We start from the raw sequence: 57,106 nt of genomic DNA on the forward strand, positions 1-57,106 counted from the left end.
AAGGTAACAGGCGCAAAGACCCGGGGTGCCGCGGGCATGCGTTCTTTGCATGCCTGCGAAGGAAGACAAATCAATCCTTGTTTCAACTTCAAAGTTCAAGGTAACAGGCGCAAAGATCCGGGGTGCCGCGGGCATGTGTTCTTTGCATGCCTGCGAAGGAAGACAAATCAATCCTCCGCCCCGTCCCGTTACCGAAATTCCTCTCCTTAGATCCCACTTGGAGAAGGTCTCAAAACTTCTGATGTGAGCGCAGGCATGCACACACCGCATGCCTGCGGCACCCGAGCCATGTGCCGGAAGAGGCTGGCTTTCGGAATCCCACTTTACAGGCTTATTCGGATTTGTGGTCTCGACGAAGGATCGCGCCGTATCCCCAAGGATCAAACTATGGGATAATGGGATTGCATTCGCCGTTCTTGTATAACCTTGGGTTTAGATTAAGGGGCTGCAAGTCCAGACTTGCAACCTCTTTTTTATTGCGGCTGGAGGCAGTGTAGGGCAAGGAGCTACGATGAGTGAGACTGCCGTTTGTGAGTTAAGGCCATGGGACCGTCCCTTTTGGAAGCCGGTCCGAGGCAAGGGTGCCGTTTTCTCTTATTTGATCCTGATCCATGTGCTCGCAATCGTCGGGCTTCTCTTGTTTCCGCTCCCCAGCCTGAAGGTCCTGACCCTGACGCTTGTTCTCACGGGTCTCGGCGGGTTGGGGACGACCGTGTGTTACCACCGGATGCTCGCCCACCGCACCCTGAAGGTGAACAAGGCCGTCGAACACCTGCTGATTTTCTGCGCTATGTGCAACGGCTCGGGGGCCCCGGCAAGCTGGGTGGCCTACCACCGCCAGCATCATTATCGCGCTGATACGCCTGAAGACATTTCCAGCCCGAAGCAGGGGGGCTTCTGGTGGGCGCACCTGCGCTGGCTCTACCAATCGGCCCGCGCCGACCGTAAGAAGTGGTGCCCGGAGCTTGACCGCGGTGCGTACAGGCTTTGGACTTATGCGGAGGGGCCGGTGCTCCTGCTGTCTCTATGTTCCGGTTGGGTGTTCGGGTGGCAGGGCTTCTTCTGGGTGGGCGCCATTCGTTTGATGTATTCGCTGCACATGCAGTGCCTGGTGAACAGTCTCACGCATCTGGGTCATTCCGAAGAAGGGGATTCCAGCAGAAATGTCTGGTGGCTGGGGCCGCTGCAACTGACGGCCTGGGGCGAGAACTGGCACAAGAACCACCACTCCAACGCCGGTTCTGCACGGCTGGGGCTTCGCTGGTGGCAGACGGACATCGGATGGTATTTTATCTACGCGCTGGAAACTGTGGGGCTAGCCAGTCAAGTTAAGCGGCCAAGAGCGAGATGAAGTTCAAAGTTCCAAGTTCAAAGATGTAAAGCCAAAGCGAGGATTTGTTGGGGTCATGACTTCTGCATGGGGTGCCGCATGCATGCGTTCTTTGCATGCTTGCGCGGCATGTCGTATGAATCCGCGACTGTTCTGAACATGGAAGGGATTTCACCGGAAGGCGGTTTCTGTCGCCCCCCAGGGGGCGGGGGCTCTATTCTCGAGCTTTCCCCCACCCTGACGGGTGGGGCCACAATCTTCCGGCCCTGACGGGCCTGAACTCAGGCGCATCCTGAGATTCTCATACTCCTGAGCGAGTCCGCGGCACCCGACGTCATTCGAGGTCGAGTTTACGGCACGCGACGCAGGGGCGACTCCTCGAGTTTTCCGGATACCTTGAGCCATTCAGATTTGGGGCGCCGACTGAACGGGCATGAGCTCGTTTTCGGTCGAGGTTTCGTCGTCTCTCGCGGTCTCGGTTTCTCTCGAACCCTCGTTTTCCACGCGCTTTGCGAGTTTCTTCTGCGCGCGGCGCTCCGCTTTCGTTCGTTGTTTTTCCAGTCTCTTCATTTCTTTCTGACGCTTTTGAAATGTAGTTGGCATCGGGTCTCCTTGAAATGGCTGTGGACGCTGACGTGGCCGCAACGGGGGTCTTTGAGGCTACCAGCGAGGTTCGCGCGGCCGGCGCACGGCTTCGCTGTAATCCTCGGTCGAGAATCCGCCCCGGCCGTGCCCGCTGCTGACCCGCGGGCCACTCCGCTCCGTCTTGGGCCGTGCTTCGTTCACCTTGAGGTTGCGCCCTCCCACTTCCTTCCCGTCCAGCGCGGCGATCGCTTTGACGGCCTCGTCGTCATTGGGCATTTCCACAAAGGCAAAGCCCCGGGCCCGGCCCGTCTCCCGATCGGTGACGACATGAACGCGGCCGACCTGCCCGAAGGGCTGGAACAGGGCGGTCAGTTCGCTTTCGGTGGTTTGAAAACTTATATTCCCTACAAATAGATTCTTCATTCTCTCTCCTTAACGATGCACCGTGACGGAGGCGCGAAGGATTCGAGCATCGGACGGTGCTTGAATTCAGACTTCGGTCACAAAGCGTTTTCCAAAAAGATCCGGAACTGGCCCGAGCGAGACGGATGACGCAGTTTTCTGAGCGCCTTGACTTCGATCTGGCGGATGCGTTCGCGAGTCACGGCGAACACCTGGCCCACTTCCTCGAGCGTATGCTGGCTGCCATCTTCCAGCCCAAAGCGCATCTTGATGATCCGTTCCTCGCGCGGAGTGAGCGTTTTCAGCATGGACGCCATGCGCTCCTTCAGGCTGAGCCGGATGGCCGCTTCCAGCGGAGACACCGCCCCCTTGTCCTCGACGAAGTCACCCAGGTGTGTCTCCTGGCCCTCGCCAATGGGCGTTTCGAAGGACACAGGGTGCTGCGCAATCTTCTTGGTCCGGCGCACCGTCTCCACAGGGATCTCCATCCGCGCGGCAATCTGCTCTGAAGTCGGCTCGCAACCCAGCTCCTGCGTCAGTTGCCGGCTGGTGCGGACCTGCTGGTTGATCGTCTCGATCATGTGCACGGGAACGCGGATCGTGCGCGCCTGGTCGGCGATGGCCCGGGTAATCGCCTGGCGAATCCACCACGTGGCGTAGGTGGAGAACTTGTACCCGCGACGCCAGTCGAACTTGTCGGCCCCTCTCATGAGGCCCATATTGCCCTCTTGGATCAAGTCGAGAAAATGCAGTCCGCGGTTGGTGTACTTCTTGGCGATGGAGACCACGAGACGCAGGTTGGCTTCGGTGAGATCTTTCTTTGCTTGTCCGGCTTCAGCCTCGCCGCGCTGGATCAGGGCGAGAGAACGTTTCAGGACGGAGGGCTGGACCTCGATGGAATCCGGGATCGCCCTGAGTTCGGAGCGGCACGATCGCAAAGCCTTGCGCGCTTCGAGGGCGCCCTTGCCGCGAGCCGTGTCAGCGCGGCGTTCCAGCCGGGCGATCTCGCGCTCCAGGGAGTGCACCCGCTCGGCCCATTGCCGCGTCATGTCAATCAGGCGCTTCTTCTCGCGTTCCCTGAAATCGATCGAGCGGACCAGCAGCGACATCGCCACCTGGGTCCGCGCCAACCGGTATCGGGCCCGCCGATGCGCGCGTTTGTTCGATCTTGCGGTGTTCTTCAGATGGGCCGCTTGCCGGAGCTCCGCCCCGTGAAGCTGCCCGATCTTCGCGATGATCCGCAGCGTCTGGCGGGTCTTGTTCTCAATTCTTTCCTCGGTCAGCTCTTCCTCGTCGAACCGGATGATTTCCTTGATCGACCGGGCGCCCTTGCGAACCTCTGCGCCCATCGTCATCAGTTCCTTGAGCACGATCGGGAAGCGGGAGATCGTCTTGAGCACGAGCCGCTGCCCGCGCTCCATGCGCTGGGCAATGGCGACCTCGCGCTCGCGCGTCAACAGGGGCACGACGCTCATGTGCCGGAGATACATGCGGACCGGATCGTCGGACCTCTCCATCGGGTGCGTGGCGCGGTTGAGGACGGGTTCTTCGGAGTGGACCGCCTCGTCCTGATCGATTCCGGTGGGTTCGGCCAATTCGTGCGCCGCCTTCGCCGCCGCACCGTCATCGTAAACGAGGTCCCGATCGAGCGTGGTGAACAGCGTATCGATCTCTTCCACCGGATGCTCCTCGAGCGGGAGGATGTCGTTCACCTCGTCAGAGAGCAGATAGCCGCGCTCCTGAGGGGGGTTGATGAAATTCTCAACATGGTCGTGTTTTTCATAGTTCGCTAGCGACAATGATCCCTCCACTGGTCCCTGCCGGAATTGGCCGGGCCTTCCTCACAGCTGCCCGATTACCGGGGGAAAGCACCCGCATCCTCGACGGGGCAGACCCTGTACGGATTGCAACCGTGATTCCCTGTGTTTCTCCCTGCCCGGTGAGGTTCGGACACTGATGATCCCGATCCCCCCGGGTGCCACGGTACGTCTTGTGACGGAATTCAAGTCTATTCTAACAGGTTCTCGTCCAAAGCTGTTGATAAACATCTGCGGAGGGTCGGCAACGGGGCCGCTCCCCGCCGCGACCTCGCGGACATGCTCCGCCATCGCGCCAGCAATCGCCGCGGTCTTCGGACGGGGGATCCGTATGCTGTCCAGGGTTGTGGGCAGCGTTATCCCTCGATCAGCGCCTGGAGAACTTCTCCTGGAAGGGGGACCATTCTGGACCTGGCCGATGCTCGCAGGGGATCCATGCCACCCCGGATTCCACTCCTCGGCTCCGAGATCTCAGCATCCACTTCCATCCTCTCCATTCGAATGCCGAGGGTGCGCTCCAATTCAAACAACTCCGAACGCTGCTCCCGAACGAAGAGGGTCGAAGCAAGGCCCTGTTTGCCCGCACGCCCAGTGCGCCCGACCCGGTGTATGAAGTTTTCGGCCCATTCCGGAAGGTCATAATTGATGACATGAGCGATATCCTGAACGTGGATTCCACGCGAAGCCAGGTCGGTCGCGACCAGGACGCGGTAACGCCCCCGCTGAAACCCCTCGAGGGCCGCCGTACGCTGCGATTGGGAGCGGTCGCCGTGGATCATGGCCGCGTTGATGCCCTCGCGATTCAGGCTTTTGGCAATTCGCTCCGTGCCGCGCTTGGTGCGCGAGAAGACGAGGCACCGGCCGCTCTCCTGGGTGAGCAGGTGGTGCAGCATTCCCTGCTTGCCGTCCAGGGGCACCTCAATCGCCTGAAGCCGCACGTTCTCCGAAGGCTTCAGGGTGGATCCGAACGCCAGACGCGCCGGGTTCCGGGTGTAGTCTTTCACGAGGTCGGGCATATCGCCTTCCATGGTTGCGGAAAAACACATCGTCTGCCGTTCTTTGGGCAGGACCGCCGCGATCCTGCGAACCGCGGGAAGAAATCCCATGTCCAGCATACGATCCGCCTCATCCAGGACGAGGATTTGCAGTTCGCGAAACTGGATGAGTTTGCGGTCAAGAAGGTCTTCCAGCCGCCCCGGGGTAGCCACGACCATCCCGACTCCCTTGCGGATCGTGTTGAGTTGTTCGATCTCGGATAGGCCGCCGACGACCAGTGCTGCCGGCGGGAGTTGTTTACCCCGTAAGGCGTGGTACTGATCCACGACCTGCATGGCGAGTTCGCGCGTGGGGACAAGCACCAGCGCCACGATTCCCGGCTTGCTTCGCCGGAGGAGTTTTTCGGCCACCGGAACCAGGAACGCCAGGGTCTTGCCAGTCCCGGTGGGCGCGGTCGCGATCACATCGCTGCCTTCAAGGGCTTGCGGGATCACCGCCGCTTGAACCGGGGTGGGCGTCGAGAAATGAGCGGACGACAGCCGCTCCTTGACATAAGAAGAAATCGGAAGTTCTGAAAAATTCTGCATTTTGCTTTCTTGCTGGGGCCCTCGCAGCACGCATATGTGTTCACAGGCGGGCATGACGACAAGCGTTGCCAGTCTTTTTTTAGATTACGCTGAAGACGTACGGAGGAGACTGAGGGCGGGTGTTCTCAGATCACAAACGGAACCAGAAGAACCGCACGACACAACCGCGGTATTAAGCGCAAAAGCAGTATATCACAAGTGGTAGAAAAGTGCTCGTGGAAAGAATAGGTGCCCAGGGAGAGAGGTTATAGGTAATAGGTCATAGGCTTTAGGGAATAGGTTTTAGTGGGTTGGGAAAAGCAGTTCAAGGTTCAAAACCTTCTTCAATGCCAAGCTTTGGTAGCCCCGCCGGCGCTCTTTGCCGGCGGGGGCTGGTGCTATCGGGCCGCCCGGAAACTTCGTTCTCTGCATCCTGCGCGCAAACGCCCCCGCCACATACCCCGTGGCGGGGCTACCAAACCGTTCCTCGATGCTCTGGTAGCCCCACCTGCGTTTTTTGCCGGCGGGGGCTGGTGCCAGCAGGCTGCCCAGAAACCTCGTTCTTTGCACCCTGCTCACAAACGCCCCCGCCACACACCCCGTGGCGGGGCTACCAAACCGTTCCCCCATGCTTTGGTAGCCCCGCCGGCGCTCTTTGCCGGCGGGGGCTGGTGCCAGCAGGCCGCCCAGAAACCTCGTTCTCTGCATCCGGCTCGCAAATGCCCCCGCCACACACCCCGTGGCGGGGCTACCAAACCGTTCCTCGATGCTCTGGTAGCCCCGCCGGCGCGGGGGGAGCTAATTTCCACTTGACACACTATGTCGTGTCTCGCTATAGTGCGTGGCGATATAATCATTCATCGGCACTGATATAAGGAACTTCATGGATCCACATGAAGAGATGGCTGAGCCGCCTCGACCGCTGGCTTCTCCCCCGCTTCAGGCGGGGTTGTCGCCGACTGGCAAAGAGAGGCATGGCGAAGTCATCTTGATGGAAGTCAGAGGAGTCGAGGCCCATCAATGAACGCGAAATCGAGATGTTGAAGACCCTGAAGGCCCAGCCGTACCCGGGTCTTCAACAGACGGTTAACCCCGCCGGTTTCGACCGGCTCATCCCCGTGAAAGAAGGACAACCACGATGAAAAGAAGAGAATTGCTTAAAAGAGCAGCGGCATTAGGTTTCATGGCTTCAATTCCCCAGACAGCTTTTGGCGCGCTTTCCGAGGGGTCTGGTCCTGTGGAAACGCCGGGTAATCCGGATGTGGGCACACCCACCGCGCGACCCAATCCGCTCAAGCCTCCAGCCAAGGGCGGTATCCCGGTGGCCTTTCTCGTTTCAGAGGGCGCCGTGGTCATCGACTTCTGCGGGCCGTGGGAAGTCTTCCAGGATGCCATGCTCCCCGGACCGGCGATGGCCATGCCGTTCGAACTCTACACCGTTGCCGAAACGACGAAGCCTATCCACGCCAGCGGCGGGATGCAAATCGTCCCTGACTACACCTTTGAAACCGCCCCCGCTCCCAAGGTGCTTGTCATCCCTGCTCAAAGCGGGAAAGGCGAAGCCATGATGGAGTGGATTCGGAAGGTGACAAAAACCACCGACGTCACCATGTCGGTGTGCACCGGTGCGATTCAACTGGCCGCCACCGGCCTGTTGTCGGGCAAGTCCGCAACCACCCATCACGCTTCGTACAAAGTATTCGCAATGGATTTTCCGGATATCCACCTCAAGCGTGGAGCCCGGTTCGTTGAAGACGGCAATCTCGCCACTGCGGGTGGATTGTCCTCCGGCATTGATCTTGCCCTCCGCGTGGTTGAGCGCTATTTCGGCCGCGAGGTGGCCCAGGCCACGGCCTACCAGATGGAATACCAGGGCCAAGGTTGGTTGAACCCGGATTCGAACGAGGTTTATGCTAAGGCACTCATCTCAACGGACGAGCATCCTCTGTGTCCCGTGTGCGGGATGGATGTGGATCCGGGGTCTGCTTTGAAGTCTGTGTACAAAGAGAAGAATTATTACTTTTGTATGCCCGCACACAAGGCACGATTCGATGCGGCGCCGGAAAAGTGGATCTGAAACAAGCGAAATCTGCCATGCCTTGGTCGCCTCGCCGGCGTTTTTTGCCGGCGGGGGCTCTTCTTCACCCGTGTGCCAGTGAACCTGGTTCTCTGCATCCCGCCCGCAAAAGCCCCCCCGCATGAAACCGCGGGGAGGCTACCAAACCTTTCTCCATCGCCTTGCTTTGGTAGCCTCGCCGGCGCTCTTTGCCGGCGGGGGCTCTTCTTCACCCGTGTGCCATTGAACCTAGTTCTCTGCATCCCGCCCGCAAAAGCCCCCCCCCGCATGAAACCGCGGGGAGGCTACCAAACCTTTCTCCATCGCCATGCCTTGGTCGCCCCCCCGGCGTTTTTTGCCGGCGGGGGCTCTTCTTCACCCGTGTGCCAGTGAACCTGGTTCTCTGCATCCTGTTCGCAAATGCCCCCCCGCATGAAACCGCGGGGAGGCTACCAAACCTCTCCCCGCCGCCATGCCTTGGTCGCCTCGCCGGCGCTCTTTGCCGGCGGGGGCTCTTCTTTACCCGTGTGCCAGTGAACCTGGTTCTCTGCATCCTGTTCGCAAATGCCCCCCCCGCATGAAACCGCGGGGAGGCTACCAAACCTTTCCCCATCGCCATGCTTTGGTAGCCTCGCCGGCGCTCTTTGCCGGCGGGGGCTCTTCTTCACCCGTGTGCAGTGAACCTGGTTCTCTGCATCCCGCCCGCAAAAGCCCCCCCCGCATGAAACCGCGGGGAGGCTACCAAACCTTTCCCCATCGCCATGCCTTGGTAGCCTCGCCGGCGCTCTTTGCCGGCGGGGGCTCTTCTTTACCCGTGTGCCAGTGAACCTGGTTCTCTGCATCCCGTTCGCAAATGCCCCCCCCGCATGAAACCGCGGGGAGGCTACCAAACCTTTCCCCATCGCGACAAAATCTCCACATCCCGTCATGCGGGACGGGGCGATCAAACCAACTCAGCCGCGATAGTCATCTGACAAATTCACATAATCGATCTGAATGGGACAGGCTGTTACGACCGAGCGATCCAACGAGAAATTGTTGTAGCTCGACCAGTGCCACAATTCGGGGGATGCTACCAATCCTTTTCGAACCGGATTGTGGTGCATGTACTCCAACCGTTCATTGAACTCGCGTTTGTTCCTCACAAATCGGTCCCAGAATCGATGTTGCCAGAAATGACCTTCCATTCCTCGATATTCACCTATTCTGCTGGAGGATTCTGATTTCACCCGGTCCAAAACCTGCGAAATGGTGAGCGGAGCGCGCGGCCAGATCAGGGCGTGCCAATGATCCGGCATAAAAACATATCCGCACAATGCAAATCCCAACTCTCGACGAGTCTCTTCGAACACCTCAATGAGAATCCCAAATTCGGAGGGACCCATGAAACGGTGATGTCGAAGGAGGTTGGATGTGATGAAGAAGATACGATCTGTCAAACGCAAACGCCTAAGATTCGTCATGAAGAGGCCTCTGCGGGGGTAGGGTTAAAGGATTGGGGGTCAGCGCGGGAATTGTGACAGAATTCGCCTGCTCATTGCAATGCTTTGGTCGCCTCGCCGGCGCTCTTTGCCGGCGGGGGCTCTTCCCCTCAACCCGGGCACAACCGCTGATTCTGTGCATTCCGTTCGCAAATGCCCCCCCCGCATGAAACCGCGGGGAGGCTACCAAACCTTTCCACACCGAAAATGTTTTCCATCCTGGACGTGTCTATGCGATTATGAAATCTGTCGCCATTGTTGATGTGTGTTCACGCTAAAAGCGCGGACAACCCGATCCATCATCACACTCTCCGATCGACCGGAACGGGCGGCGCCCCACGGAATGATGCGGTCTCGCTACAATCTTCTCGCGGTCGTACTTACCCTGGCAGCCGTCTCAACGACGATGGCCGGAGAGACGGCCGGGTTCAAGAGTGTGGTGTGGAAGCCGGCACGACTGCAAAGCGGCTCGGCCTGTTTGTTTACGGTCGAACTCGCCGGCGAGGCGTCGGCGCTTCACGCCAAGTGGATGGACCGTGACGTTGAATTCTTCCAGCGGGGCGGGCGCCGCACGTGGCAGGGGCTGGCCGGGGTCGACGTTGAAGCCAAACCGGGCGAGTACGATCTCACCCTGGAAGCCACCCTGCCCGATGGCGGGGTGCTCCGCTCAGTTCATTCCATACGGGTTTTGCCCTCCCCTTACAGGACGGTCAGGCTCCGCGTGCCGGAGAAGTTCGTGCAGCCGGATCCCGAGACGCTGCGGCGGATCGAGGCCGACCGGGAAATCAAAAAGCAGGCATTCGCTCACACCACACTGGCGCCGGAATGGTCGGGCAGCTTTGTGGCCCCGCTGAAGTCCACCTTGTCCGAAGGGTTTGGAACACGCCGGACGTTCAACGGCCAGCTGGCCAGCATTCATCGCGGGCTGGACTATCGTGCCAGAAAGGGTACGCCCGTTCACGCGGCGAATTCGGGCGAGGTGGTGCTGGCGCGCGAGCTGTTCTACGAAGGCAACTGCGTGGTCATCGATCACGGCCAGCACGTCATGACGCTCTATATGCACCTGTCCAAGATTGAAGTGGGCGAGGGAGAAGGCGTGAAGAAGGGTCAGCAAATCGGTCTGAGCGGCGCGACCGGACGCGTCACCGGCCCGCACCTTCATCTGGCAGTGCGATGGGAGGGTGCGTACCTCAATCCCGCCAGCCTGTTGCGGTTAACATTGCCGGAGCTGAAATAAAACCAGTCCAAAGTCCAAAGTCCAAAGTCCAAAGTTCAAAGTCCAAAGTTCAAAGTCCAAAGTTCAAAGTCCAAAGTTCAAGGTTCAAGGTTCAAGGTTCAAAGTTCAAAGTCCAAAGTCCAAAGTTCAAAGTTCAAGGTTCAAAGTCCAAAGTTCAAAGTCCAAAGTTCAAAGTCCAAAGTTCAAAGTTCAAAGTCCAAAGTCCAAAGTCCAAAGTTCAAAGTTCAAAGTTCAAAGTTCAAAGTTCAAAGTTCAAAGTTCAAAGTCCAAAGTTCAAGGTTCCAAGTTCAAGGTCCACAATTCTACCCTTTTCAGGTCTGACTTCCGGTCTCTTGCTTCCGGCTTCTGGCTTCTGGCTTCTGGCTTCTTGCTTCCGGCTTCTTGCTTCCGGCTTCTGGCTTCTGGCTTCTGGCTTCTGGCTTCTGGCTTCTGGCTTCTGGCTTCCAGCTTCCGGCTTCCGGCTTCCGGCTTCCGGCTTCCGGCTTCTGGCTTCTGGCTTCTGGCTTCTGGCTTCTGGCTTCCGGCTTCCAGCTTCCAGCTTCCAGCTTCCAGCTTCCAGCTTCTGGCTTCCAGCTTCCAGCTTCCGGCTTCCGGCTTCCGGCTTCTGGCTTCCGGCTTCCGGCTTCCGGCTTCTGGCTTCCGGCTTCTGGCTTCCAGCTTCCAGCTTCCGGCTTCCGGCTTCCGGCTTCCGGCTTCCGGCTTCCGGCTTCTGGCTTCCGGCTTCCAGCTTCCAGCTTCCGGCTTCTGGCTTCCGGCTTCCGGTTATTCCCTCTGGCAACTGGCAACCGAGAACTGACAACTGCTTTTACGTCTACTCACAAAAGACCCGCACCTTGATGTCCTTGTCATCGACATCGATGGTGAGGTCGTTGAGGTGGTCGATCAGTTCCTCGAGATTCTCGGGCTTGATCTGGGTCAAATCAAAGTTCATGCCATGCCCGTGCAGGGCCTCGTTGACGTGGATCCGGGCCTGGTCCGGGATCAGGCTTCCCAGTTTCACTCCCGCCCGGAGCAACTGGACGGGCACGCGGATGTTCACCTTGGGACCTCGGGCGCCGCCCTGGCCTTCTTTTTCCGGCTCCACCACAACACGGAGGTACTTGGGTTTCGCCTTCGGGTTGGTGTCGAAACCGATGGGCGGTGGAGAGACGGGCGGCTCTTTTTCCAGGGCTGCAATCAGCCGTTCCGCCTCATCGGCGGTGATCTGGCCCGCGGAAAGCATTTGCAGGATCTTCAAGCGGTTTTCATTCATGATGTCCTCCTAAGAAATGTCGATTAAAACGGAGTGTTCGCCCTCTCCGACCTCGACGTGCGTTCCCTTCAAGGCAGCGAGGATCCGCACGAAGGCCGTGAGTGGCCGGAAAGGATTCACCCACTGAACCAGGCAGGCGATCAGAATCACCGGTAAGAGCAGGAGCGCGACCGGCAAAAGCAGAAGCCACACCAGCAGCAGCGGGATCCGGAGACGGAAGACGCTGCCGCGTTCATGGCGAATGTCGATGGTGGCGATTTGGAAGATCATTTCACCTCCTCTAACTTCCGGATGGCATCCTGTGCGGTGATCTCGCCGCGCTGCAGTCGATCCAAAACCTCAGCCCGCGACGGGGTGGGATTGGTGTCGACGAAATGAAGCTTCTCTGCGATCCGGTTGAGCCGGGACTTAATGGTGGGGTAACTGACCCCGAAAATACGCTCCATCTCCTTGATGGATCCATGACAGCGGACGAAGGCGGTGATGAAGACCTGGTCTTCCAGATTCAACCGTGCCATTTCGGGGAGCTCAAAACACCCCTCGATGACAATGTCTTTCTCTGTCATGCGGACCCGCTCGACGACAATCGGCCCACCTTGCGTCAAGCGCGTCAGTTCCTGCCAATCCTTACATCCATTATTCTCGATCGCCATAAACTTAACAACCAACCTTCTATTTATTTAATATAGTTAATTTATAAATCATTTTTATTAATATTGTCAATATAAAATTTAAATATTATTAATAAAATTAATTATGTTATTGTTTTTTGGATGTTTAAGCCGGCCAAACCCTTCCTCACCGCCATACTCTGGTGGCCCCGCCGGCGCTCTCTGTCGGCGGGGGCTTGTGCCCTCCACGCGCTAAGGAACATGGTTTTTGCATCTCGCGCGCAAAAGCCCCCCCCGCAAAAATCGCGGGGAGGCTACCAAACCCTTCCTCACCTCGATGCTTTGGTCGCCCCGCGGTCAAAGAACGCACCCGCACATTTAGTGCACATGCTAGAATGTTCGGATGCCACCAAGAACTCGATATCCATTTCTGATTGTTGTTGTGATCCTGTTGTCGTTCCTGTGTGCGGCTCATGCTGTCGGGGCCGCTCCGCAGGAGCAGGCAAAACCGGCGCGGTTCACCGTGCACCCCATTGGTGATGGGGTATATGCGGTGATTGCCGCCCGCGACGGAAACACCGGATTTGTTGTGGGGGATGATGGCGTCGCGGTGATTGACACCCTGACGACCACGGACGCGGCGCGAGAACTGCTGGCAGAGATCCGGAAGGTCACGAAGCTGCCGGTGCGGTTTGTCGTGAACACGCACTATCATCTCGACCACACCGGCGGGAACGCGGTCTTTGCGGCGGAGGGCGCAGTGATCGTGGCGCACCGCAACGTACGGACCTGGGCGCGAACCGAGAACTTGAAGTTTTTCGGGCCGAACCCGAAACCGGAGCAGAAGGCGATGGTCGAAGCAATTGCGCTGCCGACCATTGTTTACGACGATGGCATTGAACTGTTTCTCGGCTCCAGGCGACTGGTGGTTCGCTATTTTCCGGGGCACACCGGAGGGGATTCCATCGTCGTCGTGCCGAAGGACCCTTCGCATGGAGGAATGGTGTTTTGTGGCGACCTGTTGTGGAAGACACATCTCCCGAATCTGATCGATGCCTCCACCGGGTTGTGGATAGAGACGCTTGCCCGCCTTACCAAGGATTATGAAGGATCAACCTTCGTACCGGGGCATGGAGAGGTGGCAGAGACGGCCGATGTGGGCGTGTTCCGCACTTACTTGATGACGTTGCGAGACTCCGTCGCGAAGGCCCAAGCCGCAGGCAAGTCGGGGGATGGGCTGGTCGATGCCGTGTTGCCGGGATTGAAAGAGAAGTATGGGGAGTGGGGTTTCTTCACGAACTTTTCGAAGACAAACATTCTCCAGACCGGCGAAGAGCTCACCGGCAAGAAGCGGTTGCCCGGAACGACACGAGGCAACGCCCCGTGACGGAATGGCAAGAGGTCAACGGATGAGGATCGATGGAACTCGTTCGAAGGCCCTCTCACCTTGTTCAAATACCTGTCTTCAAGAAACCCTTAATGCCTCTTGCCGCTTGGCGGATTCTTTCTTCATTCTCCACCAGGGCGAACCGAACGTGTCCGTCGCCGCTCTCCCCGAAACCGATGCCCGGTGAGACGGCGACCTGGGCCCGCTCGAGCAGCACCTTCGCAAATTCCAGGGAGCCCAGCGCCTTGAACGGTTCGGGGATGGCCGCCCACAGAAACATGGAACCGGCCGGCCTCTCCACCGGCCATCCTGCCTCGTTCAGCAGTTTCACCAGCACGTCGCGCCGCCGGCGATACTCTTCGCGGATGAGTTCCACATGCCCTTCGCACTTCCGCAACGCCACGGTCGCAGCGATCTGGATGGGCTGAAAGATGCCGTAATCCATGTAGCTTTTCAGGCGCGCCAGCGCCCCGACCATTTCCGGATTCCCCACACAGAAACCGACTCGCCAGCCTGCCATGCTGTAGCTTTTCGAAAGTGAATAAATTTCGACGGCCACCTCGCGGCTTCGCTCCACTTGCAGGATACTGGGGGGCCGGGGATTCTCGAAGCACAGGTCGGCGTAAGCAAAATCGTGGATGATCGAAAACCCGTGCTCAAGCGCGAGGCCCACCACCTCTTCAAAAAACGGCTTGTCCACGCAGACCCCGGTCGGATTGTGAGGGAAAGAGAGAAGCACAAGCCGGGGAGGATCCACCTTCACGGCCGCGCGCAGCTTCTCCAACAACTGGTCCGCCGACGTCCACGGCACCCGCTCCAGCCGGCCTCCTGCAATGACCACCGAAAACGCATGAATGGGATAACAGGGCTCCGGTACCAGGGCCCGGTCGTTGGGAGCAAGCAGTGTCAGGACCAGGTGCGAGATGCCTTCCTTGGCGCCGATGGTAGCCACCACTTCCCGTTCCGGATCGAGCTTGACTCCCCACATTCGCTCGTATCGCTCCGCAAGCGCCAACCTCAAGCCGGCAATGCCCCGCGAAACCGAATAGCGGTGATTCCGGGGGTTGCGGACCGCTTCAACGAGTTTTTCCACAATCGGCTCGGGCGTCGCCAGGTCGGGGTTCCCCATTCCCAGATCCACAATGTCAACGCCCCGGGACCGCGCGTCGGCTTTCAGGCGGTTGATCTGCTCGAACACGTAGGGTGGAAGCTTGCTGCTCAGATAATATGACATGGTGATGTGTCCTCCTTGTGACGAGCAGTCACGAGAATGGCGCGGCTCTCCCGTTTCTTACTTGATGGTCACCTGTAGATCATCGAAATAGATGACTGAATCGGCATGACGACGTTTGCCTCGCCCTGACCAGTCCGCCTGAGTCTCTTGAGATCAAGACGGGCCGTTGCCCAAATCAATTAGCGCGGTCACCCCCGACGGATCGGGGCGGCCTACGACGCAGAATTATGCGGTCATGTTGTAGGTCCTCCCACAGGTGCGGGATCGACGGGCGCTTTCGGATTTGACCAACAGCCCGAAGAGTTTAAACCCTGCCGGATGCGCCGCGGAATACCTAATTTCATAGAAAGGCCATTATGTAAATGAAGGGGAATCTCGGGCAAGGGTCTCGAGCCAGGGGGAAAAGATCATCCGTCTTCCGAATGCGAGAATCCCAGGGGCTGGCAGAGACCTTGAGGAAGAAATAGTGCAGCCAGACTCTCCATCGAATGGGAAATGCAGCCTCTCACCGGTAAATCATGGAAATCCTGTTCAATTCAGGGGTGGGGTGATTTCAATATTGCATCCGCGACTGTAATCAATGCGATGAGTCTCAGGTTCTTATCTTTGATCCCTTCTGCTCGAGTTTTGGCCTCTTCGATGTCCAATTTTACAAGTGTGTAGATTAATTGTTGGTAGAGCGACCGGGAGTGCAAAAACTCTGGCTGAGCGCGACCTTCGTCAGAGGAGGGTAAAGAGTGATGGCTTTCCTCTTCGAAGAGTTTGTCCGCAATGGCGAAAGCCGCATTCAGGAGATTCTTGGCCCGCTCTCGATCAAATTTCAAATAAAGGTTGGCCATGTTGCGGTAGACCACGCCACGCGAGAAAGGATCAATAAGTTTCTCTGCCGCGGAAGAGGCCTCGGAAAGGAAGCTCTTGGCTTGCTGGGGGGCGGAGTCGTACAGAGAGGAAGCCTTTCGCACCAAATTCATGGCGGCCATAGCCGGGTCAACCGGGGCGGCTGCGGGTGGAGCGGTAAGAAGATCCAACGGTTCCCACGAAATAATGCCCCCGTATTGTGCGAATCTCGTCTCGAGAGCCCTTGCGCGGTCCGGGTCCAATCGACGCTCCATCTCGACGAGCTTCTTGGTTGCATGCTGCCAGGTCCCGCTGTAAATGGTGCGCTTCTTCCCGTCATCGAGGATTGTTAAGTTTTCTTCGGGAAGTGGTTCTCGCTCCAGATCATCGATGACTCTCACGATCAGTCCCACGGCTTGCTCCGTCAAAGTGGGGCTCAGATCCCAAAGCTGGTCTGCCATTTGGACGAAGGCGTCGATCTGGAGCATGTCGTGCGTGGAATTCTCGAAGCCACGGATGGCATCGATATAGAGTTTCTCGGCAAGAGCGGGGCGCTGGGTTTTGAGCAAGATCGTCAATCGTGCGACAAACGGAAAGTCAAGGTTCCCTTTTCTTGCCTCTTCTGAAGCGATTTCATAGGCCCGGTCGGGGTTCTTTCCGGCCAGGCGGGTTAAAACAGTGCCCAGGACGTTTCGGGGGCGATAGGTCAGCAGTCGAAGGGATGGATCGTTCCATGCGTATGCGCGGTCAATCTTCAACGCCAGATCGGCGCCCTTCTCCACGTTGAGCCCGGAGATGCCCAACACGATGTTACCCTGGGCCAGCAGTCTGATTTTGCGCGACTCCGGTGTTTGAAGTTCTAGAGTGGCGTCGAACGCTTGCTCATAAACCTTCACGGCGCGCTCAGGGTTGAGCTTCTGCATCGACTCCGCGACAAATATAAGTGCCTCCAGTTTCCACCGAGACTCCGAGGTGAGTGCTTCCTCGTAACAACGATTTAACAGGTCGTCTGCCACTGTTGTTCTCGCATCAAGTGGCTTCACCGCCTGCGACTTCTCCCGGTCCGGGGTTTCCGTCCCGGTAGGGCGAGGCGGTGCCGCTTGTTGTTCCAACAGCATCCGAATCGGTTCGATGGGTCTTCTGCCTTGATCCTCAACCACAAAAGGAAGTGCAATCTGCGGCAAGAGGAGAGCATGAAGACCTGGCCAAACACACAAAATAAAGATGGCAAGTTTCTTTCGTGCTGCTGGATTTCCAAGCATTCTGGGTGGCATGGGACGCCTCCATGGGAAACTTCCATTAAACAGTTGGACGCGGTGGGAGCTGCGGGAGTTGCCAACTCGGCCGGAATCAATATTTGAAATTTGAGCCTCTGACTCCCGCATGCATGCCGGAGGAATTTTGTTTCTGGATTGTGAACAGAGTTTGAGGGTGCCTACTGGAGAGCGGCCATGATCCGCTGGCTGACCTCGTCGGGCGGGCCGTTTCCATCGACGCGGCGGAGCAACCCCTTTTGCTGATAGAACGGAATCATCAATGCCGTCACGGAATAGTATTTGGCGAGCCGTGCGCTAACGGCCTCGGCGGTGTCATCGGCGCGCTCGACCACACGGGGGGCGACATCGGGAGGCGGAGGATTGAAGGTGACATGGTAAATGGTTCCGGTCACCGGGTCCATGCGCCGACCGGTGATGCGCTCAAGGATGAGTTCGTCACTGACCTCAATGACCAGCACGATGTCGAGCGAGAGGTGGTGCTTTTCGAGTTCGGCATCGAGGCCTTCCGCCTGCGGCCGGGTGCGTGGAAAGCCGTCGAGGATGAAACCGTTGCGGCAGTCGGGCTTGGATAAACGCCCGATGGCCATCGGGATCACCAGATCATCGGGTACGAGCTGTCCCGCCTCCATGAAGGCGGCGGCCTTCTCGCCCAGCGGTGTATGCCCTTCCACCGCGTCGCGCAGCATCTCACCGGTTGAAATGTGGGCAATTCGATAGCGTTCGACCAGCCGGGCCGCTTGCGTTCCCTTTCCGGCGCCGGGCGGACCCATCAGGACCATTCGCATGGAGTGCTTTCCTCGGGGTCAGACCGCTAGGCGACTCACCTTGTCGTCCGGGTCAGTGTCTCGGGAAAATAAGCATTCGCTTCGTACTGCATCAACATCCTCTGGGTATTGAAGAAGCTCCCATTCACGGCGATGGCCGATCGCATGACCTCGGCATAGGCATCACGCTGCTGATAAAAGAGCGGGATGATTTTTTCCTCGAGCTTCTGATAAAGGGACTCGGTCTCCGTCCGAGTGTCCTCTCTCCCCATCGGGTCTCGATGCCCGATCGCCCAGCCGGTCACATCTTCAAAGCAGCCTTCAATCCACCAGCCGTCAAGCACGCTCAGGCTGGGAACCCCGTTGAGAGCCGCCTTCATTCCACTCGTTCCGGATGCTTCCTGCGGCCGCTGGGGCGTATTCAACCAGAGGTCAACCCCGGAGATCATGAATCGAGCCAAAGCCATGTCGTAATTCTCCAAATAGACGACGCGGATGTTGTGATCCACCTGGACCGCCGCCTCATAGACCCGCCGGATCAGGGCCTTGCCTTCGGGATCATTGGGATGGGCCTTCCCTCCGAAGATGATTTGGAACGGACCTGCTTTTTTCGCGATCGCGCTCAACCGCTGGGGGTCTGAAAAGAGAAGGTCGGCGCGCTTGTATGCGGCCGCGCGGCGTGCGAATCCAAAAGTCAGAACCGACGCCTCCAGCGACACGCCGGTCCGCTGTTTTAGCTCCTGGAACAATGCGGCCTTGGCGCGTGTGTGCGCCTCGAGAAGCTCTTCCAGCGGAATCCCGACGGCATAGCGAAGATAAGCATTATCGCGGCGCCATTCCGGAATGTGGCGATCGTACAGATCTTGCAACGAAGGCGATGTCCATGTGACGGCATGCACTCCATTGGTGATAGCGTGAATGGGGTAACGGGGAAACATGCCATGAGAGACCTCCCCATGACGCATCGCCACTCCGTTGATGTAATGGGAGAACCTCAAGGCGAGGGAGGTCATGTTCAACACGTCCTCACGGGAACATCCCGCCTGTTCAAGGAGCGTGGCCCGGGGCTCACCGAGGACTCGTCTCACCAGATCCAGAGGGAACCTGTCAAAGCCGGCAGGAACCGGCGTATGCGTTGTGAAAATGCACTGCCGCCGGACCGCCTCAATGTCCTTGTCCGAGGGCGATGAGGCGTTGTGACGTCGGAGTTGTTCTTCGAGAAGGGCCAGCGTGAGAAAGGAGGAGTGCCCCTCGTTCATGTGATAGTTCTCCAGGCGGGCCAGGCCGAGGCTTTGCAGCAGGCTGATCCCGCCAATTCCCAGCAGGGCTTCCTGACAGATCCGATAACGGGTGTCCCCGCCGTAAAGCGTGTCGGTCAGGGTTCGATCCCAAGCGTCATTCTCCGGAAGATCGGCGTCCAGCAGATAGACGGGAACCGTGTGCCCGGACATCCCGACGAGGTCGAAGCGCCACGCCTGAAGCTGCACGGCGCGACCTTCAAGGACCACCAGGGCGGATCCTTTGACGGGTTGGAGCCGGGTCTTGGGGTCCCATGAATCCGGTTCTTCGGTCTGATTTCCCTGAGCATCCAGCCGTTGCCGGAAATAACCTTTCCGGTGGACCAGGGTGACCGCCACCATCGGCAGTTCGAGGTCCGCGGCGGAGCGAAGCATGTCGCCGGCAAGGATGCCGAGCCCCCCGCTGTAGGTAGGGATGGTGGGATCGAGCGCAATCTCCATCGAGAAGTACGCTACCTTCGCCAGGGATTGAATGGAGGTCATCAATTTAATCTCCAGTCTGTCACTCCGTGGAATCGCTACCTCGGGCAGGGTCCCGCGCGTGTGCGTTCGAGACCGCCGCTGAGGATTTACGCAGAAGCGGGCCCGCTATGCTTTGGCTCCTCGTCCGGGTTGACCTTCCTGCTTTCCCCAGCCGGAATATGCCACAAAGGATTTGGTAAGCCCAAGGAACCGTTCCTCGAAAATTTCCGCTTCAGGAAACATCTGTTCCAGGTCCCGCCGGGTCAGCAAGCGGATCGTTTGGACGGCGAGTTTTGCGCTCGGATAATCCGGGACTCTGGCAATCCAACCCAGATTGAACTTTTGCAGAAGTTTCGCCCGGAATGAAACCGGCAAAAACTGAAAAAACGGGAACATGAAGTGCGGTTCGAGGGGAAAGCCACGGTTCGGAGTTTGCACAAAGTAGGACTTTCCCACCCGCCGGATTTCCCCGGCCATCTTTCGCTGATCGTCGATACTCCCCACATGTTCGATGACCGAGTTCGAAAAGACCACGTCGAACTCATGGTCGGCAAAGCGCGACAAGTTCCGCGCATCGCCCACGGCACTTTGCATATGCGGACGAGACACCCCGGCCGGGAAGGTGTTGAGCAACGTGATCTGGACCTGCTCGCTGGCCTCAAATTTCATCATGTCCCAGAACTGCTCCGTTCCTCCCACGTCCAGGATTCGGATGGGCGGGTCCAGCCGCTCGATCAAATCCCGAAAGAGGACAAATCGTTTTCTCCTCAACGCAGTCGCCACCGACCGGTCGACCGTGTTGTCCATCGATTCCCTGATCGGGTTCTTCATCGCGTTTGGACAGGAAGAGAGGTTGAACTTGAGTAAAGGGGTGGAACCCTGGATGAAACGATCAACCAATGGAGGGACCTTGATTCTTAAGGTGAAGCCTAACTCCTGGCAGCACCCTACTGCCAGTGGGCACCATCGCGAGGCCTGCTTCGATCTCAAATGTGAAATTTCAGATTATGCCTGATGATCCGCAAAGTTTCCTGAGCGCGGTGCAACAGCCCGCTCAGACCGCCCGTGTCCGGATGTTGATTTCAGAAGTAAGTGTGCGGTGGACCGGGCATTTGTCTGCAATCTCCATCAGGCGCGAACGCTGCTCCGTCGTCAAAGATCCTGTGAACTGAATATCGCGCTCGATCCGGTCGAGCATCCCCTCCCGGGTTTCACACTCGGCGCAGTCTGTGGCGTGGATCTTGGAATGTCGAAGGGATACGGTCACCCGCTCCAACGGCCAGCCTTTGCGCCTGGCATACATGGCAACCGTCATCGATGTGCACGCGCCTAGCGCAGCCAGCAGAAGTTCGTAAGGGGATGGCCCCGCGTCCGTACCTCCCACTGCCGGCATTTCATCGGCTGTCAGCCGGTGTGCGCCGGCATGAATCTCCTGCGCGAATCCCGTGGCACTGCCCGTGACGACCACGGCGGGTTCGTGAACATTCTCAGGCGGGGTGGTCGATGACGGATGTGGTTCGGTCATTTAATTCTCCTTGTAGTTTTCTTCACCCCTCCAACAGAGAGGGCACCTAATGGGTCAGGAGTTTTCTCCGCAAGTCGGTTGTGATGGAAAGAAGGATGCACAATCCTGTTCCACCATGGAAGGGTTCGGACCTAATGCGACGGACGACTGTCCTCGTTCTGTCGGGCATAGCCGTTCGACCAACGTGACTGTCCCTCTAGGCCCGGCGGGCCACCAGATTGTAGCCCCATCTGAGCCCCGTGCTTTTTACGGGGCGAGGGTGGGGTGTAAAGGTCCGCCAAAAATCATCCCAGAGGGCCGGAGGGCCGACAGAAAAATGGATTGGCATCCTTCCATTTTTAATTGGTTCAATTAATCCGTATGAGGCCGGACATCTCCACAAATCCGGATGATTCAGTGTACCTCTCACTCACATGATGGCCCAACCTCCACTTTGGAAAATGGGACGACGCGACCAATCAGGCGGAGGCGATCCTTTCGCCCCGCGAGCGGGGCTCTCACAAATTCTCACATCGCTGCCCCCACCCTCGCTCCGTCCCGCAAAGAACACGGGACGGAGCTCAGATGGGGCTACAATCTGTTGGCCCTCCGGGCCTATTTTGAGCCTTTTTTCCATCCTCCGCTTAACCGGTCATGCCCTCGCAGACTGTTGCCCCCTTTCGGGGCTTTCCGTGGAATTAAACAATTGCAGTCGCTCCCGAACGACTTTCTTTACGGCCTCAAGCGCCGCCGGGAGGATCTTGTAGGGAACGACCTCTTGAGGCGCTTTGGCAAGGGCGGTCTCCAACCCCTGCCGCCAGGCCACACGCAATTCCGTATTGATATGAACAATGGTCATCCCAGCCCGGATCGCTTTCTTCAAATCTTCGTCATGAGTCCCCGAAGCGCCATGGAGCGTCATAAAGATTCCCGTGGGGTTCTTGGTTTCACAGGGGACAGCAAAAACCGGGTCTCCAGGTTTTTCACTTTTGTCACGCGACGCACATGGCGCTCTTCGCCGGTGAATTTTGCGCCCAGGAAACTGCGCACCAATTCGTGGGCGAGCTCCGCAGCGATCACCCGCGATCCCAGGACCAGGACATTCATATCGTCGTGCTCGACGCCCTGGTGAGCGGAGTAGGTGTCGTGACAGAGACCGGCGCGGATGCCCGGGATCTTGTTGGCGGCAACAGAGGCCCCCACGCCGCTTCCGCAGATGAGGATCCCCCGCTCCCCCTGGCGGTTTCGCACCGCCCGTCCCAGGGCTTCGGCAAAATCAGGATAATCATCGGGCTCGGTGCTGCTGAACGCGCCGACATCCACTACCTCGTATCCCAGTTCGTGGACGTAGGCAGCCACATTTTGTTTCAGGTCGAACCCGGCATGATCGGCGCCGACAACCAAGCGCATAGGGGCCTCCCGTCCAAAGATTAAGCAGATTCCCCAGACGACAGTGATGGTTCCGTCCCGACCCTCACTGGCGTTTTTCGGCTTCAATAAGCCGCAGCAACCTGCTCCAGGAATAAGCTAAGCCCCTATTCTACAACTCTCATCAGAATGAATCAAAACATCCCCTGCCACGATGACGCCTGTTCGGTTTTGTACATGAACTAAAGAGTGGGCCCGGGGAGAGAAGGTTCTGAAACTGTGCGAGAACCCCAGCATTGTCCTTGGTCGCCGGATCATAATGTCATTATACTTAGCTTGGTGAATCGAATGCTAGGAATCTGAACGGGACAATGGGTCATGACACAAATCAATCCAAAGAAGCGCGTCTTTTCAGGGATTCAGCCAACCGGCAAGGTCCACCTTGGAAACTATCTGGGCGCCGTCAAGCATTGGGTGGAGAATCAGTCCAAATACGACAGCATCTTCTGCATTGTTGACCTCCATGCCCTAACGATTCCGGAAACTGTAAAGCCGAACAACCTTAAGAGGAAGATTTTAGAAGTGGCCGCTCTCTTTATGGCTTGCGGGATCGATTCCCAGCAGTCGGCCATTTTCACGCAGTCTCACATCTCCGCGCACGCGGAGCTCACCTGGCTTCTCAATTGTGTCACCCCGGTTGGATGGCTCGAGCGGATGACTCAATACAAATCGAAGGCGGACCGATTGACCTCGGTCAGCACCGGTTTGTTCGATTATCCCGTCCTCCAGGCCGCCGACATCCTCCTCTACAGGGCAGACGGGGTGCCCGTGGGGGAAGATCAAAAGCAGCACGTTGAATTGGCCCGTGACATCGCACAGCGGTTCCACAGTCTATTTGGGGAGGCTTTTGTTCTACCGGAACCCATGATTCGGAGCGCAGGGGCACGCATCATGGGATTGGATGATCCCACCGTCAAGATGAGCAAGAGCCTGGGAGAGGTAAAAAAGGGGCACTCCATTGGGCTGACGGATGCCCCGGAGGCCATCCGAGAATCGATCCTGCGGGCGGTCACAGATTCAGGGAATGAGGTCCGGTACGATCATGCCTCCGCGGGCGTGAGAAATCTTCTGGAAATCTTTGAAGTCATCTCGGGAAAGACTCGAGAGGAAATCGAATCGAAGTTCCACGGGAAGGGATACAACTTCTTGAAGCGTGAAGTGGCTGACTTGGTCATAGCCACCCTTCAGCCGATTCAAGACCAGTACTTCCGGCTCATGGCGGATCCGGGACATCTCCAGCGAATACTTCGTGAGGGCGCCGACCGTGTGCGTCCGACGGCCGAAGAGACACTCCGTCATGTCAAGAGGTTAATGGGGTTGGATGCGTTGCTGCTCTGGGATCAACCGGGGTGAGAAGGTATCTGACACCGCCGCCCGTCATCGGAACAATCTTGAAATCCGATGTTCCATTAACCGGGGATTCAATCGTGTCCCAGCGCGGAGAGTTAAAATCTTGAGAACCCGATGATGCGTCAAAGGCTGAGCCAGAAATTGCCTGTATTCGATTTGAATTCTGAATCGGAAAAGGGACAGTCCCCGGGGACTGTCCCTTTGGGATGAGGTTTAAGGACGCACAGAGCTCGTCCGCTGGGGCTTAGCCTCGTTTACGGTCAAGGCGCGGCCTTCCAGGGATTGACCGTTCAATCCCGTGATAGCTCGCTGGATGTCTTCGCCTTCAGCCAGCTCGACAAAGCCGAATCCCCGCGGTGCACCCGTCATCTTGTCGCAAATCACCACCGCGGTCGAAACGCGAAACCCCGCGGTAGTTACAAAATCGTTCAGGGCACGGTCGGTTGTGCTATGGGGCAGATTACCTACAAAAAGCTTAGAAACCATTGAATCCTCCGGTTAAAGGCGGCCTGCTTGAGAGTCCACCCGAATGTACTTACATGAAAAGCGGGCCTGCGCAAAATGCGATGGCCGCTCGCTAAGCCGGGGCGCCCTAATAATGAAACTTCGGTTTGTTCAGTGCCCTGGCCTTCTCTTGCGCGGCTCGGTCGTCGGCCGCTTGTTTCTTTTGACGCTCGATTTCTCTTTGGGGAGCCTCTCGCTCATCCACCCGGATTGCTTCGGCGACTGCCGTCCGTGCCCGGGCATCCAGCTTCTTCGAAAATGCAATTACTCCAAAAGTAGGTTTGTAGGAGGAATGAAAGAGGTTGAACGAGTACTGCAGGTCTTCCCAGCGCGCAATGACCGCCTCTTTATCGTTATAGACCTCGCTGGTTGAGACAGTGATTCCCGCAGCAGGCTTCGTCGCCGGTCCGTATACCGAGGAAATGACCTCGACCATGTCATCAACGGTCATCCCTTCGGTTTTGTAAGAATCATAATCGATGACTATTCGAAAGAGCTCGCCGTTATAAAAAGTGAAGAGGACTCCATTCACCGAGTCGGCCTGCGGCGAACTGCGAGCGAAGTCACGTGGCTGCCACTCCAGTTCTTGGATGATTGCCGGACGGCTGTGAACCACTCGTACAGTCGAAGCTTCCACGCCTGCCAGTTTCGCAATCTCAGGGACAGTCATTCCAAATTGAAAATTGCGGTATCGGGAAAGATCGGGGGAGACCTTCGGGGGTGGCGAAGGGGCAACCCAGGAAAGTGATGCCCCGACAAGGCTCCGGGACTGCCACGGAAGTTCTTGAATAGCCGCCAGACGCGGGTCCATTGTCTTGACGTCGAGCGGTCTCAGTTCCTGAGCACCCATCAGGGATGCCGAAAGCAAGGCCATGGAAAATGAAATTGTCATAGAGCGAATGCTGATCATGGGGCTCCTCATTTCTTTAGCCGACTTCTTGTGTCATGAGCTCGTACCAACTTCTCTCTTACCTGAATGCTTGCGGGGGTAATGCTTTTTCAAATATTCCAGGATGTCCTGGTCCTTGATCTGCAAAGGGGTCACGGCGCGCGTTTCTTCCGTCTCCCGTCCCAGTTCCTCCACCATCCGGTCATAACAGATTCCCGGACCATCCTGGGCCTTCAAATCAGACCGGCGGAACGCCTCCAAGGGGAGGATCACGCTGAATTCGCGGCTTTTGCCCACCGCATCGATGACGTCAAAGGTGTATCGCCGGGTGCTGTCTGAAAGAACGTAATCCACGTATTGGATGTGCATTGAGCTCACTCTCTGGAAAGTAACGTCCTTCATGGAGCCAGACCATCGGTCCGCCCGCCACAGGTAGAATTCTCTTTTAGACGGGCTCGGGGATCGTCTTCTTGGCACCCGTGTTTTCCAGTACTTTGCGCACCTCTCGAGTCCGCTTCCGCTGGAGAATCCTATGCTTTCGTTCACGTCCAAACCTGGCTTTGTCACCATTTTGCTCTGACATGGTTCCTCCTCTGCTCGCTTCTAACATAAGTGTTCAGGGCTCTTGTTCGCCCGTTCCTAGAATGATTCTCTTCCCGGCTTCAGGTTCGCAATAGAGGGCATCGAGATGACGGGCTGTCTTTTCACTGCGGCCATAGACGTCAGAAACGCCGCCATAGAGATCAAAACCAGTCCAAAAAACATCCCGCGGGAAAGGGCAAAAGGCGCAACGGGATTGAAAAGCACGGCTATGGCCATGAATCCTGCGCCCCATACGTACTTGCGCGCGCGCATGGCTTGGCCGATGACCAGCAGGGCCCCCACAGAAACTACCAATTCAACCGCTATGAGCAAGCCCGCGGAGGAGCGCCATAGCAACGCTAAAAACAACGCGGCAAGGGAAACCCACTTCATGATATTCGTAAGCATTTGAGAACCTCGTTTCTTTTTGATGTTCATAGATTCTTCTTCGCTGGAGTTGGAAAAAGTGGACCCGGCCGCCCTTGCCGGAAAGAGCCACGGCCCGCCATCAAAAGGTACCGGTGAGCGCAGGGATCTTGTGGAAGGTCGAGTTGCACACCTCGAAGGTTCGAACCTGAGGGGTACCCTCAACCACTTTTGCCAGACCCTTTAGCACTTCCGGATACGTTCTACGGCTGTAAGCCTCCACATCCTCTTTGTTCTCCCACAGGCTGATTTCAATCCCTTCCAATTTCTCCGGATCGACGAACGTGATCTCGTCCTGGAAGCCCCTCTGCTTTCGCAGGAGAGGGACTATGTTGTCAATGGTCTGCACAAACTCCACAACGCTGTTGGGTTTTAGATGGAAGGAAACATTTCGTGCAAACATGGGACACCTCGGGGGCAGTATTCTAAGAGGCCGAATTCAGATAACCTGACTTAGTTCAGATCATTTGGAGAGTCGAGGTTGTTCCTCACTATCGTTAACCACATTAGGTTAATTCACTTTTCTTGTCAAGTGGAATCTGATATATTCTCAGAAGACTGGAGGAACTTAATCAAACAGAGTTAATTGGAAGGGAGCTGTTCCGTGAATCTTGCTCTGGTTATCCGGAAGCGGTTGGATCAGATGGGTCTCGAGCAAAGGGGTTTGGCGACTGCCGCACAAGTCACAGAGTCTTACATCTCGCAGTTACTGACGGGGAAAAAAACGCCCCCCACCCCGAGCCGGACCGACATCTATGAAAAAATGGGGAGGTTTCTCAAGCTCCCGGGAAGCAAGCTCTCGAAGCTGGCTGAGCTTCAGCGCCAGGAGGAATTGAAGAGAAGACTGGCCGATCCACCCGCGCCCTTGTTCAAAGAGGTTCGAGAATTGGTCCTCCGCAAATGCAGGCCCGCCAAATTGAAACAGATGCGCGCGATCTTTGAGAAGCAGCCCTTCGGCGAACTGGAGCGCCTGGTGACCCAGAAGCTCCTGGACGTCGTCAAGCGAGTGGCCCAGGAAGAACTGGAAAGTGAAAACTGGCTCCGCCTCATGGCGCGACTCAGCCAGCGAAGTTATGAGGAGATGCGGGTCATCATCCTTGAATTCCTGGACGCGGATATCTTTAATGTGTCCATTGAAAGCTGCATTTCGTTCCTGGATCCGTTGATCGAGTCCTGGGACATCGACCTCGCCACATTCGGTATGGAAATTATCTTGAACCGCAGGGTGGCGCCGGGGCACCCCAAGAGATTCGAGTTTGTTGAGAAGAAACCCGAGCCGCCCGTCAGCGAAGAGCCGGGATTCAAAGAGTTCCTCCGGGAGGCCTCCCTGAGCGGCACTGCGACCGAGGAGGAGATTGAGTTTCTCAGGAAGCTGCGATTTAAAGGAAAGCGACCCACCCCGCTCTATTATTACCGGGAGCTACAGAATCTCAGAGACCCTCTCCATTTCCGCCCCCGGTGAGTGGAAGCGGGAGCAGGGTGAAGTCAAATCACACTCGGTTTGAGGGTCCCGCCTCATAGGTGAATAAAGGAACAGGCAGTTCGGTTTCCGGCGTGCTCCGCCCGGGGTTTGGATACCTTATCGCGCGCCAACAAAGCCAACACAGAGGCAAGGCCCCGCCCAGAATGAAAATCGCATCGCCGGGCAGGCGCGCCCATTCCAGGACATGCACCCACTTCGTCATCACGAAATTCAGGCTTCGCGCATGCCAGTAACCCCGGCTCACGGCGTCGTTGAGTTGAACGATCCCGATGGGGAAAAGATTGAAGAACGCCATCCAGGTCAATCCCAGGTTGAGGGACCAGAAGGAGATCTTGGCGGCGCGATCGCTCCATTTGGCGGGCTGCATCAGGTAACGCAGGCAGAACAGCAAGAGTCCGATCGCGAGCATCCCGTAGACCCCCATCATCGCGGTGTGAGCATGATTGGCAGTCAGGTTCGTTCCAATCTCGTAATAACTCACGACAGGGAGATTGACCAAAAATCCGAAGATGCCCGCGCCGACAAAATTCCACACGCCCACCGCCACGAGAAACCAAACCGCCCAGCGGTGGATATGGTCCTTCCCCACCATGGATTGCTCCCCCGATCTCATGAACCCCCAGGCTTCGAGCGTCAGCAACACCAGGGGGACGACTTCCAGCGCTGAAAATGCAGCTCCGAGGGCCATGTGCACCGCAGGAGTCCCGCTAAAGTAAAGATGGTGCATCGTGCCCACCACACCGCCCAGGGAATACAAGATGACGTCGAGATAAATGACTCGGATGGCAGTCTTTTCCCGAACCGTGCCCATCAGAACGAACATGTACGCCACCATGACGGTGGTGAATAGCTCCAGAAAATCCTCCACCCAGAGGTGGACCACCCAGAATCGCCAGAAATCGGTGATCACAAAACCCCGTTCCGGGCTGGTGAGAAGTCCCACCGCATAAAACGCGGGGATGGTCAGCGCGGCGTAAAACAGGAGCCAGGGCATCGTCCCATGGTGTTGCTCCCGCAATTTTCCTTTCAATCCCCGGTACAGGATGAAGACCCACAAAAACAGCCCGATCACGAGCAGGATCTGCCAAACTCGACCGAGGTCGAGGTACTCCCATCCCTGATCGCCGAACCAGAACCACCCTTTGTTCAGCCAGCCTTTGATGCTTGCATACTCACCCGCCAGGCTCCCAAACACCACCACGACGAGCGCCAGGAGGAGGGCGATCGTCAGCGGCGCCTGACCGCGCCGCTCACGTCCGGCGATGAGTGGGACCAGGAAGATTCCCGTGGCCAGGTAGGACGCTGAAACCCAGAAGATAGAAAGCTGGACATGCCACGTTCGGGCGATGTTGTAAGGTAGAATTCGGGAAATGTCGAATCCGAAAAAATTTCCGGGCTCGGCCCGGAAATGGGCAACGAGGCCTCCACATAGGGTTTGGAGGAAGAAAAGAACCGAGGTCACCACGAGAAACCACACCACCGCTCGTTGAGCGGGGGCCAGAGCAACTTCGTCCACGGGGCGCAGCCACACCTGCCGCGGCGCCTCACTCCATCCCAGCCAGTCGTATTTCCCGAAACAAAACAGGACCAATCCTGTTCCGCCAAACAGGCCGATGATGGAGATGACGCTCCAGGTGACGGCCTCGGGAGTCACCGTATTTCCGGCGAGCGGTTCCGGAGGCCAGTTGTTGGTGTAGGAACTGCTCTCACCGGGACGATTTGTGGTTCCGGTCCAGGCGGTCCAGGCAAAAAATGCGGTGAGTTGCCGGATCTGTTTCCGATCCGCAATCCAGAGTGCCTGCGCGCCCCCCTGGCTGTCTTTGTTGTAAAACACGGACTGGTAGTGGTTTTCCATCATGCGGTGGGCGGAGGCCCGTGTCTCGCTCCAAATGACAGTGTCCGTCTCGGGATCAAATGTATTTTCGTGCAGCTCGGCAGCCACCCGGGATGGTGCCGGCACGCGGCCCTGCAGGTCTGATTCATACCGCCGCAGCAGAATTTCGGCCGTTTTATGGAGATATTCGGCCGTGAAGTCAGGGCCGAGATAGGCTCCGTGACCATAGACCGAACCGTATTCCATGAGTCCATAGCGCTGAAAGACGTTCATCCCCTCCATAATATCTTCCCGGGTGAACAACACTTCCCCGCCTGCACTGACCACTTGGCCAGGAATCGGCGGCTGTCGCTGGTAGACCAGGTAGGCCAGAACACCCAGAATAGAAAAGCCCACGATGTAGGTGAGGATCGCCCCTTGAAGCCATCTCGGGGAGATCGGCATTGATTGTCGTTCCATGTTGTTTGAGGCCAATTCTCTCACTCATGCAGTTCAAGATCAATAAGTGGTTTATCCCGGAGATCATGACCCGGATAATGGCATTTCCCGGTGTGGGGAGCGGGCTCGGCTGAGAAAGTCCGGAGGGCTGCGATCGTGATTGGAATTCTCAAAAATCCGGAGGGGGCGCAAGGTTCGCCAAGACCCGGAACCCCGGGGTCGTTTCGCCTTGCCGGCGGGGCCGGAGGCCGCGTGGTATAATTTATGGATGTACCGCCGGAGAGATTCCAGCCTGAGCGGGCGTCTGCTGAAAAGCCTTCACTTTCCTCAGCGCTTACGGTTCGTCTTCTTAGGTTTTTGTGTGCTCGCGATGGCGGCGTGTTCCCGAAGCGAGTCGCACCTGTTCGGCAGGGCGGAGGGGGCGCAGCGCGTCGGGAGTTACGACCAGGCCGTCCTTCTTTACGAATCCTATCTGCAGAAGTATCCCAATGGAGAGTTTGCGGAGAAGGGGCTGTACAATCTCGGAAATATTTATTACCTCAACCTCCGGAACCCGGGTAAGGCGCAGGCCGCTTACGAACGCTTTCTGGAAAAATACCCAAGCAGCCAGTACGCATTTACGGCGGGCGATCGTCTTGCCGAGTTATATGAGCGCGACATTCAGGATTATCGAAAAGCCATCGATGTCCTCGAACAGATTTCCTTGCACACGCCGAGCCGGGACGAATGGCGTAGGATCCGATACAAGATCGCCACGGACTACTTTCATCTCGACCAGTTTGACCAGGCGATCATTGAATTCAAGAAGTTGATCCAGGACCAGCCCGAAGAGCATCGGTCGGACGAGGCGCGGATCAAGCTGGCGGCCATTTACGAGATTCGCAAGCAGTGGCACGAGGCTGTGGTTCAGCTTCAGGACATCATCGACCATTCGAAGTGCGAGGAATGCCGTCGTCACGCCCAGCTCGAGATTGTCGATTGTTATGTCTCCCAGGACCGGCTCGATCAGGCCATCGCCGCGTTAAAGAAGATCACCCCCCACCCTGAGGATCGCGATTACGTGGCCCAGCAGCTCGCGGAGCTTGAGAGGCGGAAGATCGACCGGCGATCTCCCCACGAGGTGAACTGGATCAGGAAGTCGCCACCCAAGCGAAAAATCTCCTCGGCGTCCCGTCACCGGCCCGCCGAACCGGCGCCGAACAAATAATTGGACTGCCATGCCTCACCCTGCATACACATTTCCTCCCGAACTGGAGAGGTGCATTGAATCGCTCTTGCACGGTTTAAAGGCGGCTGGCGTGGCTCGATCCGTCGCGGAACTGTCCGCCTTCTTCACCTCTCACCGCAGGGCCCGGCCGGGAAACTACCTTGCCGACCCAGAAAGCCGTGCTGCTTACATCGCCTATTTTCTGCCCGCCAATTACAGCAAGCTGCATGCGGTCTTCGAAGAGATGAAACCGCTGCTCGTGGAGCATTTCGAGCAGGTCGCCCGGGAACGCCCGAACGATCAGCGGGCATTTCGGGTTCTGGACGTCGGCGCCGGTCCCGGAACGATGACTCTGGCCGCGCTGGAATATCTGCACGCCCTCTCACCCCACGGGGCATTTCAGTTTTCTGCGGTCGATCCGAATCGCGAGATGCTGAAGATATGCCGGCAGCTTTTTCATTGTCTGCGAGACCGGATCGGGATTAAAGAGGGACAGGCAGGCTTGAAGACCCATGTGGCATCCCTCCAGGGGCTGTTCTCCCGCCCGGCGGCTCATGCCGGCCCCGGCAGTCCGTTTGACATCATAATTCTGGCCAACGTTTGGAATGAACTGGAGGATTCGGGGCCGATGTCTCTCCCGGCTCAAGTCAGTCTGATCAGGGGACTGCTCGACCAATTAGGGGATCACGGGGCCTTGATTCTGATTGAGCCCGCACTTCGCGAATCCTCCCGAACAATCCACCAGTTGCACGACGCCGTTCTCGAACAGATTGAAGGCGCAAATGTTTTCGCCCCCTGTGTCCACCAAGGCCTGTGTCCCTGTGTGGCCGCCGGGAACGAGAAAGACTGGTGCCATACCGAGTTTGCGTGGCAGCCGACCGGGCAGATCACGGCAATTGACCGGATCATTGGAAACCGCAAAGACGCGCTGAAATTTTCCTATCTCGTCCTTCGAAAAGATGGTAAAAATGTTCTGGATTTAAATCCTTTATCCATGGGATGCGAAGGACAGTCCGCCTCTTGGCGCGTGGTGAGTGAACTGATTGTCGAGAAGGGGAAGCGGCGCGCATACCTGTGCGGCGAACCCGGAAGGTTCCAGTTCACGCGCCTCGACCGCCACGAAAGCCCGGCCAATCGGGTGTTCGGTGATTTGAATCGAGGCGATATCGTCAGGATCAGCGGCGCGGAATCCCGCAACGAGGATTGGCGCCTCTCTGACGCGACCGCCGTAGAGAGAATTTGAAGGGCGGATCCCTTCTTGGAATCATCCCTTGAGGCTGGAGAAATAGGCCCGCAGGGGCTCCGGACACGCACGTATCAGAGGGCTTGAATTCGACGGAGGCATACTTGAGAAAATCAATCACGTTATTTCTTCTGGGCCTGTTGATCATGGCGGGAGCATGCAACAAGGCCCCCCAGGGATCGACGGAGGAGAAAGCCATCCGGGAATCGCTGGAGAAGTACCTCACCACCAAGAAGAACATCAACTTGCAGGCCTTGAAGGTGGAATACAGCAACTTCCAGATCGCTCAGAACCAGGCCACGGTCGACGTCCTGTTCAAGAGTGGCAGTTCCAATGACATGACCATTGGATTCAAATACTCATTGAAGAAGACGGCGAACGGTTGGGAAGTGGAAAAGGGCGACCCGACCAGTGGTTCGATGTTTGGAGGCCATGCAGGCAGCGCGCCGGCCACCTCTGCGACCCCACTGCCTCCCGGACATCCCAGCGTGACGCCGCCCGCGGGCAGTGGCACGCCGGCGCCCCCGCCGCCGGGTCCAATGGAACCGGCCCACAGCAAGGATGCCCCAAAGAAGTGAGCCGATTCATCGTATTGAACCGCGATTGGACACCGCTCCGGTAGCCTTCACCGCACTCCGCCGCAGAGCGTTTCTCCCTTTGACGAATACCATCGCATGAACAGGTCCACAGTTCAACTCATCCCCGGGCTCGCGCTGGGGCATTACACGGATGCCCAGGCCCGGACCGGCTGTACCGTGTTGGTTTGCGAACAGGGCGCAGTCCCGGGGGTTGACATCCGCGGCTCCGCCTCGGGAACACGGGAGATCGCCTCCTGTCAGCCCGGTCATCTGATCGACCGGATCCACGCGATTGCCCTTGCCGGGGGCAGCGCCTTTGGTCTAGCTGCTGCGGACGGGGTGATGGAGTACCTGGAGCAGCGCGGGATCGGTTTTGATGTGGGGGTGACCCATGTCCCCATCGTTGCCTCCGCCATCGTGTATGATCTGTCCGTCGGAAATCCCTGGGTGAGGCCGGATAAGCAGGCGGGATTCAGCGCCACCGCCTCAGCACGGTCGGATCGCGTGGAACAGGGGGCCGTCGGCGCGGGGACGGGTGCTACGGTTGGAAAACTGTTTGGGGCGGAATGCGCCTCGCCCGGCGGGTTCGGATTCAGCATGCTGCGATTCGCCGGAACCGACACCAAACGCCACGTCGGTCCGAAACGTTTCCCGAGCAGCCGCAAGTCATCGCCCGGGAATCTGATCACGGTGCAGGCTTTTGCGGTTGTGAATGCTTTTGGGGACGTGGTCGACCCGCGAAGCGGACGAATTCTCGCGGGCACCCGCGTCTCGCCCGGTTCGAAGAAATTCGCGGATACGGTGGTCCAGATGAAGCGGGGAATCCTGTGGAAGGGTTTCAAGACAGGCATGGAAGGATCATCCGGGGGCCTGGCCAGCGGCAGACGGCGCAGAGTGAGCGCACGCCGGGTCGACCATGCCCCGTCCCGCATGAGTGAGTCGGCCCGGGCGTCCCGTCGTATGCTTGCCGAGCAGATGCCGGAAGCCACTCGAAAAATGTTTGAACGGGAGGGCGCAGACACCGCCTCCCGTTGGAGACCCCAGAGCACGACCCTGGTGGTGGTCGCAACCGATGCGGCATTCGACAAGATTCAAATGCAGAAAATCGCCCAGATGGCACAGAACGGCCTGGCGCGCGTGCTCCGGCCGGCCCATACCCTGCTGGACGGCGATACTGTGTTTGCTTTGTCCGTCTTCGATGAGCGCCACTCGAGGGAGGCCGATGTTAATGTCGTGGGCGAAGTGGCGGCAGAAGCAGCCGCCGAGGCGATTCTGGCGGCCGTAAGACGAGCGTGAGCGGGTGGGGTCAAGCTGAGAAAACAGTTCGATCAGGGACACGCGTCTTTTGAATCTGATTTGCCGGTCATGGCGGGTGTCCCGCAAAAACCGCAGAGGCAAAAGGCTCGGGAACACAAACTCGGATATTTGATTTTGGCCCAAGAAATCGTCTATGGTTTCTTGGCGACTGCCAGCGCGGAACCATTATCCGTGAAAAAATTGAGAGTCGTGTTGGCGCCGGCACCGGCACCCAGCAGGATGAACTGGGTTTTAAATCCCCCTCCATCGGCAATCTGCGGAAAGACGATCGGGAAGGGCGCCGCCTGGTTGAAGTCCGCAACAGGAAATGTCGTCAGGAGTTGATCGCCGCGGGGATTGTCCAGGGAGCGAAGTGTCAGGGCCACAAAAGGCACGGACGAAGCAATATCCAGCACCCCGATGAAGCCCGCAGGGAGTCCAGGGACCAACTGGCCGGCGAAGGCCGCCGTATGGCCGCCTCCGGGAAGAACTGGAAAGCCCGGTGCGGGGGCAGCAGGAGTGGTGCCGTCGGTCTGGACGGCTGTCACCGTCAGGCTGAGGGCCGCGAAAGGCGCCGGGTTTGCGATTGCCAATCCCGTGTCATGTCTGCCCGCAGCGGTCGTGGATGTATCCACGAAGATCCGGGCATGAGTCGTCGGGGTAGTGGACGCGATGCCTGATTCCGTGACCAGCACGTTTTCCCGCGTAAATCTGAAGATCCCTGCCGCCACCGGAGTGAAATTGCCGTTCCGAACAATCTGTACCGAGCCCGTGTTGACCGTCTGCACCAGGCCGGTCGTCTGGAAGATGAAGAATCCACCGGGCGGGATGGAGTAAGGGAAGGATGATCCCGCCTGGCCATTGACGAGGGCTGTGTTGAGCGGAAAACCGTCATTGCCCAGGATCTTGATTGTCCCATTGGCAAAAACGCTGGAGGTATTGAGCAGGTAGAAATCGGTCTGATAGCCGCCCCCGTCGACGAACTGTGGGAAGAACACGGGGTCGGTGGAGGGCGCCTTGGTCAAGTCGGCGATGGGGGTACTGGTAATGAGGGTTTCACCCCGCTGGTTGGTGGTCAGCCGCAACGCCAGGACGGAAAGGGGTTGGTCACTGCGGAGCTCGAGCGTCGCGAACTGGTGACCGACGAGGAGTGTGGCCGGCAACACGAAGTCGGGCGCGATGTCGGGAAGCTGGTTGATGAACTTGGCGAGGTGCGCGCCGGCCGGCAAGAGGGCGTGCCCGATGGCCGTCGGCTGCCCGCTGACCTCGCGCAGGGTGAAGGTGACATTCGCGGTCGCGCCTCCCCGGTTCACGATCGCAAAGCCCGTGTTGATGGTGATTGCCGATGCTTCAAGGCGACCGGACTTGGCCGTGTCCCCCGTCTGAAGATCAATGAAGATGCGGGCGGACGTCGTAGGCGGAGAGGCAGGGACCCCCGCTTCGGCGACCACGACCCCATTCTGCGTGACGCTGAAGACGGCGGTACCAAAAGGCGCGGTGCCGGAGGTGAGATTGACTACCGCGTCACCCGCTTGAACGAGCCCCTCGCTCCCCGGGGTCGATGTGGTGTTGGCTCCTCCCGGAAAGACGGGAAGATTGACCGCGTTGGACGGCGTGTTGCAGTTATTGAACAACAGTGCGACGGCGTTGGAGGACTTGTTGACTACCATCAGGTCGGCCTTGCCGTCGCCCGTGAACACAGCGGTGACGATGGCCTGGGGGCTGGGTCCAGTGGGGAAAGGAACCGCAACCTGGAAGGTGCCGTCCCCATCGCCCAGCAGAACCGAGACGGAATCGGAGTCTTCATTCGCCACGGCAAGGTCAAGTTTGCCGTCCCCGTTGAAGTCGGCCACGGCGATGAAATGCGGGGAGACCCCCTGAGTCGAATACTCCACGTGGGATTGGAAAGTGCCGTCCCCCTTGCCCAGCAGAACAGAAACGTTGTTGGAAAACCGGTTGGCCACTACCAGGTCGATCTTGCCATCTCCATCGAGGTCGGCCGCCGTGACGAATTCCACCCCGGCGCCGGCAATCTGGTTGACAGCAGTCTTAAAAGTGCCATCGCCATTGCCCAGCAAGATGGATACGGTGTTCGAAGTCTCGTTGGCAACGGCCAGATCCGCCTTACCGTCCCCGTTGAAATCCCCCACGACCAGGCCCTCGGGACTGGCTCCTGCACTGAATCCGACCGCCTTCTGAAAGGTTCCGTCGCCGTTGCCCAGCAGGATGGTCGCATTGCCATCGTCTTCGGTGGCCAGAGCGAGATCAGGCCTTCCATCTCCGTTAAAATCGCCTAACACAATGAACACCGGATGGCCGCCCGTGATGAAATCCACCCGGGGCCGAAACGTGCCGTCTCCATTCCCCAACAGGATGGAAACGCTGTTGGAAAGGCGGTTGGCCACGACCAGATCCAGTTTGCCATCGCCATCAACATCCCCGACCGCCAGGGAGCGGGGGCCCAATCCGATGACGAAGCTTTGGAACAGGAGGAAGGTCCCGTCGCCGTTGCCCAGGAGAACTGCCACGGTGGAGGTATCCTCGTTGACCACTGCCAGATCAGCTTTGCCATCAGCGTTGAAGTCCCCAACGGCTATGGAACGAGGGGTCAGACCCGCTGAAGTAACGGTCGGACCATTAAATAAGGTAGGAGCAGCACAGCTGCCGAGTGTCCTCGATGTCGCCGATACAAAGGCGACGCATAGCATCGCAAAGATGATCAGGGGCGAGCCCGGGCGATTGCATTTGATACGCATGAGATCTTGCCCAGCGGTGGTCATAACATCCTCCTGTTGAGCCCGCAGTACGTCGCGGCGGATGCTCATTTCATATCGTTCAGTCCGTGTCATTCACGCGCAAAAATCAAGGCCTTGCACACGTGTTTTGATGAGTTCAGCGCTGAGAGATTGGCTACAAAATTTAGTTGGTCTCGGCTATTCGCGATCTGGTGAAAATTATAGGGCGGTCGTCCGTGAACATGCAAAGAGTTTTATTGCAGGCAACGGGAGATCACGTTCAAGTCCAAAGTTCAAGGTTCAAATTCCAAGGCCGAAAAGCCCCCGGGGGGGCTTGGCTCAAGGTGAGCGGGTTAATGGATGGCTCCACCCCCCTTGACTTCCTGTAAAGAGAGACGATTTGACCGCCGGCCGATGAAAATGGGATGGCCGAACTCTTCGTCCTGCATGCGTTGCGTTTGAGTTCGTTCAATGCGATGAGCCCATCATGCGTGTAGGAATTCAGGACGTACATGTTGGAAATTCCAACACGATGGTTGCCACCCAAGGGTTCATTGCAGATTAATGGCGAACTAATATCATCATAAGAATCAGTTAAATAAAGCGTCGTTGATTCAATTCTGCATATTCGGAATTAGATTTGCATACTTCATTTGTGCGGGACTTCCTCTTTAATGTGTGACGAGGGAGACTTCACAAGGAAAGATAGAAGGAGGCACACCGTGTTTGAATTTGGCGATCCAAAAACGTTTTGGCTCAATGTCACAAACATTGCGCTCGGAGTGGTGACCGGGATCTGTGTACTGATCCTTGGAAAAGCGGTGTTTCAGGAAGTCGTCCTGCGCATCCGGGCCACCCGGCGCGCGACCGTCAAGCTCGACGACTATTCCTATATGGTTCCCGAACTGGGACTGACGATGGCCGATGGTGGCGAACGTCTTGATAAGGACCGATGGAGTCTGAGGGAAGAGAAGCATTGGGATCCTCCGCTCGAGCGATTCGGTGAAGATCCCAACATTCATCGTTCCGTCAATTAACCGAAGGAAGGAATTCCGAGATCTTGGACCTTTCGGAATTCTGAGGATGACAGGGGGTGTTATGAGATGTCCATTTCTCAGGGAAGCGCAAGTGAAATTCTGCAAGTCCTCGGCATATAAGAAGATGATCCTGCGAACTGCGGCCAATGCAAATGGAGAGAAGTGTTCCTTGCCTGACTATGTGACCTGCCCGGATGCCAAGACGTTGCACGAGGAGCAACCGAGCCAGTCGCACTGCCCTTTCCTCCACGAATCGCTCGTTCAATATTGCTCCGCCGCTTCCGTAACCAAGTACATCCCTTACAGCGAGTCCCTGCTTTCCCGGTGTGGCAACGAAAGTCACCTTCATTGCGAACTGTACCTGGCGATGGCGGAACCGGAGGGGCATGACACATCGGCAGCGACCACGTCTCAAAAGGGGTCACAGGAGGTTGCTATGGATGAATGGGTGGAAGGAATCAGGGTGCCTCTCGAGTTGGGGTACTCGGGAAATCACATGTGGATGGAGACCAACAAAGATGGTGTATGTCACGTGGGGGTCGATGCTTTTCTCACCCGGATGATTGCGGGGGTGGACAAGTTAAGTTTTCTGACCGCGAACGGCGTCCAACGGCCGACCGCCGTCCTCACCGTGAACGGGGCCGATCTGCACATGGTCTTCCCGTACTACATGCACATCACGGGAACCAACAATTACCTGCGGGCCAATCCAGAAAGGCTGGTCGCGGATCCCTATGGTCCGGGATGGTTGTTTGAAGGGGTCGAGCCGAAGGCTGCGCTTTCAGGGGCGGAGATCGGGGCGCGGGCTGGTCTGGTTCGGGGGAAGGGGGCCGTGGAATGGATGAAGAAGGAAGTGGAGCGGGCTTCGGAATTTGTCCACGAGCACATTGCCCGGTCGCAACCCGAAGACAAAAGGCTGGTCATGGATGGTGGCATCTTTACCGGTGAGTTGATCCACCACCTGAACCGGGAAGAGGTGCTGAACCTGTTCAATCAATTCTTCTCTCCCTATGCGAGTTGGAGGCGATGGTGGTAAAGAACCGCGGAAAACTGATTTTCTTGGCAGGCGTTTTTGTGATGCTGGTGGTGGGCTGGTTCGGATTTCCACGCATGCTCTACCAAAAGACCAACCAGCCGATCCAATTCAGCCACCGCGTACATACCGGGGACAAGGCCGGATTGACCTGTGAAGACTGCCACTCGTTCCAGGCGGACGGCCGGTTCAACGGAATCCCTTCCATTAGCAAATGTGCCGGATGTCATGCGGCCCTCCTGGGCAATTCATCGGAGGAGAAGGTTCTCGTTGAGAAGTACGTGGCGACGAACACAGAAATTCCATGGCTGGTCTATTCGCGCCAGCCCGAAAATGCCTATTTTTCTCACGTCCAGCACGTGAGGCTCGCCAAGATCCAATGCGAGCGATGTCATGGACCCCATGGCACGACCGACACCCTCCGGCCCTACGAGAACAACCGTCTGACCGGGTACAGCCGGGACATCTGGGGCCATTCCCTCTCGCGGATTCATTCCGAGGTGTGGGATGGCAAGAAGATGGATAACTGCGCCTCGTGCCATGAGCAGCGGGGGGTCGCGAACAGCTGTCTGCTATGCCACAAATGAGAGCCGCATTCTATGAGACAAGAATCAACTGAAAGGGACTCATTAAACCCATGAAGATATCGCGTCGGGATTTATTCAAATTCGTGGGGGGATCGGCGGTGGGCGCCTTCCTGACGCCGGTTCCCTGGAAGCTCATCGATGATGCCGCCATCTGGTCGCAGAACTGGTCGTGGATTCCCCGGCCGCTGCACGGTGAGATTCGCACGAAATTCACCACCTGCACCTTGTGTCCCGCGGGGTGCGGGGTGCGAGCGCGATGTGTTGGCGACCAGCCCGTCATGCTGACCGGGGTGGCCCAACATCCGGTCAGCCGCGGAGCTCTGTGCCCGGCCGGACTAGGTGGGCATCATCTCCCCTATCATCCGAGGCGCACAACGCAGCCGCTCCAACGAGTTCAGAAGAACGGAAAGGTCGAGTTTGCGCCGGTGAGTCGAGACGAGGTCGAGACTGCCCTGGCCGCGGCGATTTCAAAGATGAAAGCGGGCAGTTCCTCCGAGTCCATCGCCGTACTCGATCAACAGCCCGGGCGAACCATTTCGGGGGTTTATCGCGGATTCCTGGGTGGAGTGCCGAACGGGGTTTATGTGACCAGTTCGGCCCCCGGCGGTGACACCCTGAGCGCTTTCAAGGAAATCCTGGAGAAGCCTTATGGACCGCTCGGCTATGACCTGGAGAACGCGCGGGTGATCCTGAGCTTCGGAGTTCCTCTCCTGGATGGTTGGGGAACGCCCGGCCGGCTGATGGAGATTATCAGGAATCAAGAATCCAAAAACGCGGAAAAGCGATTGAAAATCATCCAGGTGGAGACGCGGCAATCTCGAACCGCCTCATTCGCCCACGAGTGGGTGCCCATCAACCCGGGCACCGAAGCGGCATTTGCCCTCGCAGTAGCCCATGTCCTCATTCATGAGAATCTTTACGACCAGGATCTCATCCGACGCAAGGCCATTGAATTTCGAAAGAATGATGGCCGCTCGTACCTCGACCTGGTGGAGCATTTCACCCCGGAGAATGCGGCTGCCATCAGCGGGATCGCCCCCGACCGGATCATCGCGACGGCCCGGACTGTGGCGCAAAGCGGGCCGGCGATTGTCATCGGCGGCGGGGACCCCGGCGGCGGGCCATTGGGGAAAGAAGAAGAGACCGCTATCGCGGGATTGAACCTTCTCCTCGGCAGCTTCGCGCGTCCCGGCGGGATCGTTCCAAGGCGGAATGTCCCGGATGTTCAGGCGGCCGGCAATCATCCCACGGCGCCCGCATTGGAAATCCGCGATGTGCCGGACCATTCGATCCGGATTCTCATCCTGGACGCAGCGGAGTCCGGAAACGCGATTCCCTGGGCGCTTTTAGAAAGGAAACTGGTTCCGCAAGGGGCTCTTGTCGTGAGCCTGTCTCCGTACCTGACAGACCTGACAAAGCACGCCGGCTACATTATTCCGGCGCCAACCTACCTCGAATCGATCCAGGATGTTCCCGCGCCGGTTGATGCGGCGACCGCTTCTTTCAGCTTGTCAACGGCACTACTGACCGCGCCCGTGGGAACGACTGAACCTTTTGAATGGGTCAGGCGTCTGGCGAGTGTGGTCGGCGTACCCTTTAGCGATGATGCGCCAGCAAACACCTATGAGTCGCATCTGAAACGCCGTGTGGAGACCATTTATCAGAGCAAGCGCGGAACGGTATTCAACTCCAATGATGGAAAGACCGTGCCCATTGCTGAACTCGGTTCTGCCGACCAGCTCTGGAAACTCCTTTCCGAGGGTGGCTGCTGGATCGATTCCAAAACAGAGACCAAACCCGTGCCAAACTTCTCGCTGCTGGGAAGAATAAAGGACAATTTCGAGCGGCTGCAGAGCGCGGGGCAGGGGCGGATGATGACGGCACCCGGGCCTGTCGCCGCATTTGGTTTCATCCTCATGCCGTTCGGATGGCGCGGAGCGACCGGAAATGGCCAGATGTCTCCCCTGATGACCAAGGTATTTCAGGAGTCCGGCCTCCGCAAGCTCTCGGGCCAGGCGGCTGTGAATCCGGAAACCGGCAGGGCGTCTGGACTGACCGACGGGGGAAAGGCGTGGATCGAGACCGAAAAGGGTGCCATGCAAGTGGAGATCCGGTTTGACGCTGCCGTCATGCCGAGGGTGATCGAGGTGGCCGTCGGACCGACGGTTGAGGCATTTAGCATCACAGAAACGCCGGGCACACGGAACATTTTAGATCTGTGCAGCCTTGATGATGCCTGTTCATGGCGAGTGACCAGAGCCAGGGTGACAACGTAGGGGCATCCTGCTGTACGCCCCGACGAGAACGGTAATGCGAGTAGAGAGGGACGACCTCAATGGACACCAAAAACAAGAAACAACATCGCTACGGAATGGTGATCGATTTGGACAAGTGCACGGGCTGTGGCGCTTGCATGGTGGCATGTGCGGTTGAAAACAACATTCCGCCGGCCGCAGCCAAGGCGACGGATCGCACCGGGATCACCTGGGTCAGGGTTTACAAGTTCGATAATGGGCTTCCTTTCCCCAACAACCGCAGCGCCTACATCCCGGTGCCTTGCCAGCAGTGCGGGGAACACACTCCCTGTGTATCGGTCTGTCCGCAGAAGGCGGTCGAAGTCGATGCCGCCAGCGGGATCGTGGCTCAAATCCCGGTGCGATGCCTGGGCTGCCGGTACTGCATGACGGCGTGTCCATACCATGCCCGTTACTTCAACTGGTGGGACCCCGTGTGGCCGGCAGGAATGGAAAAGACGCTGAACCCGGACGTCTCTCCCCGCATGCGCGGGGTGGTGGAAAAGTGCAACTTCTGTCATGAACGGTTGCAGGCCGCGAGGGCGAAGGCCGCCGCCTCGGGCCGGGACGAAATCGAGTCCGCCGACTACCAGCCTGCCTGCGTTGAGGCTTGTCCGGCCGGAGCGATCACTTTTGGCGACCTGGCCGATCCGGAGAGCGAAGTCGCCCGGCTGGCCCAAAGCGGGCATGCATTTCGTATGCTCGAATCGCTGGGGACCGAGCCGAAGGTCTACTACCGGTCCGAACAGGCCTGGGTCCGCCAAGTCGCCCAGCGTGAAGTTCAGAAACCGAAAGCGAAGGAGAAGGTCCATGGATAAACAACTCATCATCCGCGGCGTCAGGAGGAGCCCTCTCTCAAAGTTCCTGCTGTGGGTTCTTCCCTGGGTCGCCCTTTTGGGATTGGGACTGTATGCCGGGTATCTTTGCCTGGCCAGGGGCCTCAACCAGACCAACATGGACAATCGCTTTGCTTTCGGGCTGTGGATCTACCTCGACCTCACCGTCATCGCATTGGGCGCCGGGGCATTTTTTACCGGATTCTTACTCTATATCTTAAAGAAGGAAGAGTTGAAAGCGGTCATCAACAGCGCGGTGGTCCTGGGACTCATCTGTTACAGCGGGGCGATCGTGGTCCTCATGGTGGACGTGGGGCAGCCGCTGCGGGCGTGGTTCACGTTCTGGCATCCCAATATTCACTCCATGTTGACCGAAGTGACCTTCTGCATCACGTGCTACCTGGCGGTGCTGTTGTTTGAATATGCCCCGCTGGTGTTGCGCAACCGCAAGCTCCGTCAGATTCCTTCTCTCCTGGTGTTCGAGTTCCATTTGCACAAAGTCATGTATGTCCTGGCGGGCGTCGGGACCTTCTTGTCGTTCTTCCACCAGGGTTCCCTGGGCGGATTGTATGGGGTGCTCCGGGGACGTCCCTTTGCTTTCCGGGAGGGGATCGGGATCTGGCCCTCGACTTTTTTTCTGTTCATTCTTTCGGCGATTGCCGCGGGCCCGAGCTTCATCCTGTTGACGACGTGGCTTGTCTCCAAGCTGTCCAAGAAGGAACTCGTGAAGCGGGAGGTGCTCAACCTGCTGGGACGCATCTCCGGTATCCTCTTGGTGGTCTACGTCCTCTTCAAAACGATCGACACTCTCGTCTGGATCAATCGGACCGCTCCTGCCTCCGGCTTTAATCCCTTCGATTTCTATTCCTGGGAGCCGTTTGGCACCTGGCTCCTATTCGCTGAGATTGTGGTGTGTGGACTGTTGCCGGCGATCATTCTGCTCGACCGGAAGAGGCGCGAGAAGACCGGCTGGCTCATGTCGGCCGCGTTTCTGGTGTGTGCCGGCGTCATGCTGAACAGGTTTGTCTTCACCATTCAGACGCTGGCGCTGCCGACACTCCCCTTTGACCGCTTCCTCTCGTATGTTCCAAGCTGGCAGGAAACGGCCACGTTTCTCGCGGTGGTGGCTTATGGCGTTTTGATCTATTCGCTCTCGTTCAGGTACCTGCCTCTGTTTCCGCAGGAAAAGGAACTCCGGCAATCGTAAGGGAGGATTTAAATGTTTCCAGGGGTTTATGGATTCACATGGGAACCCGGCAATCTTATCTTTCTCGGCATCTTTTATTCGGTTTTAGCCACCATTTTTGGCACGGTGGGCATCGCCCTGGTCCGTACGTTGAAAGATTTTCATGCCCGCAAGGCCGACCATATCCGGTGGGAGCTGGACTTTAAAGATCTGCCGGAGGGCATCCGCACCTGTCGGCACGAACTGACCGGCGAATTCAAGCATCGGACCTGCGAAAAAGGCTTTGATTGCCGCTCGTGCCCCGAACACGCGAAGCTCGTGGCCTCAGGGATTCAGACCATCCGCCCCCGCTTTGAGAATGAGGACGAAGAAGGGCGCATTCTCGGGTGTGATATGCCGTTGGACCGCCTGTACCACAGGGGCCACACCTGGGTCATGACCGAACCGGATGGAACGGCCACCGTGGGGCTGGATGATTTTGGATCGCGCCTCCTCGGTGAACCGGACGAAGTCCGATTGCCCGCTGCCGGAGCCTTGCTCCATGTGAATGGAACGGCGTGGCATTTCAAAAAGAACGGCTCGGACCTGCGCATTCTGTCGCCGGTGGATGGGGAGGTGATTCAGACAGGTGGAACCAAGGCGGGATGGTACCTCAAGCTGAAGCCGCTCGGGGAAAAAATGGATACACGGCACTTGCTGCGGGGTGCGGAGATCCGGCCGTGGTTGGCTCGCGAAATGGAGCGGCTGGAGTTCTCTCTGGCGGCTGATGGCGTGGGAATGAGCCTCGCCGATGGCGGTGCGATGGTGGACGATCTTTCGAAGGAATACCTGTCTGTCGACTGGGATGCGGTGTGGGGGGAGATGTTTTTGGAACCGTAGCTTAAGAAGCAAATTCCAAAGTCCAAAGTCCAAATTCCAAATAAAGCCCAAATTCCAACGAATCAAACAAAAGCCGGGACGCGCTTCATTGGAACTTGGGTGTTGGAATTTATTTGGACCTTGGAATTTGGGATTTGGATTTTCTTAGCGTTTACTCCCCCCGTGCTATCCATGAAACCTGAGAATTATCGCGGTATCTCGAATTTCTTGATGCGTTCATACAGAGTGGACCGATCGATCCCCAGCGCCGCAGCCGCTTCCTTGATATTGCCATGGGTCCGCTGGATGGTTGCGGCAATCACCTCTTTTTCCAGCTCTTGCAAGGTGACATTGGTCGGGATGGCCCAGCCACGTTTTTCTTCGACCCGTGGGGTCAGGAAGGTGAAATCCTCTTCTGTGAGGACTCTCCCCCGGCAGGTGACGATGGCGCGCTCCACGGCATTTTCCAATTCACGAACGTTGCCCGGCCAGTTGTGGTCCAGCAGAAGTTTGAGGGACCCTTCGGAGATATCGCTGACCTCCTTGCCCAGTTCATGGGCGATGCGTTCCACGAAACTCCGGGCCAGGAGCGGGATGTCCTCGAGGCGATCCCGCAGGGCGGGGATGCGGATATTGATGACATTCAAGCGGTAAAAGAGATCGTCGCGGAACTTGCCGTCGAGGACCGCTTGCTCGAGGTTGAGGTTGGTCGCCGCGATGACGCGCACATCCACCTTAATCTCCTCGGATCCGCCGACGCGATAGAAGCAACGCTCCTGCAGCACCCGGAGCAGGTCCATCTGCAGTTTGGGAGAAATATCGCCGATCTCGTCCAGAAAGATGGTTCCGCCATCGGCCATCTCAAATTTGCCCTTCTTCTGCGAGACCGCCCCGGTGAACGATCCTTTTTCATGACCGAACAGTTCGGACTCCAGCAGGGTCTCGGCAAGGGCGGCGCAGGAGACGCCGATGAAAGGCTGATCGGCGCGGTCCCCGGAAAAGTGAATGGCGCGGGCGATCAGTTCCTTCCCGGTGCCGCTCTCCCCCTGCAGAAGCACCGTGCTCCGCAGGCTGGCGATCTCCTGGATCAGCTGAAAGATCTCGAGCATCTTCGAGTTCTTGCTGATGATGTCGTGGAAGCGGTACTGCTTGGTCAGTTTCTTTCTCAGGATCGTATTCTCCCGCTGGAGGTTCTTGATCTTGATGATGCGATTGACGAGCAGCGAGATTTCCTCGGGATTGCAGGGCTTGACGATATACTCCTGCGCCCCTTCCTTCATGGCGGTGATGGCGGTGTCGACCGTGGCATAGGCCGTGATGATAATGATGGAGGCTTCGGAGTGGATCTTGCGCACCTCCATCATGGTCTCGATGCCGTCGATTCCCCCCGGCATTTTCAAATCGATGAAATAGATGGCATAGTCCTTCTGGCGTGCCTTTTCGATGGCGTCGCGTCCGGAGGCGGCCGTATTGACGTCGTAACCGTCCTCGCGGAGCCAGGCGGCCAGGGATTCGCGCATCACTTCTTCATCATCGACCACAAGAATTTCCCAGTGTGTTTTCATGATCAATCCTCCGCACCCATAAAATTTGCGGCTTGTTCGTATGTGGCGCCGATGCTCTCGCGCAGAAGCGCGCGGCAACCGGTGCAGAATTCGCTGCCTTTGGTATCAACCTGATGAATATTGGTGGAGAGAGACATGGGGCACGTCCGCTCGGGACAATGGATCAGGCCGAAGGTGTGGCCTATCTCATGGAGCGCTTCCTTGACGACCCGGGCGAGCAGGAGCATCCGGTTGGCCGGAAGTCCGTAGAACTCCTGTCGAAGACGGGCAAGGGAAATGATGGCGACCGTTCCATTCAGCTGGGCCTGTCCAAAGATAAAGCTGAGCATGGGAATGAACAGGTCCTTTTCGGTGACCGCCAGGATGCGGGCGGCATCAGGAGGACATTTCCCCACCAGTTGGCGCAGGATGAGGGTAGAGCCGTACTGCCGGCGCCGCAGGTCGAGCGCGTACTCGGGCTCGGCCGACGGGCCTAAGCGGCGTATCTCAAAACCAAAGTTGGCCCAAAGGCACGTCTCGATGATGGCGAGTACCTCATCATCCACCGCGCCCAGGGGCGCCAAATAAAGGAAGGTCACATTTTGCTTCCTTTTTCCGCAGTGGCCGCGGGAGCGACCTCAGCCACCTTTTGCTCGGGGGTGAGTGGAAGAACCACTCGGAACATGGAGCCTTCCCCCCGCTTGCTCTTCACTTCAATGTCGCCTCCGTGCGAGTCCACAATGCCGTACACCACGGCCAGTCCCAGGCCAACACTCTTCCCTTCTTCCTTGGTGGAGAAAAAGGGATCAAAGATCTTCGACATGTTTTCCGGGGCGATCCCCTCTCCGTTGTCTGCCACTTCCAGAACCGCTTTCGAGCCATTCCCCTGGACCTGGGTCGTGATCGTGACACTGCCCTGGCCCTTCCGGTAGGTTGCTTCCGCGGCGTTCATTATAAGATTCATCACCACCTGCTGCATCTGAGAGCTGTCACAAGGCACCACGGGAAGGTTCTCCGCAAGGTTCAAATTGACTCCGACGTTTCCCAGCGCCAGTTTATGGGAGACCAGGGAGAGGGTGGTCTTCACAATGGCATTCAAATCTGCTCGCTTGCTTTGGGGCTTGGAGCGCCGCGAAAAAGCCAGAAGGTCGGACACGATCCGACCCACCCGAGTTGTCTCGTTCACGACCTGTGAAAGGAACCGCCGGAATTCCTCGATCCGGTTGGGGGGAATGCCGTCGTCCTTGAGGATGCGCTGCATCAGTTTGGACAGGTTCAGGACTCCCGAGAGCGGATTGTTAATCTCATGCGCCACACTGGCCGAGAGTTGCCCCAGGGAGGCAAGACGATCGGTCTGCATGAGCTTCTGGTTCGCCGCCTTCAACTGCTCAGTCCTTTCTTCCACCTTGGCTTCCAGGGACTGAAGGAATTGCTCGTTTTCGGCCATGGATTGCTTTAAGCGTTCTCGCATGACATCAAAGGAGCGGGCCAGCTCTCCCAATTCTTCACTCGATTCCACTTTAATGGGTTTGTCGAGTTGCATGGCGCTGACCGCTTTGGTCGCGTCAATCAGTTTCCGAATCGGAGCATCGACGAAGTGTTGCGTGAAAAAAATGATGAACAAGCTGACCAACAGGATGTGGATGCCTGTCGCCAGGTACCCCCGGATTTTAATGTTCGCGACTTCGCGGTCGACGCGATCGAGGTCCAAAGTGACGTCGAGAACGCCCAGGACCTTCATCTTTTCCGGATGCGCGTGACAGGCTGCCTGGCTGCAGGCCGGTTCATTGTAGATCGGGGTCACCATGGCGAGTTTGCGGCTCCCCTCCGGTCCCTTAAAAATGCGTGCTCGAGAGGGCACATCCACCTTGACCAGGGGCTGCAAAGAGGAATGGCACAACGCACAGGTCTCGGACCGCCGATCCACTTGCTTGGTCTCGCCCGGTTGAGTGGAAAACATGACCCGGCCTTCGCGGTTGAAAATCTGAATCGTGTTGATGCCTTGTTTCAGGGCAATAGTCTGCATCATTTCGTAAGCGGTGTCGCGGTGGTCTGCCAGCATGGCATGCCATGTGGAGCTGGTAATGGCTTTGGAGAGTTGATCGGCACCCTCGATCATCGCGTCGAGAAGCTGACGCTCCTGGCTCTTGACATTGATCAGGCCGGAGATGCCCTCCGTCACCCCGACCAATATCATTAGTGAAACAATCAGCTTAAGGGCCAGTCGTCTTCGCATGGCCTGCCTCCCACAATAGCTTGAATCGAAACCTCAGTCCCCGGCGCATTCAAGAGGCTGACCTCCCGGGTGCCTTGTCCCACGACCAAGCATATGACAAGTGCCTCATGACCAGAATCTTCGTATCCTTCTTGCCTGGTTCGACTGTCCCGGTGAACGGGCCCCGCCCGACGGCTCCCTTCCGGGCCAGAAAGAAAGCCTTGGGCGCAAGAACGCACCTGAATCCACTGGACAGATCTGGATTTCTTGCGAATCCATGGGAGGGCACTGACACCACTCGAGCTCCATTTGCTCCCCTCCGGGCATTACCCGTCAGGAAAATTTGAGAGGCACTTCGGTTGGCAGGGGCAAGCGGCCGAGGGATTTTACTTCCCTGAGGGTCAGGGTAATGATCTAAGAGAGCAACCAACAGTATGAAAACATCTAGCTTCTGATAGGCGTCATCCTTCGGGGAAGAGACCGACGACTCCCTGGCAAACACCACTCAGCCTCCGACCTCATTGTCGCACATTTTGTGAAAGAAGTTACATGTTTTTGGACTTGGTGGACTCTAAAAGTCCGGTATCCATATGACAGCAAAGGCGGTAATTAGCCAGAGAAGTCGATTCAATCTGTCTGGGGATTTTGTGCCTGTATTTTTGGGTAAGAGGTCAGCTATACTTTTACCTGGAGTTTCAAAAATCAGACAAGCCGGGGAAAATTGCATATGGCAGGCAAACGGACCCAGTCACCCACCGATCCCATCTCGCAATTGAAGGCAGCGGGATTTGAGGTACGCCCTTCCAACATTTCGCCATCGTGGATGCAGGCGAGCCGGGGGGGATGTGCTGTTTTCTTTCGAGAGACCCTTGCCAACCGCGTTGAAATGCTGCGATCGCCGGGGCTGCTCCGAAACGGGAAGATCTTCCGGGTGCTCGACAAGGGGTACCAGAAGTTCCTCACCGATGACCAGCTGGAGGTCCCCGCCACCGCTTTACACCTTCAACAAATCAATTTCTTCTACCAGGATTTCAAGGACGCCATCGGTTTGCCCGTCCTGTTCAATGAATCCCTGGGGGCCCTGACGGCGGTGACGCGGCTGGATGGGGTTGAAAGACCGGTGCTCGCGCAGGGCGCGAGAAATCCCAAAGTCCAAAATCCAAATTCCAAATAAATTCCACCTTCCAAATTCCAAACAAAACCCAAAACACAAATTCCAACCGCTCAATGAAGCGCCAAGGCATGCCATGCCCTAATCCGTTACTTGGAATTCACTCGACCGTTGAATCTTGAACTTGAAATCGCAATTTGAATCTTACTTGAGTACCGGAATTTGGGGTTTGTTTGGGCTTTGGATTTTGGCCTTTGGATTTTATTTGGAATTTGGACTTTGGAATTTGGACTTTCCCCTCGGGCTCTATTTCTTCTTTCCTGAGGCTGCTTTCTTATCCAGCGTCAATCGCGGCGTGATGGTGTGGCGAGCGGGTTCAGCCATCACCTTGGAACCGGGCGGCACGCTTTCCATCAAACGGACGTTGGATCCGATGATGGAGCCCCTCCCCACCACGGTATCTCCACCCAGCACCGTCGCACTGGCGTAAATGATGCAATCATCTTCGACGGTGGGATGCCGTTTCTGTCCTCGGATGAGGCGCCCTTCCGCGTCGCGCGGAAAGTTCACGGCGCCCAGGGTAACCCCCTGGTAGAGGCGTACTCGATTGCCGATCTCTGTGGTTTCCCCGATAACCACCCCGGTCCCGTGGTCGATGAAAAAATGGTCTCCGATTTTGGCTCCCGGATGGACGTCAATTCCCGTCCGTGAATGCGCCACTTCAGTGAGGATCCGGGGCAGCAGCGGGACATGGAGCAGTTCCAGCTCATGGGCGATGCGGTAAATGGTGATCGCATAAACACCGGGATAGCTGAAAATGATCTCATCGATGCTCTTGGCGGCGGGATCGCCGTCGTAGGCCGCTTCGACATCGTCGTGGAGAAACTCCCGCAGCCGGGGGATCTTTTCAAGAAAGGTCTGGGTGGCCCCGCGCGCCGCTTCGTCACAATGCGGGCATGCGGGTCCCGACCGCTCGCAGAAATGACGAAAACTCAAATAGATCTGCTGCTGCAGCTTCTCGAAGATGATGTCGACCCGCGTGTGCACTTGATTTGTCACATCGGGGATGTCCGTGACGGTGCCGCCGAAGTAGCCGGGATAGAGTAGGGCGAGGAGGTCCTCCAGGAGTCCCTCTAGAATCTCCTTGGACGGCAAGGGGAGGGGATTCACGTGATGGAGACGAATCTCTTCGCGTGTATATGTTGCGAGAATGGCCTGTTTGATGCGTTCGAGATCTGTGTCCATGGGATTCCTCTCAGGCTCGCCAGCCTGTGGTCACGTCCTCCCAACTTCAGCTGAAGGGTTGCCGGATCTACCGATAAAGGCGCTCCAGGAACGCGGGAAGAATTCTATCACCTTCCAGTTGATGGTCGTGTTGGTAAGCATGGGTGTGGCCATGCCAGTCACTCCCCAGCGTGGTCACCAGGTGGTTCTTCCTAGCGGCCTTAAGAAACTGCTTTGAGGCCTTATTCTGACGGCGAAGGTTGAGAACCTCGACGCCTGACAGTCCAGACTTCATCAACAACTTGAGATTCCGGTCAAAATTCTCGACGTCCGGATGTGCCCAGACCGCCACGCCGCCCTCGCCGGTGATGGTCGCAACCACCTCCTTGGCTTGCATGCTGAACTTCGGCAAAACGCGGTCGGTCAGGTACACCTGCCGTGCTTCGGCCACCGTGGAGGCGTGCTTCTTTTCGATGAGCAGAAAGGCCAGGTGCAATTGAGTCAGGCTCTGACATCCGGCATGGGCCGGAATGTCGTCCATGGAGGCCTTCACGCCGACCTTGGCGAGGTTTTCGAGGGCGCGCTCGATGCGAACCCGGCGCTCCGCCTGCACTTCTCGAGCATGCTGCTGAAGGCGAGCGGAGGGGAATTCTTTGAAGTAGCCGAGCACGTGGATTTCCTCGCCGTTCAACATAGCGGTGAACTCGGCTGCCGGAATCAGCTTCAACGCCAGTCCACGCCTGGCGATGGCTTGGCTGGCGGCTTCGTAAGCGGCGAAGCAATCATGATCGGTAATGGCCAGGTAATCCAGGCGCTGCTGTTCGGCCAGTTCGATAAGCCTCTCCGGCGGGAAAGAGCCGTCGGAATGATGGGTGTGAATATGCAGGTCCGCTCGCATCGTTCCTCTTGCAATCCATACGTTCCCGGCTCTAACCCCGAGCCTCGCCCCGTGAGGGAAGTAAGGGCGTCATTGTACTCAAAGTTCTCTCGAGGGGCAAATGTCGGGCAAATAGAAAACTGATGCACGAGGAACTTCAAGGTTCTCTCGGACGCGGATGAACGCGGGCGGATTCCGGAACGAATCACCGCAGAGCACGCCATGGAAGAACCACGCCTGCTGGCGGGAGTTGATTCCCCACCTTCTCCGGGGCGCCACTTCGCACCAAGAGGGATGACCCCGTTGTCTTGACGGGACTTCTCGGGCAACGATCCGATTTCAGCGGTCTTGAGGAGACTGGATGAGCTCCCGGCCTCCCAGCCGGCTTATATCACCGCGCGGCGTTCGCCGAGGAGCAGTTCACGCAGCAGGGGGATAGGAGGAAAGCCATTTTGCACGCAGGCATTGTGAAACTTTTTGAGCGAGAATCCGGCGCCTTGTCTTCTTTGAAGTTCTTCGCGGAGTCGAAGCAGTTGCATCTTTCCGAGGGTGTAGACGAGATAAGTGGGGTCGACGACGCCCCGCTTGGCCTCGCGGTCGGCGTTGACGGGCTGCATATGGGCATTGCGGATGAAGAAATTTTTGGCCTGACGGAAGGACATGCTTCCCGCGTGCATCTCAATCCCCACAATAAAGCGGCACAAGCGCAGCTGGGCTTCGTGGAGTTGCGCCATGTGGAGTCGCGGATCGCCCTCTCCAAAGCCCTGCTCGATCATCATCTGCTCACAATAGTGCGCCCATCCTTCCACGTGCGAAGTGGCGCCAAAGAGCCGCCGCACCTTGGACGGATGCCGGTTGACCCAAAGGAAGTGAACGAGGTGCCCGGGATAGGCTTCGTGGATCGACGTGGTGAGAATCAGGTGGTGTGAAAAGAATCGCAGATGCTGCTCTCTCGCTTCTGGGCTCCACTTTGGATCCGGAAGCGTGACGTAATAATAATATTCGCGCGCCTTCTTCTCAAACGGACCGGGCACGTCAAGGGATGCGAAGGTCAGCTCCCTCAGGAATTCCGGGCTTTCGTTGACGGTACAAAGAGTTCCTTGCCCCGACGCGCGGGAGATCGGGGGAAGCGAGATCAGGTCGCGCTGCACCAGAAAATCCTGCAGTTGGCCGAGCACCCCGGCCGTGACGGCGAGCACCTGATCGCCGGCGGGATGATCACGGGTGATGAGGTCGAGGATTTCTTCGGGATCTTTCCGGCGATCAATAGAAGAACCCAGGCGGTGAAACATCTCGTGGTTTTCTTTTAATGATTCGTGCGCTTTCGCGAGCAGGTGTTCGAGGGGTAGATCGACCCACTCCTCCAGCCAGAGCTTTCTGCGATAGCGATATTCACCGATCCCAAACCGTTCCGGACCGCGGGGGAGAAGCCGTTCCCTCAAAAAGCTGATAAACCCGGAAAAGGCTGCCATGGCCTCGCGGTTTGAATCTTCAAACTCGGCGAGAAGCCCGGGGTCCCGGGTCTCAGTTGCAACCGCGGGCAGTGTGTGTTCCAGGAAATGCAGGGTCCCTTCAAATTGCCGGATGGCCAGCTGTACCATCATCCGGGGCACCCGGCGCAGGTTCTTGCGGGCGGCCGCCAGGGCCCCGGGGATCTGTCGCTCGCGTTCAATAATCGCCCGGACCCGGGTGCGCAAGGGAGCGAACGCCCTTTTCATGAGCAGGAAAAGCGAGGCATTGAGGAGGTCATTGTAGACGCTGGGATTGCGCTCCCAAGAGCGCATTTCTTCGAGCTCGAATAAAGCAGCCTCCAGCGTCCCTTTCATTATTTGAAAGTCGAGTCGCAACTGAGGCGGGAGACCTTCGACCGAACCTTCGCCGGTCCGAGCTCCAATCCTGTTCAATCGGGAGAGGGCGTGTTTCAGCCGTGAGCTATCCCGAGCAATGCCGCTCTGGCTGAAATCAGATATTCGGTGATCATGCGTGTGAATCCCCGAGGCGGTTGCAATCTCAGGATGAAATGCAAAGTACTCTTTAAGAAAATCATCGACAAAGCAGTGGAATTCATTTCGAATTGTTTGAGTCATTACCCTTCCTCATGGGGGGAAAGTGGAGGACCGGCTGCGCTTAGACTATCGCCGATCATTATTACGACAAGTTTACAACAAATCGGGTCAAGTGGGGCAAAATTCATCCTGAACTCCGAAGTTAAAGGCTCACGGCCATCCTCTAAGACAGGGCGGAGAATATAGTTTTTCTCTGATCCTTGAGGCGGGACCTGAACGGGACATCGCTGGTCCGTCGAGTGTCTTGAAGAGGGGGCCTCGCCCAGGCCGATCGAGGAGGTAAACCTCAGTTTAGAACTCGTGTTTAGTCACCCGCGAATCTGCGGGTGCAAATTCGCAGACAAAATCGCCGATCCGGTTTGTGGCCGCACCGTCGACTCCCAGCTGTTCCAGTTTTTTCAAGCGGGGAAGATCATCCACGGTGTACACACCCAACTCCATTCCCCGGCGGTGGGTTTCATGGATGACTTCAGGATGTTTCTCGACAAGATCCACGCGCCCCATCAGGAAGCGGGCGTCCAGGCTTTTTGAGACCGCAAACATTCTGTGGGGACGGTAACGATCAAAGAGCAAGCCCAAGCGCACGTCGGTGCACATCGACCGCATCTCTTCGAGGGCGGGCCACTCAAAGGAGATGAAAGTGACCTCGTCCACGAGCGCCAACTCACGCACCAGCCGGATCATTTCACGGCGATCGCTTCCGTCTCGTGCCAGCCCCTCCCGTTTGAGCTCAGCGAAAAGATGGGCGCGGTGCTGGACTTGGAGCAGCAGCTCTTTGAATGTGGGGATGCGCTCGGAGACAAAGCGTGATCCGAACTTCCTGGCATACCCTGCGGAAAGAGGGCGCAATTCCTCCAGGGTTTTCGACCGGACCGCGCCACGACCCGTCGAGGTCCGGTTCAGCGTCCCGTCATGTAGAATCACCAGCTGGCCGTCGCGGGTCCGTTGCAGGTCACATTCCACGGCGGTTGCCCCGCACTCGAGCGCGAGTTCAAAGGCCGCCGGGGTATTCTCAGGAGCGAGGGAGGAGTAGCCGCGATGAGCAATCAGGCGCATGGTTTTCAAAAGGAGGTTTGCGGGCAGGTGACCACTCCCGCCAGGGCCTTCGGCAGGGAGGAGGGAAGAAAAGTCACTGTCTCGACGGCTGGCGTTTCATTTGGGAGGCACATAATGGATGTAGGCGGTCATCATCTTGAGTTCATGGTCCTTTTCGTCCAAATCCACCATTAACAAATCGCGCAATGAGACCAGTCCGAGCAATTCGCCCGCCCGAACGATCGGCAGATGGCGAACATTGAGCTGCTTCATCTTTCGCAGGCAGTTTTCGTAAGTCTCGTCGGCATCCGCGGATACCACCTCCCGCGTCATCACCTCTTCGATCTTCGTTTTAGCCGGGTCCAGTCCCCGCATCACGACGCGCTTCATCAGATCCCGTTCCGAGAAAATCCCCGCCAGGCGATCCGCTTCCAGGACAACCACGGCGCCGACATTCCGGCTCCCCATGTAGTTCGCCGCTTCCTGGACAGTCTGGCCCGTGCGGACAAAGTACACCTCACGATTGGCCACAAGTTCAGCGATCTTTTTCATGTACGCTTCTCCTTGAGAGAATTCAGCTAAAATGAATGCGAACCGCGCGAGCTTGGAGCGACCGCGGGCCCTCCAGGACAAGGACCGGCTTCCCAAAACGCCGCCACCTGACCTGATGAATCGACGCGAGACGGCACACCGACGCGCCATGGCCGTCCTAGGACTCCGGCGAATCCAGCGCGGCGATGGCGGCCGCGGGCTTCAGATCGACTTGCTCCTGGGTCTGTAAAGTCTGGTCTAACCGGCCTTGCAGTTTGTCGAGGCGTTTTTCGGCGTCTGTATAACTGGACTGGGCGTGCCCGAGATGTTTTCCCATCAACTGGAAGGCGTCCTCGAACTTTGCAAAATCGCCCCGCAGCTGCTGGAGACTTCGAATGATTTCATGCGCGCTCTCCTCGACATGCAAACCGCGCAACCCGAGCAGGATCGCCTGCAAATAGGCATAAAAGCTGTTGGGAGAGACCGGGACGACGTGTTTCTGGAGTGCGTAACTCGCAATGCTTTTATCGTCGCCGAAGTTTTCGTCCTTGATGATGGTTTCGTAGTACACGTTTTCAGCCGGAATGTACATCAAGGCAAAATCAAAGGTCTTCTCCTCGGGGACGATGTACTTGTTGGCGATCGAGTCGATGTGTCTCTTAACGTCCTGGACAAAGCTGCGATGGGTGGACCGACGGTCCTCGTCGGTGGCCGCTTCCATCAATCGCTTGAAGCCCTCCAGGGGAAATTTGGAATCCACGGGGACAATCCCGTTCATCACATGGAGCGCGGCGTCCACCCGTTCTCCTCTTTTGAAGGGGTATTGCATGGTGTAACAGTGGGGTGGAAAAATCTGCTGGAGCAGGTCCTCCAGGAACAATTCGCCCAAGCCCCCTCGCAACTTGGGGGCTCGAAGGATGTTCTGCAATTCGGTCAGGTTCTTTCCCATTTCGTAGATCCGCTTGGACGCCTCGTCGAGGGCCCCCAGCCGGTTCTGAACTTCTCCCACGACCCGGGCCGCATTATCGAGCCTCTGACCGATCGCTCCCTGTGATGACTGGATCTGAGACGTCATTTGATTCAGGTTGGTGTTCACGGTCGTCATCGTCTGGGACATCTGCTGCGAGATCAGCTGGGTGTTGGCCGCGAGCGTCTCCTGCAATTGTTGTCTCAAGGCATCGACTTGCTGCTGCATCAACTGCAAAGCCGGGGAAGGGTCACTGGCGGGGTGGAGGGCCTGGAATTGAGCCCGGAGATAGAACCCCAAAGCCACGATGGCGATGGCAAGAAACAACGCAATGAAAACCGTCTCAGTGGACATCAGAATTCCCGGCGAATTCAAACGGGCTTGCTCACAAGATCATCAACGTAAGGAGAGCCCCGATTATACTAAAGATTGGCCCCCTCTGCGAAATTAGTTCGGGGTTAGCCGGGCGGATCACCCGGCGCAATCCGCCGGTTACCCTCTCATTTTCTCCGCATACCCGATTTCGGTCGCGAAGAAGAAAAGAACTCAGGAGAATGTGTCCTGCAACCTCGGTGAGTGAAAACACAGAGATCCTGTCTAGGAAGCAACTGGAGCG

At 57.5% G+C, this 57,106-nt stretch carries 53 protein-coding genes; 18 read left to right on the forward strand and 35 right to left on the reverse strand.

Going from position 1 to position 57,106, the window contains the following annotated elements:
• Positions 1-511: 511 nt before the first annotated feature.
• On the forward strand, positions 512-1,351 hold the full coding sequence (locus LAO21_02435) for a hypothetical protein (protein ID MBZ5551549.1): 840 nt from the start codon (positions 512-514) through the stop codon (positions 1,349-1,351).
• Positions 1,352-1,735: 384 nt separating this feature from the next.
• On the opposite strand, the gene LAO21_02440 is transcribed toward LAO21_02435, so the two are convergent.
• From LAO21_02440 to LAO21_02460, 5 genes are all read right to left on the reverse strand, one after another.
• Positions 1,736-1,933, reverse strand: a complete 198-nt coding sequence (locus LAO21_02440) for a hypothetical protein (GenBank protein MBZ5551550.1) — start codon at positions 1,931-1,933, stop codon at positions 1,736-1,738.
• A 57-nt stretch (positions 1,934-1,990) separates the two neighbouring features.
• Positions 1,991-2,338, reverse strand: coding sequence for an RNA-binding protein (locus LAO21_02445; GenBank protein MBZ5551551.1), 348 nt, complete (start codon positions 2,336-2,338; stop codon positions 1,991-1,993).
• A 77-nt stretch (positions 2,339-2,415) separates the two neighbouring features.
• Positions 2,416-4,116 carry an RNA polymerase sigma factor RpoD gene (gene rpoD / locus LAO21_02450; GenBank protein MBZ5551552.1) on the reverse strand — a complete coding sequence of 567 codons (1,701 nt, stop codon included), beginning with the start codon at positions 4,114-4,116 and terminating at the stop codon, positions 2,416-2,418.
• A gap of 374 nt (positions 4,117-4,490) precedes the next feature.
• Positions 4,491-5,771 carry a DEAD/DEAH box helicase gene (locus tag LAO21_02455; protein ID MBZ5551553.1) on the reverse strand — a complete coding sequence of 427 codons (1,281 nt, stop codon included), beginning with the start codon at positions 5,769-5,771 and terminating at the stop codon, positions 4,491-4,493.
• Positions 5,772-5,999: 228 nt separating this feature from the next.
• Positions 6,000-6,404, reverse strand: a complete 405-nt coding sequence (locus LAO21_02460; GenBank protein ID MBZ5551554.1) for a hypothetical protein — start codon at positions 6,402-6,404, stop codon at positions 6,000-6,002.
• A gap of 430 nt (positions 6,405-6,834) precedes the next feature.
• Here LAO21_02460 and LAO21_02465 point away from each other — a divergent pair, with 430 nt between their 5' ends.
• Positions 6,835-7,773: a DJ-1/PfpI family protein gene (locus LAO21_02465; GenBank protein MBZ5551555.1), complete on the forward strand. Its 939-nt coding sequence runs from the start codon at positions 6,835-6,837 to the stop codon at positions 7,771-7,773.
• A 932-nt stretch (positions 7,774-8,705) separates the two neighbouring features.
• Here the strand turns inward: LAO21_02465 and LAO21_02470 are convergent.
• Entirely contained in the window at positions 8,706-9,215 is a 510-nt protein-coding gene (locus LAO21_02470; protein ID MBZ5551556.1) for a transposase, read from the reverse strand.
• Between the two features lie 361 nt (positions 9,216-9,576).
• Between LAO21_02470 and LAO21_02475 the strand changes: the two genes are divergently transcribed.
• Complete coding sequence (locus LAO21_02475) at positions 9,577-10,470, forward strand: M23 family metallopeptidase (protein MBZ5551557.1); 894 nt, start codon at positions 9,577-9,579, stop codon at positions 10,468-10,470.
• Positions 10,471-10,729: 259 nt separating this feature from the next.
• On the opposite strand, the gene LAO21_02480 is transcribed toward LAO21_02475, so the two are convergent.
• From LAO21_02480 to LAO21_02495, 4 genes are read right to left on the reverse strand one after another with little or no spacing between them, the layout of a single operon-like run.
• Entirely contained in the window at positions 10,730-11,248 is a 519-nt protein-coding gene (locus LAO21_02480) for a hypothetical protein (GenBank protein MBZ5551558.1), read from the reverse strand.
• 33 nt (positions 11,249-11,281) lie between these two features.
• Complete coding sequence (locus LAO21_02485) at positions 11,282-11,722, reverse strand: hypothetical protein (GenBank protein ID MBZ5551559.1); 441 nt, start codon at positions 11,720-11,722, stop codon at positions 11,282-11,284.
• A 9-nt stretch (positions 11,723-11,731) separates the two neighbouring features.
• A complete protein-coding gene (locus LAO21_02490; protein ID MBZ5551560.1) occupies positions 11,732-11,992 on the reverse strand; it encodes a hypothetical protein in 261 nt (86 codons plus the stop codon).
• Entirely contained in the window at positions 11,989-12,375 is a 387-nt protein-coding gene (locus LAO21_02495) for a DUF2089 domain-containing protein (GenBank protein ID MBZ5551561.1), read from the reverse strand. Before LAO21_02495 ends, LAO21_02490 begins: the two co-directional genes overlap by 4 nt.
• 361 nt (positions 12,376-12,736) lie before the next feature.
• Here LAO21_02495 and LAO21_02500 point away from each other — a divergent pair, with 361 nt between their 5' ends.
• A complete protein-coding gene (locus tag LAO21_02500) occupies positions 12,737-13,720 on the forward strand; it encodes an MBL fold metallo-hydrolase (GenBank protein ID MBZ5551562.1) in 984 nt (327 codons plus the stop codon).
• A gap of 64 nt (positions 13,721-13,784) precedes the next feature.
• Here LAO21_02500 and LAO21_02505 read toward each other — a convergent pair whose 3' ends face one another.
• The 8 genes from LAO21_02505 to rpiB all read right to left on the reverse strand — a co-directional run bounded on the left by LAO21_02505 (position 13,785) and on the right by rpiB (position 22,506).
• Complete coding sequence (locus LAO21_02505; GenBank protein MBZ5551563.1) at positions 13,785-14,954, reverse strand: aminotransferase class I/II-fold pyridoxal phosphate-dependent enzyme; 1,170 nt, start codon at positions 14,952-14,954, stop codon at positions 13,785-13,787.
• A 536-nt stretch (positions 14,955-15,490) separates the two neighbouring features.
• A complete protein-coding gene (locus LAO21_02510) occupies positions 15,491-17,065 on the reverse strand; it encodes a hypothetical protein (protein ID MBZ5551564.1) in 1,575 nt (524 codons plus the stop codon).
• A gap of 161 nt (positions 17,066-17,226) precedes the next feature.
• Positions 17,227-17,853, reverse strand: a complete 627-nt coding sequence (locus LAO21_02515; GenBank protein ID MBZ5551565.1) for an adenylate kinase — start codon at positions 17,851-17,853, stop codon at positions 17,227-17,229.
• A 35-nt stretch (positions 17,854-17,888) separates the two neighbouring features.
• A complete protein-coding gene (glgP, locus tag LAO21_02520) occupies positions 17,889-19,613 on the reverse strand; it encodes an alpha-glucan family phosphorylase (GenBank protein MBZ5551566.1) in 1,725 nt (574 codons plus the stop codon).
• A 105-nt stretch (positions 19,614-19,718) separates the two neighbouring features.
• Positions 19,719-20,423, reverse strand: a complete 705-nt coding sequence (locus LAO21_02525; protein MBZ5551567.1) for a methyltransferase domain-containing protein — start codon at positions 20,421-20,423, stop codon at positions 19,719-19,721.
• A 223-nt stretch (positions 20,424-20,646) separates the two neighbouring features.
• Positions 20,647-21,117 carry an OsmC family protein gene (locus LAO21_02530; protein MBZ5551568.1) on the reverse strand — a complete coding sequence of 157 codons (471 nt, stop codon included), beginning with the start codon at positions 21,115-21,117 and terminating at the stop codon, positions 20,647-20,649.
• 631 nt (positions 21,118-21,748) lie between these two features.
• Positions 21,749-22,018 (reverse strand): class II fructose-bisphosphate aldolase, encoded by a 270-nt coding sequence (locus tag LAO21_02535; GenBank protein MBZ5551569.1) that lies wholly within the window; start codon positions 22,016-22,018, stop codon positions 21,749-21,751.
• Positions 22,015-22,506: a ribose 5-phosphate isomerase B gene (gene rpiB / locus LAO21_02540; protein MBZ5551570.1), complete on the reverse strand. Its 492-nt coding sequence runs from the start codon at positions 22,504-22,506 to the stop codon at positions 22,015-22,017. The genes LAO21_02535 and rpiB overlap by 4 nt, the downstream gene beginning before the upstream one ends.
• Before the next feature lie 336 nt (positions 22,507-22,842).
• Here rpiB and trpS point away from each other — a divergent pair, with 336 nt between their 5' ends.
• A complete protein-coding gene (gene trpS, locus LAO21_02545) occupies positions 22,843-23,877 on the forward strand; it encodes a tryptophan--tRNA ligase (protein ID MBZ5551571.1) in 1,035 nt (344 codons plus the stop codon).
• Between the two features lie 210 nt (positions 23,878-24,087).
• Here the strand turns inward: trpS and LAO21_02550 are convergent, their stop codons facing one another.
• From LAO21_02550 to LAO21_02575, 6 genes are all read right to left on the reverse strand, one after another.
• Positions 24,088-24,360 carry an RNA-binding protein gene (locus LAO21_02550; GenBank protein MBZ5551572.1) on the reverse strand — a complete coding sequence of 91 codons (273 nt, stop codon included), beginning with the start codon at positions 24,358-24,360 and terminating at the stop codon, positions 24,088-24,090.
• A 106-nt stretch (positions 24,361-24,466) separates the two neighbouring features.
• Positions 24,467-25,270: a hypothetical protein gene (locus tag LAO21_02555; protein MBZ5551573.1), complete on the reverse strand. Its 804-nt coding sequence runs from the start codon at positions 25,268-25,270 to the stop codon at positions 24,467-24,469.
• A 51-nt stretch (positions 25,271-25,321) separates the two neighbouring features.
• Positions 25,322-25,636, reverse strand: coding sequence for a hypothetical protein (locus LAO21_02560; GenBank protein MBZ5551574.1), 315 nt, complete (start codon positions 25,634-25,636; stop codon positions 25,322-25,324).
• A gap of 76 nt (positions 25,637-25,712) precedes the next feature.
• Positions 25,713-25,850, reverse strand: coding sequence for a hypothetical protein (locus LAO21_02565; protein MBZ5551575.1), 138 nt, complete (start codon positions 25,848-25,850; stop codon positions 25,713-25,715).
• 56 nt (positions 25,851-25,906) lie between these two features.
• Positions 25,907-26,287: a hypothetical protein gene (locus LAO21_02570; protein MBZ5551576.1), complete on the reverse strand. Its 381-nt coding sequence runs from the start codon at positions 26,285-26,287 to the stop codon at positions 25,907-25,909.
• A 70-nt stretch (positions 26,288-26,357) separates the two neighbouring features.
• The gene (locus LAO21_02575) at positions 26,358-26,678 is read right to left on the reverse strand and encodes a hypothetical protein (protein ID MBZ5551577.1); all 321 of its coding nucleotides are present in this window, start codon (positions 26,676-26,678) and stop codon (positions 26,358-26,360) included.
• 201 nt (positions 26,679-26,879) lie between these two features.
• Here LAO21_02575 and LAO21_02580 point away from each other — a divergent pair, with 201 nt between their 5' ends.
• On the forward strand, positions 26,880-27,737 hold the full coding sequence (locus LAO21_02580; protein MBZ5551578.1) for a helix-turn-helix domain-containing protein: 858 nt from the start codon (positions 26,880-26,882) through the stop codon (positions 27,735-27,737).
• A 28-nt stretch (positions 27,738-27,765) separates the two neighbouring features.
• On the opposite strand, the gene LAO21_02585 is transcribed toward LAO21_02580, so the two are convergent.
• The gene (locus LAO21_02585) at positions 27,766-30,051 is read right to left on the reverse strand and encodes a cbb3-type cytochrome c oxidase subunit I (protein ID MBZ5551579.1); all 2,286 of its coding nucleotides are present in this window, start codon (positions 30,049-30,051) and stop codon (positions 27,766-27,768) included.
• 139 nt (positions 30,052-30,190) lie between these two features.
• Between LAO21_02585 and LAO21_02590 the strand changes: the two genes are divergently transcribed.
• The 4 genes from LAO21_02590 to LAO21_02605 all read left to right on the forward strand — a co-directional run bounded on the left by LAO21_02590 (position 30,191) and on the right by LAO21_02605 (position 34,354).
• The gene (locus LAO21_02590) at positions 30,191-31,237 is read left to right on the forward strand and encodes a tetratricopeptide repeat protein (protein MBZ5551580.1); all 1,047 of its coding nucleotides are present in this window, start codon (positions 30,191-30,193) and stop codon (positions 31,235-31,237) included.
• Positions 31,238-31,328: 91 nt separating this feature from the next.
• Positions 31,329-32,480 carry a small ribosomal subunit Rsm22 family protein gene (locus LAO21_02595; protein ID MBZ5551581.1) on the forward strand — a complete coding sequence of 384 codons (1,152 nt, stop codon included), beginning with the start codon at positions 31,329-31,331 and terminating at the stop codon, positions 32,478-32,480.
• Between the two features lie 104 nt (positions 32,481-32,584).
• Complete coding sequence (locus LAO21_02600) at positions 32,585-33,058, forward strand: hypothetical protein (protein ID MBZ5551582.1); 474 nt, start codon at positions 32,585-32,587, stop codon at positions 33,056-33,058.
• A 96-nt stretch (positions 33,059-33,154) separates the two neighbouring features.
• On the forward strand, positions 33,155-34,354 hold the full coding sequence (locus LAO21_02605; protein MBZ5551583.1) for a P1 family peptidase: 1,200 nt from the start codon (positions 33,155-33,157) through the stop codon (positions 34,352-34,354).
• A 152-nt stretch (positions 34,355-34,506) separates the two neighbouring features.
• On the opposite strand, the gene LAO21_02610 is transcribed toward LAO21_02605, so the two are convergent.
• On the reverse strand, positions 34,507-37,134 hold the full coding sequence (locus tag LAO21_02610) for a VCBS repeat-containing protein (GenBank protein MBZ5551584.1): 2,628 nt from the start codon (positions 37,132-37,134) through the stop codon (positions 34,507-34,509).
• Positions 37,135-37,811: 677 nt separating this feature from the next.
• Between LAO21_02610 and LAO21_02615 the strand changes: the two genes are divergently transcribed.
• The 7 genes from LAO21_02615 (at position 37,812) to LAO21_02645 (ending at position 44,941) form a co-directional block, all read left to right on the forward strand.
• The gene (locus LAO21_02615; GenBank protein MBZ5551585.1) at positions 37,812-38,126 is read left to right on the forward strand and encodes a hypothetical protein; all 315 of its coding nucleotides are present in this window, start codon (positions 37,812-37,814) and stop codon (positions 38,124-38,126) included.
• 61 nt (positions 38,127-38,187) lie between these two features.
• The gene (locus LAO21_02620; protein MBZ5551586.1) at positions 38,188-39,162 is read left to right on the forward strand and encodes a hypothetical protein; all 975 of its coding nucleotides are present in this window, start codon (positions 38,188-38,190) and stop codon (positions 39,160-39,162) included.
• Positions 39,153-39,746, forward strand: a complete 594-nt coding sequence (locus LAO21_02625) for a cytochrome c family protein (protein ID MBZ5551587.1) — start codon at positions 39,153-39,155, stop codon at positions 39,744-39,746. The genes LAO21_02620 and LAO21_02625 overlap by 10 nt, the downstream gene beginning before the upstream one ends.
• A gap of 50 nt (positions 39,747-39,796) precedes the next feature.
• A complete protein-coding gene (locus LAO21_02630; protein ID MBZ5551588.1) occupies positions 39,797-42,022 on the forward strand; it encodes a molybdopterin-dependent oxidoreductase in 2,226 nt (741 codons plus the stop codon).
• 59 nt (positions 42,023-42,081) lie between these two features.
• A complete protein-coding gene (locus LAO21_02635) occupies positions 42,082-42,858 on the forward strand; it encodes a 4Fe-4S dicluster domain-containing protein (GenBank protein MBZ5551589.1) in 777 nt (258 codons plus the stop codon).
• Entirely contained in the window at positions 42,851-44,083 is a 1,233-nt protein-coding gene (gene nrfD / locus LAO21_02640) for a polysulfide reductase NrfD (GenBank protein MBZ5551590.1), read from the forward strand. Before LAO21_02635 ends, nrfD begins: the two co-directional genes overlap by 8 nt.
• 12 nt (positions 44,084-44,095) lie before the next feature.
• Positions 44,096-44,941 carry a hypothetical protein gene (locus tag LAO21_02645; GenBank protein ID MBZ5551591.1) on the forward strand — a complete coding sequence of 282 codons (846 nt, stop codon included), beginning with the start codon at positions 44,096-44,098 and terminating at the stop codon, positions 44,939-44,941.
• 185 nt (positions 44,942-45,126) lie between these two features.
• On the opposite strand, the gene LAO21_02650 is transcribed toward LAO21_02645, so the two are convergent.
• Genes LAO21_02650 through LAO21_02660 form a run of 3 tightly spaced genes read right to left on the reverse strand, consistent with a single transcriptional unit; the run spans position 45,127 to position 48,700 of the window.
• Entirely contained in the window at positions 45,127-46,485 is a 1,359-nt protein-coding gene (locus LAO21_02650; GenBank protein MBZ5551592.1) for a sigma-54 dependent transcriptional regulator, read from the reverse strand.
• Positions 46,486-46,487: 2 nt separating this feature from the next.
• Complete coding sequence (locus tag LAO21_02655) at positions 46,488-47,063, reverse strand: archaemetzincin (protein ID MBZ5551593.1); 576 nt, start codon at positions 47,061-47,063, stop codon at positions 46,488-46,490.
• Positions 47,060-48,700, reverse strand: a complete 1,641-nt coding sequence (locus tag LAO21_02660; GenBank protein ID MBZ5551594.1) for a HAMP domain-containing protein — start codon at positions 48,698-48,700, stop codon at positions 47,060-47,062. The genes LAO21_02655 and LAO21_02660 overlap by 4 nt, the downstream gene beginning before the upstream one ends.
• A gap of 706 nt (positions 48,701-49,406) precedes the next feature.
• On the opposite strand from LAO21_02660, the gene LAO21_02665 reads away from it, so the two are divergent.
• Complete coding sequence (locus LAO21_02665) at positions 49,407-49,853, forward strand: hypothetical protein (GenBank protein ID MBZ5551595.1); 447 nt, start codon at positions 49,407-49,409, stop codon at positions 49,851-49,853.
• Positions 49,854-50,096: 243 nt separating this feature from the next.
• Here LAO21_02665 and LAO21_02670 read toward each other — a convergent pair whose 3' ends face one another.
• From LAO21_02670 to rmuC, 6 genes are all read right to left on the reverse strand, one after another.
• Entirely contained in the window at positions 50,097-51,035 is a 939-nt protein-coding gene (locus LAO21_02670; GenBank protein ID MBZ5551596.1) for a serine acetyltransferase, read from the reverse strand.
• A 67-nt stretch (positions 51,036-51,102) separates the two neighbouring features.
• Positions 51,103-51,912 carry a PHP domain-containing protein gene (locus LAO21_02675; GenBank protein MBZ5551597.1) on the reverse strand — a complete coding sequence of 270 codons (810 nt, stop codon included), beginning with the start codon at positions 51,910-51,912 and terminating at the stop codon, positions 51,103-51,105.
• A gap of 365 nt (positions 51,913-52,277) precedes the next feature.
• Positions 52,278-53,978, reverse strand: a complete 1,701-nt coding sequence (locus tag LAO21_02680) for a DUF885 domain-containing protein (protein MBZ5551598.1) — start codon at positions 53,976-53,978, stop codon at positions 52,278-52,280.
• A 270-nt stretch (positions 53,979-54,248) separates the two neighbouring features.
• Positions 54,249-55,013, reverse strand: a complete 765-nt coding sequence (locus LAO21_02685) for a hypothetical protein (GenBank protein ID MBZ5551599.1) — start codon at positions 55,011-55,013, stop codon at positions 54,249-54,251.
• Between the two features lie 96 nt (positions 55,014-55,109).
• The gene (locus LAO21_02690; GenBank protein MBZ5551600.1) at positions 55,110-55,544 is read right to left on the reverse strand and encodes a CBS domain-containing protein; all 435 of its coding nucleotides are present in this window, start codon (positions 55,542-55,544) and stop codon (positions 55,110-55,112) included.
• 157 nt (positions 55,545-55,701) lie between these two features.
• The gene (gene rmuC, locus LAO21_02695; GenBank protein MBZ5551601.1) at positions 55,702-56,844 is read right to left on the reverse strand and encodes a DNA recombination protein RmuC; all 1,143 of its coding nucleotides are present in this window, start codon (positions 56,842-56,844) and stop codon (positions 55,702-55,704) included.
• Positions 56,845-57,106 lie beyond the last annotated feature (262 nt).

The organism is Terriglobia bacterium (assembly GCA_020073085.1).
Lineage (GTDB): Bacteria > Acidobacteriota > Terriglobia > JAIQFV01 > JAIQFV01 > JAIQFV01.

What these genes read in the sequence shown, in the direction of transcription:
- LAO21_02435 (MBZ5551549.1), top strand. Translation starts at nt 512, where the DNA reads ATGAGTGAGACTGCCGTTTGTGAGTTAAGGCCATGGGACCGTCCCTTT.
- LAO21_02440 (MBZ5551550.1), bottom strand. Translation starts at nt 1,933, where the DNA reads ATGCCAACTACATTTCAAAAGCGTCAGAAAGAAATGAAGAGACTGGAA.
- LAO21_02445 (MBZ5551551.1), bottom strand. Translation starts at nt 2,338, where the DNA reads ATGAAGAATCTATTTGTAGGGAATATAAGTTTTCAAACCACCGAAAGC.
- LAO21_02455 (MBZ5551553.1), bottom strand. Translation starts at nt 5,771, where the DNA reads ATGCCCGCCTGTGAACACATATGCGTGCTGCGAGGGCCCCAGCAAGAA.
- LAO21_02460 (MBZ5551554.1), bottom strand. Translation starts at nt 6,404, where the DNA reads ATGCAGAGAACGAGGTTTCTGGGCGGCCTGCTGGCACCAGCCCCCGCC.
- LAO21_02465 (MBZ5551555.1), top strand. Translation starts at nt 6,835, where the DNA reads ATGAAAAGAAGAGAATTGCTTAAAAGAGCAGCGGCATTAGGTTTCATG.
- LAO21_02470 (MBZ5551556.1), bottom strand. Translation starts at nt 9,215, where the DNA reads ATGACGAATCTTAGGCGTTTGCGTTTGACAGATCGTATCTTCTTCATC.
- LAO21_02475 (MBZ5551557.1), top strand. Translation starts at nt 9,577, where the DNA reads ATGATGCGGTCTCGCTACAATCTTCTCGCGGTCGTACTTACCCTGGCA.
- LAO21_02485 (MBZ5551559.1), bottom strand. Translation starts at nt 11,722, where the DNA reads ATGAATGAAAACCGCTTGAAGATCCTGCAAATGCTTTCCGCGGGCCAG.
- LAO21_02490 (MBZ5551560.1), bottom strand. Translation starts at nt 11,992, where the DNA reads ATGATCTTCCAAATCGCCACCATCGACATTCGCCATGAACGCGGCAGC.
- LAO21_02495 (MBZ5551561.1), bottom strand. Translation starts at nt 12,375, where the DNA reads ATGGCGATCGAGAATAATGGATGTAAGGATTGGCAGGAACTGACGCGC.
- LAO21_02500 (MBZ5551562.1), top strand. Translation starts at nt 12,737, where the DNA reads ATGCCACCAAGAACTCGATATCCATTTCTGATTGTTGTTGTGATCCTG.
- LAO21_02505 (MBZ5551563.1), bottom strand. Translation starts at nt 14,954, where the DNA reads ATGTCATATTATCTGAGCAGCAAGCTTCCACCCTACGTGTTCGAGCAG.
- LAO21_02510 (MBZ5551564.1), bottom strand. Translation starts at nt 17,065, where the DNA reads ATGCCACCCAGAATGCTTGGAAATCCAGCAGCACGAAAGAAACTTGCC.
- LAO21_02515 (MBZ5551565.1), bottom strand. Translation starts at nt 17,853, where the DNA reads ATGCGAATGGTCCTGATGGGTCCGCCCGGCGCCGGAAAGGGAACGCAA.
- glgP (MBZ5551566.1), bottom strand. Translation starts at nt 19,613, where the DNA reads ATGACCTCCATTCAATCCCTGGCGAAGGTAGCGTACTTCTCGATGGAG.
- LAO21_02525 (MBZ5551567.1), bottom strand. Translation starts at nt 20,423, where the DNA reads ATGAAGAACCCGATCAGGGAATCGATGGACAACACGGTCGACCGGTCG.
- LAO21_02530 (MBZ5551568.1), bottom strand. Translation starts at nt 21,117, where the DNA reads ATGACCGAACCACATCCGTCATCGACCACCCCGCCTGAGAATGTTCAC.
- LAO21_02535 (MBZ5551569.1), bottom strand. Translation starts at nt 22,018, where the DNA reads ATGACGCTCCATGGCGCTTCGGGGACTCATGACGAAGATTTGAAGAAA.
- rpiB (MBZ5551570.1), bottom strand. Translation starts at nt 22,506, where the DNA reads ATGCGCTTGGTTGTCGGCGCCGATCATGCCGGGTTCGACCTGAAACAA.
- trpS (MBZ5551571.1), top strand. Translation starts at nt 22,843, where the DNA reads ATGACACAAATCAATCCAAAGAAGCGCGTCTTTTCAGGGATTCAGCCA.
- LAO21_02550 (MBZ5551572.1), bottom strand. Translation starts at nt 24,360, where the DNA reads ATGGTTTCTAAGCTTTTTGTAGGTAATCTGCCCCATAGCACAACCGAC.
- LAO21_02555 (MBZ5551573.1), bottom strand. Translation starts at nt 25,270, where the DNA reads ATGACAATTTCATTTTCCATGGCCTTGCTTTCGGCATCCCTGATGGGT.
- LAO21_02560 (MBZ5551574.1), bottom strand. Translation starts at nt 25,636, where the DNA reads ATGCACATCCAATACGTGGATTACGTTCTTTCAGACAGCACCCGGCGA.
- LAO21_02565 (MBZ5551575.1), bottom strand. Translation starts at nt 25,850, where the DNA reads ATGTCAGAGCAAAATGGTGACAAAGCCAGGTTTGGACGTGAACGAAAG.
- LAO21_02570 (MBZ5551576.1), bottom strand. Translation starts at nt 26,287, where the DNA reads ATGAACATCAAAAAGAAACGAGGTTCTCAAATGCTTACGAATATCATG.
- LAO21_02575 (MBZ5551577.1), bottom strand. Translation starts at nt 26,678, where the DNA reads ATGTTTGCACGAAATGTTTCCTTCCATCTAAAACCCAACAGCGTTGTG.
- LAO21_02585 (MBZ5551579.1), bottom strand. Translation starts at nt 30,051, where the DNA reads ATGGAACGACAATCAATGCCGATCTCCCCGAGATGGCTTCAAGGGGCG.
- LAO21_02605 (MBZ5551583.1), top strand. Translation starts at nt 33,155, where the DNA reads ATGAACAGGTCCACAGTTCAACTCATCCCCGGGCTCGCGCTGGGGCAT.
- LAO21_02610 (MBZ5551584.1), bottom strand. Translation starts at nt 37,134, where the DNA reads ATGACCACCGCTGGGCAAGATCTCATGCGTATCAAATGCAATCGCCCG.
- LAO21_02620 (MBZ5551586.1), top strand. Translation starts at nt 38,188, where the DNA reads ATGAGATGTCCATTTCTCAGGGAAGCGCAAGTGAAATTCTGCAAGTCC.
- LAO21_02625 (MBZ5551587.1), top strand. Translation starts at nt 39,153, where the DNA reads ATGGTGGTAAAGAACCGCGGAAAACTGATTTTCTTGGCAGGCGTTTTT.
- LAO21_02630 (MBZ5551588.1), top strand. Translation starts at nt 39,797, where the DNA reads ATGAAGATATCGCGTCGGGATTTATTCAAATTCGTGGGGGGATCGGCG.
- LAO21_02635 (MBZ5551589.1), top strand. Translation starts at nt 42,082, where the DNA reads ATGGACACCAAAAACAAGAAACAACATCGCTACGGAATGGTGATCGAT.
- nrfD (MBZ5551590.1), top strand. Translation starts at nt 42,851, where the DNA reads ATGGATAAACAACTCATCATCCGCGGCGTCAGGAGGAGCCCTCTCTCA.
- LAO21_02645 (MBZ5551591.1), top strand. Translation starts at nt 44,096, where the DNA reads ATGTTTCCAGGGGTTTATGGATTCACATGGGAACCCGGCAATCTTATC.
- LAO21_02650 (MBZ5551592.1), bottom strand. Translation starts at nt 46,485, where the DNA reads ATGAAAACACACTGGGAAATTCTTGTGGTCGATGATGAAGAAGTGATG.
- LAO21_02660 (MBZ5551594.1), bottom strand. Translation starts at nt 48,700, where the DNA reads ATGCGAAGACGACTGGCCCTTAAGCTGATTGTTTCACTAATGATATTG.
- LAO21_02665 (MBZ5551595.1), top strand. Translation starts at nt 49,407, where the DNA reads ATGGCAGGCAAACGGACCCAGTCACCCACCGATCCCATCTCGCAATTG.
- LAO21_02670 (MBZ5551596.1), bottom strand. Translation starts at nt 51,035, where the DNA reads ATGGACACAGATCTCGAACGCATCAAACAGGCCATTCTCGCAACATAT.
- LAO21_02675 (MBZ5551597.1), bottom strand. Translation starts at nt 51,912, where the DNA reads ATGCGAGCGGACCTGCATATTCACACCCATCATTCCGACGGCTCTTTC.
- LAO21_02680 (MBZ5551598.1), bottom strand. Translation starts at nt 53,978, where the DNA reads ATGACTCAAACAATTCGAAATGAATTCCACTGCTTTGTCGATGATTTT.
- LAO21_02685 (MBZ5551599.1), bottom strand. Translation starts at nt 55,013, where the DNA reads ATGCGCCTGATTGCTCATCGCGGCTACTCCTCCCTCGCTCCTGAGAAT.
- LAO21_02690 (MBZ5551600.1), bottom strand. Translation starts at nt 55,544, where the DNA reads ATGAAAAAGATCGCTGAACTTGTGGCCAATCGTGAGGTGTACTTTGTC.
- rmuC (MBZ5551601.1), bottom strand. Translation starts at nt 56,844, where the DNA reads ATGTCCACTGAGACGGTTTTCATTGCGTTGTTTCTTGCCATCGCCATC.